General features: G+C 48.3%; 47 protein-coding genes and 1 pseudogene (1 of these 48 running past the window's edge). 36 read left to right on the top strand and 12 right to left on the bottom strand.

Annotated features, from left to right (window positions below):
- The 11 genes from SPK40_RS06740 to SPK40_RS06690 form a co-directional block, all read left to right on the top strand.
- Positions 1-310: the 3' portion of a methyl-accepting chemotaxis protein gene (locus tag SPK40_RS06740; RefSeq protein WP_330960352.1), read on the top strand. It extends 1,232 nt beyond the left edge of the window; only the last 310 of its 1,542 coding nucleotides appear in the window; its start codon lies beyond the left edge, outside the window; its stop codon occupies positions 308-310.
- 188 nt (positions 311-498) lie between these two features.
- Entirely contained in the window at positions 499-798 is a 300-nt protein-coding gene (locus tag SPK40_RS06735; protein ID WP_330959897.1) for a DUF406 family protein, read from the top strand.
- Between the two features lie 231 nt (positions 799-1,029).
- The gene (locus tag SPK40_RS06730; protein WP_330959896.1) at positions 1,030-1,902 is read left to right on the top strand and encodes an NAD(P)-dependent oxidoreductase; all 873 of its coding nucleotides are present in this window, start codon (positions 1,030-1,032) and stop codon (positions 1,900-1,902) included.
- A 165-nt stretch (positions 1,903-2,067) separates the two neighbouring features.
- Positions 2,068-2,631, top strand: coding sequence for a hypothetical protein (locus SPK40_RS06725; RefSeq protein ID WP_330959895.1), 564 nt, complete (start codon positions 2,068-2,070; stop codon positions 2,629-2,631).
- A 948-nt stretch (positions 2,632-3,579) separates the two neighbouring features.
- Positions 3,580-4,023 (top strand): SRPBCC family protein, encoded by a 444-nt coding sequence (locus SPK40_RS06720; RefSeq protein ID WP_330959894.1) that lies wholly within the window; start codon positions 3,580-3,582, stop codon positions 4,021-4,023.
- Entirely contained in the window at positions 4,011-4,832 is an 822-nt protein-coding gene (locus tag SPK40_RS06715) for a sterol desaturase family protein (RefSeq protein ID WP_330959893.1), read from the top strand. The genes SPK40_RS06720 and SPK40_RS06715 overlap by 13 nt, the downstream gene beginning before the upstream one ends.
- A 145-nt stretch (positions 4,833-4,977) precedes the next feature.
- Positions 4,978-5,520, top strand: a complete 543-nt coding sequence (locus SPK40_RS06710; RefSeq protein ID WP_248142533.1) for a GNAT family N-acetyltransferase — start codon at positions 4,978-4,980, stop codon at positions 5,518-5,520.
- Between the two features lie 363 nt (positions 5,521-5,883).
- Positions 5,884-6,195 (top strand): DUF4198 domain-containing protein, encoded by a 312-nt coding sequence (locus SPK40_RS06705; protein ID WP_248142534.1) that lies wholly within the window; start codon positions 5,884-5,886, stop codon positions 6,193-6,195.
- Positions 6,196-6,448: 253 nt separating this feature from the next.
- A complete protein-coding gene (ovoA, locus tag SPK40_RS06700; protein WP_330959892.1) occupies positions 6,449-8,563 on the top strand; it encodes a 5-histidylcysteine sulfoxide synthase in 2,115 nt (704 codons plus the stop codon).
- Positions 8,564-8,647: 84 nt separating this feature from the next.
- A complete protein-coding gene (locus tag SPK40_RS06695; RefSeq protein ID WP_248142536.1) occupies positions 8,648-8,959 on the top strand; it encodes a cysteine-rich CWC family protein in 312 nt (103 codons plus the stop codon).
- A 50-nt stretch (positions 8,960-9,009) separates the two neighbouring features.
- A complete protein-coding gene (locus tag SPK40_RS06690; RefSeq protein WP_330959891.1) occupies positions 9,010-9,456 on the top strand; it encodes an META domain-containing protein in 447 nt (148 codons plus the stop codon).
- A 3-nt stretch (positions 9,457-9,459) separates the two neighbouring features.
- Here SPK40_RS06690 and SPK40_RS06685 read toward each other — a convergent pair whose 3' ends face one another.
- Positions 9,460-11,244, bottom strand: coding sequence for a lysophospholipid acyltransferase family protein (locus SPK40_RS06685; RefSeq protein ID WP_330959890.1), 1,785 nt, complete (start codon positions 11,242-11,244; stop codon positions 9,460-9,462).
- A gap of 260 nt (positions 11,245-11,504) precedes the next feature.
- Between SPK40_RS06685 and SPK40_RS06680 the strand changes: the two genes are divergently transcribed.
- From SPK40_RS06680 to prsR, 3 genes are all read left to right on the top strand, one after another.
- A complete protein-coding gene (locus tag SPK40_RS06680; protein WP_330959889.1) occupies positions 11,505-11,711 on the top strand; it encodes a hypothetical protein in 207 nt (68 codons plus the stop codon).
- A gap of 122 nt (positions 11,712-11,833) precedes the next feature.
- Complete coding sequence (prsK, locus tag SPK40_RS06675; RefSeq protein ID WP_330959888.1) at positions 11,834-13,918, top strand: XrtA/PEP-CTERM system histidine kinase PrsK; 2,085 nt, start codon at positions 11,834-11,836, stop codon at positions 13,916-13,918.
- A gap of 9 nt (positions 13,919-13,927) precedes the next feature.
- Complete coding sequence (prsR, locus tag SPK40_RS06670; protein ID WP_248142541.1) at positions 13,928-15,277, top strand: PEP-CTERM-box response regulator transcription factor; 1,350 nt, start codon at positions 13,928-13,930, stop codon at positions 15,275-15,277.
- A gap of 151 nt (positions 15,278-15,428) precedes the next feature.
- Here the strand turns inward: prsR and SPK40_RS06665 are convergent, their stop codons facing one another.
- Genes SPK40_RS06665 through SPK40_RS06645 form a run of 5 tightly spaced genes read right to left on the bottom strand, consistent with a single transcriptional unit; the run spans position 15,429 to position 21,120 of the window.
- Positions 15,429-16,592, bottom strand: coding sequence for an XrtA/PEP-CTERM system-associated ATPase (locus SPK40_RS06665; protein ID WP_248142542.1), 1,164 nt, complete (start codon positions 16,590-16,592; stop codon positions 15,429-15,431).
- 2 nt (positions 16,593-16,594) lie between these two features.
- A complete protein-coding gene (locus tag SPK40_RS06660) occupies positions 16,595-18,049 on the bottom strand; it encodes an outer membrane beta-barrel protein (protein WP_330959887.1) in 1,455 nt (484 codons plus the stop codon).
- Positions 18,024-18,944, bottom strand: coding sequence for an XrtA-associated tyrosine autokinase (locus SPK40_RS06655; RefSeq protein ID WP_330959886.1), 921 nt, complete (start codon positions 18,942-18,944; stop codon positions 18,024-18,026). Before SPK40_RS06655 ends, SPK40_RS06660 begins: the two co-directional genes overlap by 26 nt.
- Positions 18,941-20,497 carry an XrtA system polysaccharide chain length determinant gene (locus SPK40_RS06650; protein ID WP_248142545.1) on the bottom strand — a complete coding sequence of 519 codons (1,557 nt, stop codon included), beginning with the start codon at positions 20,495-20,497 and terminating at the stop codon, positions 18,941-18,943. The genes SPK40_RS06655 and SPK40_RS06650 overlap by 4 nt, the downstream gene beginning before the upstream one ends.
- An 11-nt stretch (positions 20,498-20,508) precedes the next feature.
- Positions 20,509-21,120: an XrtA/PEP-CTERM system exopolysaccharide export protein gene (locus SPK40_RS06645; RefSeq protein WP_248142546.1), complete on the bottom strand. Its 612-nt coding sequence runs from the start codon at positions 21,118-21,120 to the stop codon at positions 20,509-20,511.
- A gap of 247 nt (positions 21,121-21,367) precedes the next feature.
- Between SPK40_RS06645 and SPK40_RS06640 the strand changes: the two genes are divergently transcribed.
- Genes SPK40_RS06640 through SPK40_RS06605 form a run of 8 tightly spaced genes read left to right on the top strand, consistent with a single transcriptional unit; the run spans position 21,368 to position 31,641 of the window.
- Complete coding sequence (locus SPK40_RS06640; protein ID WP_248142547.1) at positions 21,368-22,768, top strand: TIGR03013 family XrtA/PEP-CTERM system glycosyltransferase; 1,401 nt, start codon at positions 21,368-21,370, stop codon at positions 22,766-22,768.
- 1 nt (position 22,769) lies between these two features.
- Complete coding sequence (locus SPK40_RS06635; protein ID WP_248142548.1) at positions 22,770-23,705, top strand: XrtA system polysaccharide deacetylase; 936 nt, start codon at positions 22,770-22,772, stop codon at positions 23,703-23,705.
- Positions 23,638-24,681: a FemAB family XrtA/PEP-CTERM system-associated protein gene (locus tag SPK40_RS06630; RefSeq protein ID WP_248142549.1), complete on the top strand. Its 1,044-nt coding sequence runs from the start codon at positions 23,638-23,640 to the stop codon at positions 24,679-24,681. The genes SPK40_RS06635 and SPK40_RS06630 overlap by 68 nt, the downstream gene beginning before the upstream one ends.
- 13 nt (positions 24,682-24,694) lie before the next feature.
- Positions 24,695-25,933, top strand: a complete 1,239-nt coding sequence (locus tag SPK40_RS06625; RefSeq protein WP_248142550.1) for a TIGR03087 family PEP-CTERM/XrtA system glycosyltransferase — start codon at positions 24,695-24,697, stop codon at positions 25,931-25,933.
- The gene (xrtA, locus tag SPK40_RS06620) at positions 25,926-27,356 is read left to right on the top strand and encodes an exosortase A (protein WP_248142551.1); all 1,431 of its coding nucleotides are present in this window, start codon (positions 25,926-25,928) and stop codon (positions 27,354-27,356) included. Before SPK40_RS06625 ends, xrtA begins: the two co-directional genes overlap by 8 nt.
- A gap of 45 nt (positions 27,357-27,401) precedes the next feature.
- Complete coding sequence (locus SPK40_RS06615) at positions 27,402-29,288, top strand: XrtA/PEP-CTERM system amidotransferase (protein WP_330959885.1); 1,887 nt, start codon at positions 27,402-27,404, stop codon at positions 29,286-29,288.
- Positions 29,285-30,475 (top strand): glycosyltransferase family 4 protein, encoded by a 1,191-nt coding sequence (locus SPK40_RS06610; RefSeq protein ID WP_330959884.1) that lies wholly within the window; start codon positions 29,285-29,287, stop codon positions 30,473-30,475. The genes SPK40_RS06615 and SPK40_RS06610 overlap by 4 nt, the downstream gene beginning before the upstream one ends.
- Positions 30,472-31,641: a glycosyltransferase family 4 protein gene (locus SPK40_RS06605; protein WP_330959883.1), complete on the top strand. Its 1,170-nt coding sequence runs from the start codon at positions 30,472-30,474 to the stop codon at positions 31,639-31,641. Before SPK40_RS06610 ends, SPK40_RS06605 begins: the two co-directional genes overlap by 4 nt.
- A 129-nt stretch (positions 31,642-31,770) precedes the next feature.
- Here SPK40_RS06605 and SPK40_RS06600 read toward each other — a convergent pair whose 3' ends face one another.
- From SPK40_RS06600 to SPK40_RS06590, 3 genes are all read right to left on the bottom strand, one after another.
- The gene (locus tag SPK40_RS06600; RefSeq protein ID WP_330959882.1) at positions 31,771-33,117 is read right to left on the bottom strand and encodes a putative O-glycosylation ligase, exosortase A system-associated; all 1,347 of its coding nucleotides are present in this window, start codon (positions 33,115-33,117) and stop codon (positions 31,771-31,773) included.
- A gap of 349 nt (positions 33,118-33,466) precedes the next feature.
- On the bottom strand, positions 33,467-34,939 hold the full coding sequence (locus SPK40_RS06595; protein WP_248142555.1) for an oligosaccharide flippase family protein: 1,473 nt from the start codon (positions 34,937-34,939) through the stop codon (positions 33,467-33,469).
- Positions 34,940-34,950: 11 nt separating this feature from the next.
- On the bottom strand, positions 34,951-35,967 hold the full coding sequence (locus tag SPK40_RS06590; RefSeq protein WP_330959881.1) for a hypothetical protein: 1,017 nt from the start codon (positions 35,965-35,967) through the stop codon (positions 34,951-34,953).
- A 374-nt stretch (positions 35,968-36,341) separates the two neighbouring features.
- On the opposite strand from SPK40_RS06590, the gene SPK40_RS06585 reads away from it, so the two are divergent.
- The gene (locus SPK40_RS06585; protein ID WP_248142557.1) at positions 36,342-37,847 is read left to right on the top strand and encodes a chondroitinase-B domain-containing protein; all 1,506 of its coding nucleotides are present in this window, start codon (positions 36,342-36,344) and stop codon (positions 37,845-37,847) included.
- Here SPK40_RS06585 and SPK40_RS06580 read toward each other — a convergent pair.
- On the bottom strand, positions 37,792-38,997 hold the full coding sequence (locus tag SPK40_RS06580) for a GNAT family N-acetyltransferase (RefSeq protein ID WP_330959880.1): 1,206 nt from the start codon (positions 38,995-38,997) through the stop codon (positions 37,792-37,794). The two genes, SPK40_RS06585 and SPK40_RS06580, sit on opposite strands and share 56 nt — an antisense overlap.
- A 176-nt stretch (positions 38,998-39,173) precedes the next feature.
- Here SPK40_RS06580 and prsT point away from each other — a divergent pair, with 176 nt between their 5' ends.
- The 5 genes from prsT (at position 39,174) to SPK40_RS06555 (ending at position 45,748) form a co-directional block, all read left to right on the top strand.
- Positions 39,174-41,939 carry an XrtA/PEP-CTERM system TPR-repeat protein PrsT gene (gene prsT / locus SPK40_RS06575; RefSeq protein WP_330959879.1) on the top strand — a complete coding sequence of 922 codons (2,766 nt, stop codon included), beginning with the start codon at positions 39,174-39,176 and terminating at the stop codon, positions 41,937-41,939.
- 67 nt (positions 41,940-42,006) lie between these two features.
- Positions 42,007-42,786, top strand: a complete 780-nt coding sequence (locus SPK40_RS06570; protein ID WP_330959878.1) for a S1 family peptidase — start codon at positions 42,007-42,009, stop codon at positions 42,784-42,786.
- A 16-nt stretch (positions 42,787-42,802) separates the two neighbouring features.
- Positions 42,803-43,243, top strand: a complete 441-nt coding sequence (locus tag SPK40_RS06565; protein WP_330959877.1) for a VanZ family protein — start codon at positions 42,803-42,805, stop codon at positions 43,241-43,243.
- A 109-nt stretch (positions 43,244-43,352) separates the two neighbouring features.
- On the top strand, positions 43,353-43,835 hold the full coding sequence (locus tag SPK40_RS06560) for a CreA family protein (protein ID WP_330959876.1): 483 nt from the start codon (positions 43,353-43,355) through the stop codon (positions 43,833-43,835).
- Between the two features lie 263 nt (positions 43,836-44,098).
- The gene (locus SPK40_RS06555; RefSeq protein ID WP_330960351.1) at positions 44,099-45,748 is read left to right on the top strand and encodes an AMP-binding protein; all 1,650 of its coding nucleotides are present in this window, start codon (positions 44,099-44,101) and stop codon (positions 45,746-45,748) included.
- Between the two features lie 66 nt (positions 45,749-45,814).
- On the opposite strand, the gene SPK40_RS06550 is transcribed toward SPK40_RS06555, so the two are convergent.
- Positions 45,815-47,659, bottom strand: coding sequence for a beta-ketoacyl synthase (locus SPK40_RS06550; protein WP_330959875.1), 1,845 nt, complete (start codon positions 47,657-47,659; stop codon positions 45,815-45,817).
- Between the two features lie 202 nt (positions 47,660-47,861).
- On the opposite strand from SPK40_RS06550, the gene SPK40_RS06545 reads away from it, so the two are divergent.
- Both SPK40_RS06545 and SPK40_RS06540 read left to right on the top strand, forming a co-directional pair.
- Positions 47,862-48,839: a GlxA family transcriptional regulator gene (locus tag SPK40_RS06545; protein WP_248142564.1), complete on the top strand. Its 978-nt coding sequence runs from the start codon at positions 47,862-47,864 to the stop codon at positions 48,837-48,839.
- Between the two features lie 164 nt (positions 48,840-49,003).
- Positions 49,004-49,537 carry a hypothetical protein gene (locus SPK40_RS06540; RefSeq protein ID WP_248142565.1) on the top strand — a complete coding sequence of 178 codons (534 nt, stop codon included), beginning with the start codon at positions 49,004-49,006 and terminating at the stop codon, positions 49,535-49,537.
- 67 nt (positions 49,538-49,604) lie between these two features.
- Here the strand turns inward: SPK40_RS06540 and SPK40_RS06535 are convergent, their stop codons facing one another.
- Positions 49,605-49,835 (bottom strand): hypothetical protein, encoded by a 231-nt coding sequence (locus SPK40_RS06535; protein WP_330959874.1) that lies wholly within the window; start codon positions 49,833-49,835, stop codon positions 49,605-49,607.
- A gap of 197 nt (positions 49,836-50,032) precedes the next feature.
- Between SPK40_RS06535 and SPK40_RS06530 the strand changes: the two genes are divergently transcribed.
- The 6 genes and pseudogenes from SPK40_RS06530 to SPK40_RS06505 form a co-directional block, all read left to right on the top strand.
- The gene (locus SPK40_RS06530; RefSeq protein WP_330959873.1) at positions 50,033-51,433 is read left to right on the top strand and encodes a tyrosine-type recombinase/integrase; all 1,401 of its coding nucleotides are present in this window, start codon (positions 50,033-50,035) and stop codon (positions 51,431-51,433) included.
- Positions 51,426-53,762, top strand: a complete 2,337-nt coding sequence (locus SPK40_RS06525) for a hypothetical protein (RefSeq protein WP_330959872.1) — start codon at positions 51,426-51,428, stop codon at positions 53,760-53,762. The genes SPK40_RS06530 and SPK40_RS06525 overlap by 8 nt, the downstream gene beginning before the upstream one ends.
- 13 nt (positions 53,763-53,775) lie before the next feature.
- A complete protein-coding gene (locus tag SPK40_RS06520; protein ID WP_330959871.1) occupies positions 53,776-55,980 on the top strand; it encodes a site-specific integrase in 2,205 nt (734 codons plus the stop codon).
- On the top strand, positions 55,977-56,465 hold the full coding sequence (locus SPK40_RS06515; RefSeq protein ID WP_330959870.1) for a bacterioferritin comigratory protein: 489 nt from the start codon (positions 55,977-55,979) through the stop codon (positions 56,463-56,465). The genes SPK40_RS06520 and SPK40_RS06515 overlap by 4 nt, the downstream gene beginning before the upstream one ends.
- A gap of 144 nt (positions 56,466-56,609) precedes the next feature.
- Positions 56,610-57,074 (top strand): thioredoxin-dependent thiol peroxidase, encoded by a 465-nt coding sequence (gene bcp, locus SPK40_RS06510; RefSeq protein WP_330959869.1) that lies wholly within the window; start codon positions 56,610-56,612, stop codon positions 57,072-57,074.
- A 100-nt stretch (positions 57,075-57,174) separates the two neighbouring features.
- Positions 57,175-57,447: pseudogene (locus tag SPK40_RS06505) on the top strand (hypothetical protein); the annotation flags it as partial.
- Positions 57,448-57,671 lie beyond the last annotated feature (224 nt).

Raw genomic sequence — 57,671 nt, 5'->3', positions numbered from 1 at the left:
ATGGCGTTCGGTGATAGAGCATAATCGTGATCAAACCAATGAATGTGTTTCAATTGCTGCCAAGGGTTCAGAAAGCCTGAGGAGCATGGAAGCCAATATGATTGAAATGAACAGGCTCATCGGGCAAATGGCGCAGGCGGCCGGAGATCAGGAGCAGCTCACCGATCATACCCGTCAGCATATCCACTCTATCGCTGCAGCCTCTGAGCAGAACTTTAAAGAGTTACTGCTGGTTGAAGAATCAAGCGCTGGACTCAGTGGCAAAGTCGATGACTTTGAAGCACTGGCGAAGCGGTTTGAGGAAAAGTAATCTCTTCTGATACAGCTGGCCTTCCTGGAAGGTCAGCCTTTTCTTTGTTTATCCTCGCCCTGGCTGTTTTAAAAGTACTTCCGCTTGCTTTGATCTGTGACAAACCTTTCGCTTTGACTTTGATAGCGCATCTGCCAATCCGCAGATACACTCATACTCAAACGTCGTATGAGTTTAAAGGATAGATTATGGCTGATCTGCATCAAACCGAAGAACCCTGTGAAGCCTGTGGTGTCGTTGCCGAGATAGGCTTTTTGATTCGTGAAGGTGATGAAGTTTCAGAGCTCGCCTTTGATGGTGAGAGTCAAGCAGCAATTGAATCGGAGTTTGCCCCCTATCTGGCGCTGGCTCAAGGCGTCAACAGTAATGTTAAGCATCAGACAATTTATAGTGATGACGGAAAGCAGATGACTGCCCGCCTGCAATTTGAATGCAGTGCAGAAAAGATAATTTTTGACCTCAAATCCCGTTCACTTACAGCGCGTTAACTCTGTCTTCTTTCACAATGCAGCGCATTGATTGTGCTGCATTGTGCATGTAAGCCTAGGTCTCACACCTTCGTCTTCAATACACCACCCTGTAACACATCCGATTGATTGTTTCGCGCCATAACATCCAATGTCAACTTCCCCTGCTCCGCCACTTTTCTCTGATAACGCTTTCGCATCAGGGCTGTGATATCATCCCTGCCGGATAGAAACGCAATAGGATGCACAATCATGACAGATAAAACGATCGCCTTCATCGGCCTGGGCACCATGGGTTTTCCTATGGCCGGTCATTTAGCAAATGCCGGATTTCAGGTTGTGGTCTTTAACCGCACCACTGCGACGGCAGAGAAATGGCTTGAGACCTACGCAGGAAAAATGGCCCGGACACCCGCTGAAGCGGCACAAAATGCTGATGTCGTCTTAACCTGTGTCGGTAATGATCACGATGTCCGCGAGGTTTACTGCGGGGAAGAAGGTATCCTTTCCGCTGTCCGCCCTGGTACCTTACTGATTGACCACACAACTGCATCCGCCGACGTTGCCCGTGAAATCGCTGAAGCAGCCCAACAAGTTTCAGCATCATTTCTGGATGCACCCGTGTCAGGCGGTGAAGCTGGAGCTGTAAATGGCTGCCTGACCATCATGGTTGGTGGGAGTGAGGAAGATTTCAGCAAAGCTCAAGCTGTCTTTCAGCCCTACGCAAAAGCTTCAACACTGATGGGCAGTATCGGTTTTGGCCAGATCACCAAAATGGCGAATCAGATCTGTATTGCCGGCGTACTTCAGGGACTCTCTGAAGCGATCACGTTGGCAAAAGCAGCCGGATTAGATATTCAAAAAATGACCGATGTTCTGAAACACGGTGCTGCTGGCTCCTGGCAGCTGGAAAACCGGGCTGTCACCATGGCTGAAGACAAATTTGATTTCGGATTTGCCATCGACTGGATGCGGAAAGATCTCGCAATTTGTTTTGAAGCTGCAGAGAAATTAAACGTATCACTTCCGTTGACTCATCAGGTCGATGCTGAATATGAAAAGCTGCAGCAAAAAGGTCTGAATCGGGCTGACACCTCAGTTTTAATTAAGCAGTTTGATTCTTGATTCCAATTTTGCGCTGTGTTTCAGGCAGCGCAAAATCCAGAATGTTTCCCGTCGGCTGCATTCGGTGATACTACTCCCATTTTGTTTTATGGCGCTGTCTTTTCTGTATTTCCGGATTACAATTCCACGTAATCAACGCACAAAATAAGCCAATCCATGAGAAGAATGTCGAAAAGACTCCGCCAGTTCTGTCATTTCAGTGTATTTACCCTAACCCTGTCTTTTCATCAGGCTCAGGCAGCCAGCCAGTTTGTTTCTGAATTAAAACTACTGAACTATACCGACAGCTATGGCAACGTGTCATTAAGGCATTCTAAACTGATTCGTTTGCCCGACCCACTGCATGTCAAAGGAAATTTGAATCTGGAAAACAGTGATATACGAGTTTTACCCAAAACAATTCGTGTGGATGGGAATCTGGATCTGGCCTATAGCGACATTACGATGTTACCCCGAAAACTGGAGATTGGCGGATATCTGAATCTGGCGCACACCAGGCTAACTCAGCTAAACCCACATTTACGCGTTCCGGGTGATTTAAGCCTGATTGGCATGCCGCTCACTCAGCTGCCTCCCTATTTGCAAGTAGGCGGCAACTTGTATCTGGCACATACAAAAATCACAGAACTTCCGGCGAGTATTACAGTGAAGGGAGATATTTATTTAGGTGGCATTGAACTAAAGTCGATTCCTGAAAACATGATGATTGGCGGAAAAATTTACCGGTAATTTAGATTCAGGCATCGTTTTCACCGGGAATCTAGTCACTCAGTATTCAAATCTTTTCATACTTCGATTCTTTTCATTTCCCATTCCCCAAAAAAGACTTAAGCCAGAAACACAATTCATGGGTGTTTCTGGCTACTTTCAATGGTTGGAATCAATTATCAATCTGATCGTTCTAATTTCTCGCTTCCGCGAGAAACACGTTATTTACTTCTTAGTTTTGACTTAGAAGACTGTGATTGATAATAAAACCATTGTCTACGGCTTCTATTTGTCATAATTCACCTCTCGATAAAACATAGATAAAAAGCTAAGTTTTATTCAAAGCTTTGCTACCTAATCCGTTTCACTTTACCCAAATACCGATGACAGTTGAATGACATTTGGATATCGTTAACGTGACTTATTCCAAAACAAATCTGAATTACACCATCAACAGATGACTGTCGTGTCCTTGGTACTCAGAGTCTGGAAGTAAGATAAGTATGAAGCGAGATGGTTTGCTTACTGAACTTCCTGATTTAATCACTGACCTGTCATTGCATTTGGGGAAATGCTGCTATCAGGGCCAGATCACTTTGTGGGGCTCAGGTTATCCAAGTTTTTTTCAGTGTTATCACCATCTAGTCCACATCAACCAAATCAATATAAGAGCCCCGGGCAATTTTTTCAACCGTATTTTTGACCTTTTTTGTGAGTTTTTGCTCACATTTTCGTTAACGTCAGATCCGACTGATTACAAAGCAATGTGAATCAAGACCTTAACAAGCGTTAACAAAATAAACACACAAAATTCAAACCAATTGCATATTATTTCTTGCCTGAAGAAACCTCCAAATGACCACAACTACAAATAAGCCTTTGTAAAATAAGAAAAGTATCATTTTGACCAAATTTGACATCATAAAATTCACTGTTAACATATTGTTACCAACTTAACAGGAATCCATCATGCCAGTGCATACTATCTTATTAGAACAATCTGCCCAGGCTCCAAAAAAAATCTTGTTCGAGTTATTAACAGATCATCAAAACCTTGGTCGATTCTTTAACGGCACTTACCGTTTGGTGAAGCCGGGAAAACCTAAACCGAATGGTATTGGCGCGATACGCCGTGTATCTGCCGGACCATTCACTTTCGATGAGAAAGTGATCGACTATAAAGAGAATGAACACTTGCACTACAGAATCGTGAATGGCGGCCCCGTGCAAGAGCATGGCGGATGGATTCAAGTGCAAAGCCTGAATGCAGATACCAGTAAAATTCAGTACCGAATCAGCTTTTCACCCAAAGTGAAAGGTACCGGCTGGCTAATCAAGTTCTTAGTGAAAAAAAGTATCCAGAAAGCTCTCATCAACGTTGCACGGCACGGTGAATCATCATGGAAGCGCTAATTTTACTCGCCGTCAGTCCCCTGTTCTTCCTTGCGATGGTATGGGAATACCGCCGATTACGTCTTCATGACAACGAAGACTATCACTGGAAAGAAGTCGCCTGTAACCTGACCCTGGCTGGATTGCACCAGACAGCTGATGTCATTGCGACCCTGCTGTTGATGCCTTTTTTTCTCTGGCTATATCAATACAGAATATTTGAGATTCACTTATCGTCGGCTACGGTCGCCCTTGCCTTCCTGCTTCAGGATTTTTGCTATTACTGGTTTCACCGGGCGTCGCACCATATCAACTGGCTATGGGCTTCTCACATTGTGCATCACTCTTCACAGCACATGAACTTCACCACTGCTTTTCGGCAAAGCCTGACCTACCCGTTATCCGGCATGTGGATCTTCTGGTTACCGTTGATTCTGATTGGTTATCCGCCAGAGACAGTCGTTCTGGTTGTCGCAATCAATCTGGCCTTTCAGTTCTTTGTGCATACCCGGGTCATTCATCGCTTAGGCTGGCTGGAACTGATCTTTAACACCCCGTCACACCACAGAGTGCATCACGCCCGTAACCCCGAATACATTGATAAAAACTTCGCAGGTGTCTTGATTATCTGGGATAAAATGTTTGGCACTTTCGTCCCGGAAAACGATCACACACCCATCCGTTATGGGATCCGGGAAGATTTTACCGGCTGGCATCCTGTCACAGCCACCTTTCACCACTGGAAACATATCTTCAGCCGCGCATTCGCCCCCGAACAGTCTGTGAGATCCCGTTTATACCGCCTGTTTGGTCCACCCGGTCAGGACTGAACAACGGCCTGAAGTAACGGTCCGTAAAAACAACACTGGTTTACGGGCCTCATTACTCGTATTTTTGATCCAGATTCAGTTCAACCAAGATGAAACATATTTAATATAGGCTTTATTTTATCTATCCGGTTTCCAGGAGAATGAGATGAGGCAACCAACCTTAACCACAGAGCGTTTGTTACTCCGTCCGTTACAGCTTGCAGATGCCGGGCGAATCCAAAAAATGGCTGGCGCCCCTGAAATTGCATTAGGCACAACCAATGTGCCCTATCCTTATGATTCTGGCATGGCTGGACAGTGGATCGGCAGAGCTTTGGCTGGCTGGGATCAGGGAACACTGGCTATCTTCGCAATTACATTGAAAGATACAGAGCAACTCATCGGATCGATTGGTTTGCATCATATCCAAGACAACACAGCCCAGCTTGGTTTTTGGCTGGGTGTCCCTTTCTGGCAACAAGGGTACTGTACAGAGGCAGCCCGGCGCATCGTAGACTTCGGATTTACTCATCTCCATCTCACCAAAATTTTTGCTCAGCATCGACGGCTGGACCCAAAACCGGGCAAAGTACTTGAAAAAGCAGGCCTCTCATTTATCTGTGTTAAGACAGATGCAATCCGGGTCAACAGAATCACAGAAGATTTATCTTACTATGAAGCAATGTCATCCTCTCTGGTAGAAGCTTGAGATTCAGGCTTCTCTTAAGGCAAAAAAATATCACACCTCAAAAAAATACCACAAAATTATTCACTTCATTTACACCCTGAAATGAAATAATCATCCGTTCGATTTGCGGGTTACTATAATAATGATGATGGTTAAGCAATGATTAAGTTATCAATCACTATATTCACTAGGGTAATGAGTGGGCAGACATACGAACCAAGCGGCTACAGGAAGTGACCACCCAAATTGGGATAGACTTAACACAGGATTGAAATTTCTTGGCAATAAGTAGGTCTAAATGTGAGAGCCCTGTAACAATTAACCCTAAGAAATTTAGGCGCAACCTAATCAATGGCTTTGCCACTGATAAATGAGGTGAATATTATGACTAGCTTTAAAGTACTCACTGCAACCGCTGTACTGATCATGTCTACATCAGCCCTTGCTGACATCCGCGTAACCGATGCCAACAACGGCGCCTGGGTCACCGTAACCGAAAATGGCCAACCCGCTGCAAACGCTTCAGTCTCTGTTGCGAACGTACCTCAACAACGCAAAACTTATACCACAGATGAGCGTGGTCGAGTCTTCATTCCACTGCAACTGAACTCTTCTCGTTCAGTGAAGTTTGAAGCAACGACTGAAAACGGTAAAAAATCATCACGTTACGCATTTACTGGCTCACGTAAAAACTAAGCTCAGAACTTAGTTATCCGATTGAAGGCTCCCATCCGGGGGCCTTTTAGTTTTTCAGACAATCTCAGAATGCAGAAGCCAAACGCTTCTTAATATTGAGTTTACCGATCAAAAATAAATACACCGGCTTGCTCTTGGGGACGTATGGTTGCACCATAAGTCATACCGTCAGCGAAACGGTGCAACTGAACTGAGCGAGCCCCAACAAACGCAATATCAAAAAGGATTTACGATTACAGGAGAGTAAGCAGCTATGGTTCATTTTCCAACAGCAGCAACAAGAAGTGTGTTACTTACAGGAAGCTCCGAGCAGGCCAAACGGCAAGCGTTAAAAGCCGCATTCAACCAGACATGGGAAGTGTATGAATCTCTTTTCTCGTTGATTAACAATCACCAGGCCTTTTACAAGAAAGCTGAACCTCTTCGCCACCCCTTGATTTTCTACTTTGGCCATACGGCTGTCTTCTATATCAATAAGTTGAAACTGGGTAAATACATTGATCGCAGGCTGAATGCTCACTTTGAATCAATGTTTGCCATTGGTGTCGATGAAATGTCCTGGGATGATCTGAACGATGCCCATTACGATTGGCCCAGCGTTGATGATGTCCGCAACTATCGTGATCAAGTGAAGTCCACCGTCAGCCAGTTCATTGACACCATGCCACTGTCGTTACCCATCAAAGAAGACGATCCGGCCTGGGTCATTTTGATGGGCATAGAACACGAACGCATTCACCTTGAAACCACCTCCGTCATCATCCGCCAGCTTCCCCTCTCAGACTTAACGCCATCCCCGCAATGGGCTCCCTGCGAAGAAGCCGGAGACGCTCCGGAAAATCAGCTGATTGCCATTTCAGGCCGTAAAATCACCCTGGGTAAGCAGGTAGGTGCAGACACCTATGGCTGGGATAATGAGTACGGTGTGCAGCAATACAAGGTCGATGATTTCAAAACCAGCAAATACCTGGTCTCAAATCAGGAATTTCTGGAATTTGTCAAAGATGGCGGTTATCAGCAGGAAAGATACTGGTCTGAGGAAGGTGTTGCCTGGCTTCAGTATACACAGGCACAGATGCCGCGTTTCTGGGTTGAACGGGACGGCCTTCTGTTACAGCGTAACCTGTGCAGTGAAATGCCGCTGCCGCTCAATTGGCCGGTTGAAATTAATCAGTTAGAAGCCAAAGCGTTTTGTAACTGGAAAGCAGACAAAGAACAGCTCCCTGTCCGCTTACCGACAGAAGCAGAATGGTCTCTGCTGCGCCAGTGTCTGAATACGGCTTCTCCGGCGTGGCAGGAAGTGCCGGGCAATACTGAACTGGCATACTTTGCTTCGTCATGTCCGGTCGATCGTTTTGAACATAACGGTCTGTGCGACATTATCGGCAATGTCTGGCAATGGACAGAAACAGCGATTGACGGATTTCAGGGATTCAAAGTTCATCCTTTATATGATGACTTCTCCACTCCAACCTTTGATGGCAAGCATAACCTGATGAAAGGCGGTTCCTGGATTTCAACCGGCAATGAGACCATTCCGGAGTCACGCTACGCATTCCGTCGCCACTTTTATCAGCACGCCGGATTCCGTTATGTCATTTCAAAACAGGATCCGGAAAGCATGACCCATCTGAACATCTACGAAACCAACGAGCTGATTGCCCAGTACCTGGAGTTTCATTACGGCAACCAGTACTTCAATGTCCCGAATTTCTGTGTGAATGGCGTATCACAATGCATGCAGGAGATTTCCCTGCACCATACCCATCGAGCGCTGGATATTGGCTGTTCCGTGGGCCGAGCAAGCTTTGAGCTGGCGAAAATCTTTGATCATGTGGACGGAATCGACTTTTCTGCCCGTTTTATTCAACAGGCCTATTCTCTGCTGGAACAAGGAGAAAAGCGCTACACGATTCCCACAGAAGGAGATTTGGTTGAATTCAAAAGTGTCACTCTCAATGACCTTGGTTACCGGAATCTCAAGGACAAAATCCACTTCAGTCAGGGAGATGCCTGTAACCTCAAGCCTCAGTTCAGCAACTATGATCTGGTCTACGCCTCGAATCTGCTGGACCGTTTAGCGGATCCCATAGTGTTCCTGACCAGTATTGCCGATCGCATTACTGAGGGGGGCTATCTGGTGATGACCTCACCGTACACCTGGCTTGAGGAATATACGCCCAAAGATAAATGGCTGGGGGGAATCAAAGTCAATGGTGAGAATTTCACAACCTTAGATGGCCTGACCGAAACCCTGATCCCGCACTTTGAACTGATTGCCGTGAAGGAAATTCCGTTTGTGATTCGTGAAACCAAACGCAAGTTCCAGCACACCGTTTCAGAGATGACGATCTGGCGGAAACGCTGAGGTAAAATTGCTTCTGCCCCGGACCGATACATTTCACATGGTCTGGGGTAGAATGCCCGCTTTTAACTGCGGCGAGTTAGACACGTGAAAACCCCTTGCGTTGCTAAATGTAAGAACAATGAAGGCATCTGTAGCGGCTGCCTGAGAACCATGAAAGAAATCAGTGAATGGCGACTGATGAATGATGACACGCATACTCAGACCATTGATCAAATTCAGGGAACGGAAACGACCCATAATTGCGCCTTATGCAGGCAACCGGCTTACTGCGGTATTGAAGCCGGACATCAGGAATGCTGGTGTTTTGAGCTGGCCAAACGTGACACCAGTGGTTTACCGAAAGGCCAATGTATTTGCCGGGCCTGCCTTTCCGGGTTACCGCTTCTGCAGTCGTAAACTGCTACTATTAATAGGGACATCTCCTTCACACTGCGAGTGACGCTCACATGAAAAAGTGGTTACTATTTGCTGTCTTGCTGAGCCTGACCGGGTGTGAACAGCCGCCTAAAGCTGGCTTCACCGCCAAAGATTTGCAGCAAGACTGGGTGCTCACCAAGATAGATGGCAGAGATTTTGCTCTGGCAGAGAGCCGCTCACCGATTGGCCTGACTCTGGACAGTCAGTTCAAAGCAACCGGGTTCAGTGGCTGTAATCAATTTATGGGGCTGGCTGAACTCAAAAATGGGAACCAATTTCGCATCACGTCTTTCGTTTCAACCAAAATGGCCTGTATTCAAAATGAAATTGCGACCATAGAAACCGTGATCGTCAGTTCTCTGCAGCAGTGGAATACCACGTCTCTGGAAAGTAATACGCTGACACTGACCACAGAGCAGCATGTGCTGACATTTGTGCCGGAAGAAATGCACATGCCGCCTGCGGGTCAACCTTAAGTGTTATGCCTTGACTTCATGGTATGCCAGATAGGCTGATGCCTTTTCCGGCTCCATATATTTAGCCAGTGTTTTTTCCGGCACCCGGGTTAAATCAACCACGATGAGCCCGTCGAGCGCGTCATTAAAATCCGGATCCACGTTAAAGCAAACCAGCTTCCCGTTCAGGCCAAGGTACTGACGCAACAGCACAGGAACGCTTTTCCCTGTATCCATCCGGGAAATCACCCGCGACAGCAGCTGTACATCAGCCAGCGCAGTCAGCATATCCGGCTGCCAGAAGACACGTTTATCGCTCGTCAGGGGGCAGGTAGGAGCCACCAATTTTGCGCTGTCCTGATCAGAGTGATGCACTGTCATACAAGCTGCCAGTAACTGTCTGGCTTCCTGGCTGTATTCATCACTGATACTGACCGGCCCGAACAAATGTGTATACCGGGGATGGCGGCAAACAAATGCGGAAATCCCTTTCCAAAGCAACAACAGTGCACTCAAACTGCGTTGATACTCTTCAGCTACGACTGAGCGTCCCAGTTCAATCGATGCACCATACTGTCGGATAAACCGCTCGTCATAGCGAAACAGTGTACGGGAATAAAGCCCGCCCAGTCCCCTGGCTGCCATCAGTTCATCCGTCAGGCCTAAACGATAAGCACCGACAACTTTTCTGGCCTGACGGTCCCAGACAAAGAGGTGCAGATAGGTTTGATCAAACGCATCCAGATCTGTCGATTTCCCGGTTCCCTCACCCACAGCGCGAAAATTGATTTCCCGAATACGTCCAAGTTCTTTCAGGACCGATGGAATCCGCTCTGCAGCGGCACAATAGACATCAAACTCGCCGCTGCTGAGCATCCGCTCCGATTCACTCAGGTTTACAATATCTTGTTCCAGCAAATCAGCGGCAACAGGGGGTTCAATCGGTTCAGCATTTGGCATGGTTCTGACAGCAGCCAGGCTTGCAGCAAAGCCCGACTCTCTCCTGCTGGCCTCACTGCCCAGGAGATAAGTATTGAACTTCAGATAATTCACCAGTTGCTGGTCATCCAGAATATTTTTGACTTCGCTGTAGCGAATACTTTCGCCAATCGCAATCGGGATCTGGGTTGCCCGCTTATTCAGCATTTCCCGGCCCAGCATCAGCGTCCGCAGCATCGGATGAACCTTGCCGGCCATATAGAACTGACGACTGTTCCGTCCGCCGATAAAGACAGGCACTGTTGTCGCTTTATGTTTATGTATTAAACGACTGACGGATTTACTCCATACTTTGTCCCGTAATTGTCCGGATTTTCTGTCGTATACAGACACCTCACCGGCCGGAAACATCAGCAGCAATCCACCAGCCGATAAATGCCGGTTGGCTTCACGCAAAGCTCTGGCGTTTGCACGAACGGCACCCTGGCCTTCAAACACATCCACACCGATAAACAGTGCATCAAGCTCCGGGACATTTTTCAGATAATGATTGGCAAGGATTTTTACATCCGGACGGATCTGTCGCAGAATCTGTGCCAGAATCACGCCTTCTGCACAGCCTAAAGGATGGTTCGCGACAACGACCGTTGCCCCCTGTCCGGGAATATGCTGACATCCGCCCTTCACAACCTGGTAATCGATGCCAAGCACATCCAGGGTATACCGCAGGAAAGCTTCTGTATCTTGTCCCGCCGGGCGCTCTGCATAAAAGCGACTCAATCTGTGCAAACCAGTTGCCCATTCAGTCAGTTTTTCACCAACCCCAAACGGGGTTTTCCGTGGCAAACGAAAAGGACTTACGGTTTCCATACTATCTCCATCCGAAGTAGGTATTCGGGACAAGTATGAGAATGATTTGTGACTCAACCGTGTCAGTTGTGCGGCAGTATGATGAGAGAAATACGTCAGTTTCATGAAGTCAGACGAAATGTCTGCTCTGTCAGCGTATTCTGTCTGACATTCTTAACATTAAGCCAAAAATGTACCTGTGGTCAGGCTATCTTTGACATCATCAGAGAAGAAATGTTCACTAAGGAAGGAGGGCTTCGAATAGAAGAGGATGAGTTACCATGAAAAAAATCATGCTGATCCTGGTCCTTAATTTTGTGCCGCTGCTGTTTATGCTACTGGCCCTGACCTGGCTTCCCGAGCATTGTGAAAATACAATGGCAGGTCTGATCAACTGGCTGAATCACCAACCCGAGGCCACACTCCAATCGATCTGTACGACTTCCGCTTCAGAGCTATTCAGTTCGCAACCCCTGCCAACAAATTGACACTTTCTGGACTATTCTCTCAATAGAGATCACAAAAATGTTCCAGAACGCGGCGTTGACCCGCGTATAAAAAGTCATCTCAACACAACGGATGATCCCGGCTTCAATAAAGGACGTGGCATTTGGATACTTTGCTTGGCAAGATTGGATATTTGTCGGCCGCAGCGGGCTTTCTGTTCGTATTCCTGCTATTGCTGACCACAAAAGCAAGCAGTTTGCCCAAACGGTTACTGCAAATGACCTGCCTCTTGGGCACAGTCTGGGCATCAGCGTCATTTATTCAAATTCAGTATCAGCTGTCCATTCTGTCCGTACTCTTCACAGAAAGCCTGCTGAGCCTGGGCTGGTGTCTGCTCATCACCAGCAGTTTGTCGGATTCTCATCATTTCACCCGCATTTTTTCGGAAAAAGCGCAGGCCATTTTGTGTCTTGTGATTCTGCTGGTTGCCTTGACCGAGGCCGTCCGATTCTTCTGGCCGGTCCTTGAGCAACGAATTTTTCTGTTCCTGCATCTTTGTCAGTCCATTATTGGTCTGTGGTTTGTCGAACTGCGCTACCGTCGCACAGTCAGAGAAGAACACCGGGCCATCAAACCGCTCTGTCTGGGGCTGGGGATGTATTTTGCGTATCACTTTGCCCTCTACGCCGATGCATTTCTGACCAATATGCTCACCCAAGGTTTCTGGCTGAGTCGCGGCTGGGTCACGCTGATTTCCCTGCCTCTGATCTTACTGACAGCCCGGCGCGCAGAACACTGGCAAAGCCGGGTATATATTTCGCGCGACATCATTTATCACAGCAGTTTATTACTGGTCGCGGCAAGCTACCTGCTGGTGATGTCGCTGGCCGGTTTTTATATCAAGTCGATGGGAGAAACATGGAGTGATACTGTCCAGATTCTCTTTTTTGCCCTCAGTGGTCTGGTGCTGGCAAGTCTGTTTCTGTCTGACACCTTTCGCAAAAACATCATGGTGTTTATTACCAAACACTTCTTCGCAAATAAATATGAGTACCGTGAGGAGTGGATGCAGTTTGCCACTGCCCTTGAAAACACTGAAGGTACACAGTACGACACAGCTCTGCAGGCGATGATGCATCCCTTTGGCTGTGACCAGGGTGTGCTCGCCACACTGCAGGGCCCCAGACTGAAAGTCCGTGCCTGTCAGTCAATAGACAGCCAGCACCCGGATATCGCGCTTTTGCTTGCCACAGTTGCCTTACCTGCGATTGAACATCAATGGATACTCGATATTGAACAGGCCAGACAGGGACAAGAACCTGCACCATTTCCAGTCGATGCGGCGGCTTTAGCCCGGGTGTCTGAAATGGCTTACCTCATCCCGCTGACCAGCAGCAACGGGACCCGCGGGGTGTGCCTGCTCTCCAGACCCACATCAACCGAGAAGGTCAACTGGGAAGACAGAGATTTAATGAACGCCATCAGCCGTCAGCTCTCGGTTTACCTCAATGTTTTTGAAACAAACCGGAAACTCGCTGAAAGCCAGCAATTTGATACTTTCAACCGCATGTCTGCTTTTCTGGTTCATGATCTGAAAAATGTGCTGGCGCAACTGCAACTCCTGACCAAAAATGCCGCTCGGCATAAACATAATCCGGAGTTCATCGATGATGCCTTTGAGACCGTTGACTCCGCAGCCATCAGGCTGACAAAAGTGTTAACGCAACTGAACAACAAGCGGGTCGAGACTCAGTCGGAAGAGACCCAATCTGTGGAATTCATTGATATCCATGCACTCATCCGGCAGGTCTGCGACAGCCGCTCAGTGAAGGCGCCTTCTCCGCTGATCATTGAGCTGACCAGTGAACCCATTCAGCTCAGGGCAGACAAAGAACGATTCACCAACATCCTGTCTCATCTGGTGCAGAATGCACAGGAGGCAACAGATGAGTCCGGGTATGTCTATCTCTCAACGGCCCAAAGCGGGCATGACTACCTCATTACGATCGCGGATAACGGTGTCGGCATGAGCCGTGATTTCGTTGAGAACCGGCTCTTTAAACCCTTTGACACCACAAAAGGCAATGCCGGCATGGGAATTGGGGCCTACGACGCAAAAAACCTGATTGAGCAGCTGGGTGGCTATATTGATGTTGAATCTGAACCCGATAAAGGCACAACAATATCGATTCATCTGCCATTCAATACCGCACCCCGCTCCGCCAGCAACCATGAAATTTACAAGTAGGAAGAGAATATGGACACGTTACTTGTCATAGAAGATGATCCAGGCATTCAAAAGCAACTGAAGTGGTGCTTCCCGCAGTATGACGTGGTGATGGCACATGATCGCCGCTCAGCCATCACAGCCCTGCGCCGCCATGAGCCCAAAGTAGTGACCCTCGACCTTGGTTTACCGCCGGATGAAGCCAATGCTTCAGAAGGTCTGGCCGTTTTACAGGAAATACTGGCACTTTCACCTTTTACCAAAGTCATTGTCATCACCGGCAACGATGACAAAGTTAATGCTTTAAAAGCAATTGAACTGGGCGCCCACGACTTTTATCAAAAGCCAATTGATGACGACATCCTGGCCGTGATCATCGATCGTGCCTTTATCGTCGCCAACATTGAAATAGAAAATACACATCTACGCCAGTCGTCACTGGAAGCGAACGGATTCATCGGTAACAGCCCGCAAGTTCAGCAGGTCTGCCGCATGATTGATCGCATCGCACCAACCGAGATTACAACGCTTATTCTGGGTGAAAGCGGTACCGGAAAAGAAGTCATCGCCCGGGCGATTCACGCCAAAGGCCCCAGAGCGGAAAAGCCCTTTATCGCAATCAACTGTGCATCCATTCCCGAGCACCTGCTGGAAAGTGAGCTTTTTGGATTCGAAAAAGGCGCTTTTACCGGAGCTCATAAAACGACGGCAGGTAAGATCGAATGCGCCGACGGCGGTACCCTGTTTCTGGATGAGATTGGGGATATGCCTTATCCCCTTCAGGCAAAGATTCTCCGTTTTCTGCAAGAAAAGGTGATTGAACGTGTCGGCGGACGCCAGGAAATTCCGGTCGATGTCAAAATCATCTGTGCAACACATCAGAATCTTGAACAGATGATGCTGGAAAAAACCTTCCGGGAAGACCTTTTCTATCGCATCAGCGAAATTACGATTCAGAACCCGCCCCTGCGTGAGCGCGAACAGGATATCCTATTACTTGCCCGGTATTTCCTGCAACAAGCCACTCAACCGAACGGCCAGCGCAAAATCAACGGCTTCACCGACGACGCTATCCGCGCTATGTTGCGCCACCCATGGCCCGGTAATATCCGGGAGCTGCAAAATAAGGTGAAGTCGGCAGTGATCATGTCAGACAACAAACTGATCAGTGCCCTCGATCTGGCTCTCCAACCCGATGAAGAGGAATCAGCGCCCATCGCTCTGAATCTCCGTCAGGTTCGTGAGACTGCCGAAAAGCAGGCCATTACCAAAGCCCTGTCACTGAGTAACGGGAATATGTCCAATACCGCCAATATATTAGGGATTACCCGTCCGACCCTTTATTCACTGATGGACAAATACATGGTGAAAAATGATTAATTGCCGCTTCTCCATCAAGACTGGTACAGCTCCACTCATCCCCAACAAATAGTGCCTGCCGCCGAATTGTTCGGGGCAGGCTGCTTTTTTCCAATGTTTCAATAAAAAAGCCAGTGAATCTTCACTGGCTCGATGCTTTTCGTGAAACGGGTTACTCGGATAATTTCATCAATTGTTTCACCCAGTATTTTTCCCGTAAACCGGGCGGATAGTCTTCATTGAGAATCATTTCATCATCAATGCCTTCTTCTCCGGTTTGCAGCAACACCTTCCGCTTCATAATCAACAACTGATCCAGTTTTCGGATCGTTGCGATCTTCCGTTCGATCACATTGTTCAGGACTTTTTCAATCTCATTGAGGGCCTGAAATGCATTCGACGAACCGGACGGTTTGAGTGATTCATACTGACTATGATAGTTGTCATATTCTTCCCGGGCTGAGTATTCATATCTGTGCGCTTTGTCTTCGGCCGGATCGCGAGCTGTTTCCCGGGAAGATTCTGCCGGTAACTCAAGATTCATTTCAGCAACAACTTTCTCAGCATTCACCGTATTAATGGCACTGAGTCCTTCCATACAGGCGTACAGAAAAATTCGATCCGCAAGAAGATTAATTTTTCTCGGTACTCCGTGCGTATATCGTGTGATGACCTCAAACACGCCGTCACTCAGGGAGGGCGTACCGCGCCAGCCAACACAGCTGAGGCGGTGTAAAATGTATTCTTTCACCTGATCAGCGTTAAAAGGCTGCAGATTACAGGATGCAATGATTCGCTGTCTTAACTGTTCCATTTCAGGCAAGCGAATAATGCTTTTGAGTTCTTCCTGTCCCAGCAGAAAACTTTGCAGCAGCGGTTTATCGTTATACTGAAAGTTCGATAACATTCTCAGCTCTTCAACTGTATCTGCAGGTAAATTTTGAGCTTCATCCACCAGCAGTACCGCCCTGCGCCCTTGCTGGCGCAGCCCGTATAAAAATTGTTCGAGCCGTTTCAGAATATCGGCTTTCGACAACCCTTCCGTGGCAATTCCGAATTTAGACGCCACCAGCTTCACGAGCTCATCTGCAGATAGCCGGGTTGTGGAGATTTGCACCGCCACAATTGACTCATCAATCCCGGATAACAGCCGATGTACCAGAATCGTTTTACCGGTTCCCACCGGTCCGGAAACCACAATAAATCCTTCCCCCAAAGAGATGCCGTATTGCAGATAGGACAACGCTTTTTCATGATGTGGACTGGAAAAGAAAAAGCGTGGGTCGGGACTTAATTTGAACGGTTTATCCGTAAATCCAAAGTGCGCTTCATACATAGTTAAAACTCCACCCTCACATCAAGAAATAGTCGGGTTTCATCGTAATCTCTCAAAGAATTCGATGATGAACGGTTGTAATATTCTGCCCCGGTTCTGGTCGTCAGCTCCGGTCTGAAAGCATAGGTCGCATCCAGACTAAACCGATGATAATCGTCACTGTCTTTGCCCTGAGAGACATAAGTAAACTCGTAACGTTCATAGCCATAGCCGATATGGCCGGATAATGCCCGGGATAAGCGGTGGTTCACGTCCAGCTCAATACCCCGTGAATAATCGTCTGTCAGATCAGACAATGACTCGAGGGTCTCCCTGTCAATCTGATACAGCGAAAAGCTGTACCGCGTCCGGCGTAAGCCCAGTTCAGACAACCAGCGCGCTTCTTTTCTCAGGTAGAGTTCATCAATACGTCCACCCTCCACAAAGCGATCACGCTCGTAGCTGTCCGGCCTTTCGTCATAGGTAAAAATGTTGGTCCAGCGCCGGGAACGGTTCCGGATTTCCGCAGTGTAAGCATCCCCTCGCAAGCGCTTGCCATACTCAAAATAAAACCGTGTTTTGTCATTCGGACTGAGATTCAATGCCCCCGCCCAGAAATCACTGTTCACATCATCTTCTGAAAAGTTATAGCTCACATCGAAGTATGAATAACGATCCCAGAAGTAACGGGTCCCGATTCCCCAGTTGAAGATTTCATTCTCGGAAGAATCCGTCACACCATCATAGTTTTCGTAATTCAGGCGTATGAAGGGTGCGAAACCACCGATTGTCTGTAATCCAAATATTTCACTGATCCGGGTGAACTGCGTCGATACACCGTCATCTTTGCCTTCCCGGTCATCATAATTCAGGCTGAACAGCCAAAAGACATCTTTCACTGACCGGCCATTGGCGTAGGTTACATTTCCCCCCCATCCGGTGTAATTTCCGATGTCATCTTCGTTCGTGATCACCCGGGTATAGATTCGGGAACGTAAGTCCATGGTGCTGAGTGGATTTGTTTGATAGCTCAGCCCCAGCTCAGCCTGATTACTCTGAATGGTATCGCCACTAATCACATCCGCATTCGCATCCGTAGCGATATCGGTGGCAATATTCTCAATCGAAGCGCTGGCGTCGATCTGAAACCCGCTCCGGCCTAATCCCTTAAAAGCGTTAAAGTCCAGATTCTGATAAAACTCATCATTTCCGTCGGCATTTGTGTAAAAGAGATAGTTCAGCGCATAATCCAGACCAATATATCCCCGGCTCCCTTGCACTGTGGCTTCTATACCAGCCTCCAGCGTGGTGATCAGACTGCTCTTTTTATCGGTATCTGTTCTGTTTACATTGTCCGTAAAGGTAAATTCAGTGCCCACATATGGCGTTAACTTCACATCCGCCGCCTGGCTGGGGTGCCCTATCAGAGAAAGACTTCCCAGCAGAAAAACACTAGGATTGATCCTCAGTCGAGCCATAGTCATGTCCATGTCTGTATTGACCAAATACACTGCGTACGGCTTTGTTCATCACAAATCCGATTGCCATATCCTTATTGAGTTGTGACACTGCGACGTCGACGTCATCAAGACGCGTCTTGTCCTGCTCCACGACAAACACGGCCTGTCCCAGCAATTTCGACAAAGTAATCGTTTCAACCACGCCCAGGACCGGCGGACAGTCAAAGATCACCATCCGATCCGGATACCGGTGCGCCAGCTCGTTCATCACGCGCTCCATTTTGTTACTGGCGAGCAGTTCATTGCTCAGGTGATGCGGCTGACCGGCAGGGATGATACGCAGATTCGGAATTGAGGTCGGATAGATAATCTCCGACAGATGATTCACTTTCCCCTGAAGGTAATCAATGAGTCCGACGCGATAATCAATCCCCAGCATGTCGCTGACCCCGGGCTTCAGGACATCAGTATCCACCAGTAAGACTGTTTTATCTTTTTCTGAAGCCATGCTGAGTGCCAGATTCACCGAGGTGAAGGTTTTACCCTCCTGATATCCGGCACTGGTCACCATAACCAGATTTGACCGCTGATGGTACTGCGCCCCGCTGCTGAAGGCATTGTGAAAGAGTTTTTGTTTAATCGCCCTGAATTCATTGGTGATTGTCGCGTTCGCCTGCTCATCCGTATGAGACACCATCCCCATCTGCATCAGACGATCCAAATCAATCTCGATCGTCGCAGGCGGAAGCCATACCGAAGGGAAACCATCGGCGACAATCGGCTGATCACCCGGATGCGGCACAGGATCCGTGTGCACCAAATCGGGGCTGCCGTCTCGTTCAGGATTTTGAGGCTCTTTCTGTTTGTTGTCCTGCGCAGTTTTCTGCTGCATTGCTTTTTGAATAATACTCATAACCACCCCATCTCCTGCATAATTCGCGCATGAATTGAGGCATCAAGGTTCAGCGCCATGAAACCCAAAAAACACACCACTAATGCGGTACTCATCCAGACAAACCGCCAATGCTCCCTGCGTACTGCAGCCATGATGCCAGATTGCCGGGTTGGAGAGACGCCACCAAGAACCGGTAAACCTGTCATCTGATACAGCTGTCTTGCGGAGGTTGTTGTCGGATAAAGCTGACTGACAAAAAAAGCCAGTCCGAGCCCTGCTCCGACCCCGAAGACCAGGACGATAGCCAGCAGCAGCGGACGAAACGGTCCGGATGGTTTGATCGGCGCACGCGGCGGATCAACGACCCGGAACGTAATATCATCAGAAGCTGCGCCCACTTTTTGGGAAATCAGGGCAGACTCCCGACGGGACAACAGCTCTTCATACTTGCTCTTGGTAATGTCATAACTCCGGGTCAGCCCTGTCAGCTGCGCTTCAACTTCAGGCATCTTCACTAATTTTTCCCGGAGGTCAGCCGCTTTTTCCAACTGGGCTTTTTCACGCACCTGTAAAGACGCGACCTCGTTTTCAAGCTGACTGATCAGAAGCTTCAGATTCTGAAACAGTTCGGTATTTCTGAACTCACTGTTTCTGTCTCCCCCAGAAACCGACAGCAATTCTTGTTTCTGCTGCTCCAGTTCACTGATTTGACGCTTGGTTTCTTTCACATCCGGATGCTTGTCGGTAAAGCGGAACAACAGCTCATCCAGGCGGGTTCGGAGCGATTCCAGCCTGTCGTCATACGCCGTCGGTTGCTCTCTCTGATTTCTGGCAGCTGTGTCCATCTCCTCATTCAGCTTATTTTTGGCCGTCTCCAGCTGGGTCCGGCGTTCCTGCAACTGAAGATGCGTGCCTTCGATCTCACTGTTCAGCCCATCAAGCTGACGCTGGAACCCTTGTTCGGAACTCGGCAGATAACCGGCATGCTTGCGCTTAAAATCTGCCAGCTTACTTTCCGCTTCAGCGAGCCGCTTTTCGTAATCAGAGAGCTGACGGTTGATGAATTCATTCGCTTTATCCGTATCCTGACGGTTTTTCCCCAAAGTATTCTCAACAAAAACATCCAGGGCAGACTGCACGACATTTTTCACAAACACCGGGTCGGTCCCGCTGTAACTGATGGTGAAAAGGTTTTCCCGGCCAGCAGACTTGATCACAATGTGATCTTTCAGCTCTTTGAGGATATCCTCATACTCTTCATTATTTGTCGCTTTCAGATCAGCATCGGTATACCGGGCAATCGTCTCCAGGTTTTTGCGGCTGAGCAGTGTTTTGACCATCAGGCTCAGTTCCTGATTGGAGTCATTCGGAATAGCCAGACCTTTTAACAGCGGCTGAAGAATCGAGCGCGTATCGGCATACACTCTCGCCTCAACCGTGTACTGATTAGGCCACAGGGTCACAACGGCCCAACCCAGCGGGCAGAGGATCCAACTGGCTATAATGATCCAGCGCCGCCGTACCCAAACCCCATGCAAGTATTCAATCAGGTTCTGGAATTGTTCCTGCATAAAACCTCCAATTAGAACCAGGCTTCAGGGATGATGATGATATCGCCGGGCAAAATGTCGACATTTCTGGTGATATCACCACTTCTCAGCAAATCACCTAACTGCAAGGCATAGGCTTTCTGCTGACCGCCAACCACACGGATCAGCCGTGCATCATTGCCATCGGCAAAATCTGTCAGACCACCGGCAGCCACCATCACATCCAGCAATGTCATATTTTCACGGTAATTGATTGCCATCGGTTGTTGTGCTTCGCCAATCACCCTGACCTGCTCGCTGTAAGGTCCGACAAAGCCATTCACGATGACGCTGACAATCGGATCCCGGACATACTCTGCCAGACGTGCTTCTAAACTGTTGGCCAGTTCAGTCGGCGTGCGGCCGGATGCCGGGACATCCTCCACCAGAGATGTCGTCAGCATGCCGTCCGGACGGACAACGTAAGTCCCAGAAATTTCAGGATTGCCCCAGACAAAGATATTCAGGGTATCGCCGGGACCAATCAGGTATTTGTATTGATTAATATTTTTTGTCAGAGAGGGTTGCGGGGTTGCCGTAGGTAAAGGTGGCAACGAGTTCGACGAACAACCAGCCAGAAGCACCATCAGTGTTGCAGCTGTCAAACTTGTAATCTTCGATAGGTGACCGCTTCTTGTCATAACAGCATCCATCCTGCATTTAAGTCCGTGTCTTACATGCCTTTTTCTAAGGCTTGATGGGTTCAGTGAAGTTGCAATGACTGCCGGCGAATGCCTCATTGAACTAATTTAACTATATATGATTTTTTTATTTTGCAGATTTTTTATGCTTGCCGATACTCATTACATAAGAGGCGATTAATTAATAAATTACACCTCGGATGTGGTGAATATGACAAAAGCAAAATTTCATGATTTAAATTTAAGTAACGCTGTACTCATTTTTTCAGACATATTAGTGCTTTCCGGCATATTCTGGTGTGTTCAGCTGATTGCAAACCACCCCGAGTCATCGGGGTCTTTGTATGTCTGGAATGTCATTAATGTTGTTCATCTCATTTATTTTACACTTCCCTTACAGCTGACTCTGTTATCAGTTGGCCTTTATAATGAAAAAATCAGAGAATCTTACAGTGGCATTGCCGCCAGAATATTAGTCGCCATAAGTTTGGCGTATATGCTCTCGACGAGTCTGTACCTGATCACACCCCTGTCCTTTCCTGAAGGGTTCAGCAGAGAATGGATGTACAGTACGGCACTCGTTGCGCTGGTCATCGTGCGCTATATCGCCATCCGTTCCCGTTATCAAATGCTGGGCAGACTAAAAGTCCTGATTTTAGGGGCCGGTGAGCGTGCCAGTCTGATCAATCGCTGTATGCGACGCCAGTCCGACCGCGTTCGGATTGATATTGTCGGCTATATCCCGATGTCGGGTGATAATCTGGAAACATCCGGTGTTTCTCCGATCATCCCGCTGAATGAACCGCTGGAAGATGTCGTCCGGCAACATCACATCAAAGAAATTGTTATTGCTGCCGATGAACGCCGGGGAAATCTCCCCATAGAAAGCCTGTCCCGGTGCAAAATGCAGGGGATTCAAATCATTGAGATCATCGATTTCATCGAGAGAGAGTCCGGACAGGTTGCCGTCGACCACATTCATCCGTCCTGGGTTATCTTCAACGCGCTGTCTGCACGCAATCGCACCCGGCAACAATTTTACTGGCTGTTTAACTGCTGTATCGCTTTATTGATTCTGCTGGCAACCTGGCCCTTGATAATCGCGGTCATCCTGATGATCAAATGGGAAGACGGCCTTAACGCGCCTGTTCTGTATTCGCAGGAACGTACCGGTCTGAAAGGCGAGCCGTTCTCCATCTATAAATTCAGAAGCATGCATCTGGATGCGGAAAAGGCAGGAGCACAAATGGCCAGCCGCGATGATCCCCGTATCACACGGGTAGGACAGTTCATCCGAAAATACAGACTCGATGAACTGCCACAACTTATCAATGTTCTGAAAGGCGATATGAACTTTGTTGGCCCCCGTCCTGAAAGGCCAGTATTTACCAATCAGTTCGAACAGTCTATTCCTTACTACAACCATCGCTTATATGTGAAACCCGGCCTGACCGGATGGGCCCAATTAAAATACCCTTATGGGGAAGGCATTGAAGATGCCATTGAAAAACTGAAGTTTGATCTTTATTACATTAAGCACAGAAGTCTGATGTTAGATATATTAATTTTGATCAGAACTTCTGAAATCGTTCTGTTTGGCAAGGGGCGTTAGTATGAGTTTTTTAAACGCGCCAAAATTTTCTTCAAAATTAAATGCCATGACGGTCGATGTTGAAGATTATTTCCATGTCTCCGCATTTTCGTCTGTTATTCGTCGCCAAGACTGGGGGACAACTTACCCCTTACGCGTTGATTACAGCACAAGAGAAGTCCTGGATATTTTTGCGCAGCATCATGTCAAAGCCACTTTTTTCGTCTTAGGCTGGGTCGCAGATGCCTGCCCTTCCCTGATCAGAGCCATTACAGAACAAGGCCATGAGCTTGCCTGCCATGGGTACGCGCACATCAAAGCCAATCAGCAAACCCGAGATGCCTTTTATCAGGATGTCAGCAGGAGCAAACATCTGCTCGAAGACATTTCTGGTAAAGAAGTCCATGGTTATCGTGCACCCAGTTTCTCGATCGATCCGAGTAACCTTTGGGCATTCGATATTCTTCAGTCACTGGGGTTTACCTTCAGCAGCAGCACTTACCCGGTCAGGCACGATCATTATGGCTGTCCGGACTGGCCGCGCTTTATCCACCAGCGGGCAGAAAGATTAATGGAAATACCGATCCCGACCTATCAGACCCTGGGAACGAATATTCCTATCGGTGGCGGCGGCTATTTTCGTTTTTATCCTTACGCATTCAGTAAACGGTTCATCCGCAGCTTCACCGAACGATACGACCAGCCCTTCTGTTTTTATTTTCATCCGTGGGAGATTGATGCCGGGCAACCCCGAATTTCGCAGGCGCCTTTGAAATCCCGTTTCCGGCATTACCTGAACCTTGAACATATGGCAGCACGGCTCCACAGTCTGCTGGAAGACTTCCGGTGGAGCACGATTAGCCAGGCCTATCAATTGAATGAGTATGACTATGAATCAGGACCTGACGATTCGCAAACTAACCCGGAAAGATTACACAGCCTGGGATCAGTACGTTAATACACATCAGCAAGGCAGTTTTTTTCATCTGTCCGGCTGGCTGGATGTCATCAATGACGTCTTTGGACATCAGCCCCACTACCTGATGGCTCAGCGGGAAGGTCAGGTGGTGGGCGTTTTGCCTATGTTTGAACAAAAAAGTGTTCTGTTTGGACATGCACTAGTTTCGACGCCTTTCTGTGTCTATGGCGGTGTGATTGCTGATCAGGACACGATCCGGCATCAGCTGGAAGCCGCTGCTCTGGAATTAGGCTGCAAGCTTCAGGTGGATTACATCGAACTGCGTGACCGTCAGGAACAAGATTGCCAGGCCCCCTGGATCAGGCACTGCCATCATGCCACGTTCAAAAACAAACTGGCGGATTCAGAAGATGACATTCTCTCCGGCATCAAACGCAAGCAACGCGCTGTCATTCGTCATGCCCAGAAAAATAACCTGAGCTGGGAAACGGAAGACAATCCTGACCTTTGTTTTGAACTCTATGCTGAGAGTGTGAGAAATCTGGGTACCCCGGTATTTCACCCCAGCCTGTTTCAGAAACTGAAACAGACTTTTGGCAAAAGCTGCGAAACTCTGGTGGTACGGGATACAAATGGGAAACCAGTCTCCGGCGTGCTCAGTTTTTACTATAAGAATCAGGTACTGCCTTATTACGGCGGCGGAACACAAGCAGCCCGGGACCTGAAAAGTAACGATTTTATGTACTACCAGTTAATGGTTCAGGCCAGGCAACGCGGCGCTGAACTGTTCGACTTTGGCCGCAGTAAAATTGATTCTGGCGCCTATCACTACAAAAAACACTGGGGTATGGAAGAGCAACCGCTGCATTACCGCATCGCACTGGTGAAGGCCAAAAGGCCGCCGAACCTCTCGCCCAATAACCCCAAATATCGCTATTTCATTCGAGCTTGGCAGAACCTGCCTTTAGGTCTGAGCAAACACATCGGGCCGATGTTATCCAAATACCTGGGCTGATCGGAGCAAGCACATGAAACCTTTCATCCTGTATCTGTGTCACCGAATCCCGTATCCGCCCAATAAAGGGGATAAAATTGCCAGCTATCATCTGCTGAAATACCTCAATCAGCACTATGAGGTCTGTCTGGGATGCTTTGTGGATGACCCTTACGATCTGCAATACCAGGATAAAGTCAAAGCGCTGTGCCACGAGGCTTTCTTTGTCCGCTTGCATCCCGCTGTTGCCCGCATCAAAGCCCTGACTGCCCTGCTGGGCCGTCATCCCATGACGCTGCCTTATTATCACCATCCGGCCATGTCAGCCTGGGTGAAATCCTGCCTGAAACGCAAGCAAATTGACAAAGCCATGGTGTTTTCCAGCAGTATGGCGCAATACCTGATGGATGCCCCATCTGCCTTGCATAAAGTGATGCACTTCGTCGACCTCGATTCTGAAAAATGGCGCCAGTACGCCGAGAAAAAAACCGGGCTGGCGAGTTATGTCTTTCAGCGGGAATACCGGACGCTGGCACGCTTTGAACAGCAAGTCTGCGACAAGTTTGATTTCAGTTGCTTTGTCACCGAAACAGAGAAAAATGCGTTCACGGCTCTGGTCCCACCGGCCTGTCACCCGAAGATCAAAACACTTGAAAATGGTATCGACAGCCAGTATTTCTCACCGGACGCAGATTTCTCTCGCCATACAATGCACCCGCTGTCCCATGACAACTACATTGTTTTTACCGGTGCGATGGACTACTGGGCCAATGTGGATGCCGTCAGCTGGTTTGCCCGTCAGGTCTGGCCAACCGTGCTTCAGCACCACCCGGACAGCAAATTCTATATTGTCGGTTCTTCCCCGACCTCACAGGTGAAAGCACTGTCCCGATTACCCGGTATTATCGTGACCGGGCGTGTCGAAGATGTGCGTCCCTACCTCTTTCACGCCAAAGCTGCCGTCGCCCCCATGCAGATTGCCCGGGGAATCCAAAACAAAATTTTAGAAGCCATGGCGATGGAAAAACCGGTCCTCACAACATCATTGGGTCTTGAAGGGCTGGAAGAGTATCCGTGCAATCATCCGCGTCACTATCCGGAACAAGCCCTGTATGTTGCCGATGACGCCAGAGCGATGGCTGACTGGATCTGCCAACGGTTAAAGGAGCCCGTCAAGGCTGCAACTGCATCCAGAAATTGGATCGAAAACCACTTCAGCTGGGACGCCAGGCTAGCGCCACTGCTCACCTATCTGGAAGCTCAGCATGGTTAACCGAATCTGGTTTCGCCTGGCATTACCACTGACAGCATGGCTTTGGCTGTACTGGCCTTCAATCAGCCATATGATGTCGGTCTGGATGAATTCGAAAACTTATGAGCATTGTTTTCTGATTTTACCCATCAGCCTGTGGCTGGTATGGCGGGAAAGAGAAACCATTCGTCGGACCCCGCTGACCGTCAGCTGGATCGCAGCCGTTTCGTTAATCATTCCCAGCATCCTGTGGCTGACAGGTCGCGCCGCAGGTTTCGGGCTTTTTGAGCATGTGGCAACAGTCCTCAGCCTCCAGCTACTGCTTTGGGCTTTATTGGGCACCGTCATTGCCCGCCGGCTCTGGTTTCCGTTACTCTTTCTGTTCTTCGCCATACCTTTCGGCGAAAGTCTGATTCCCCGCCTTCAGATCATCACCGCTGATCTTTCCGTGTGGCTGCTCAATCTCAGCCACATACCGGTTTACCGGGAAGGATTGTACATCACCATTCCCAACGGCCGGTTTTATGTGGCAGAGGCCTGTTCCGGGATACGTTTCCTGATGTCCAGCGTCGCACTGGGTACATTATTTGCGTATCTGCAGTTTACGAAAACCTACAAACGAATCCTGTTTGTGGCCTTCTCTTTCGTCTTCCCGATTCTCGCTAACGGTATTCGCGCCTACGGCATCGTCCTGATTGGCTACTTAAGTGACATGAAATACGCTGCAGGGGCCGATCACCTGATTTATGGCTGGGTTTTCTTCAGCCTGATCATCATGGTGATATTTTTCACGGCCAGTTTGTTTTCAGATGCCGAGCGTCCATCGACACTTCCCATGCCACGAAAAAACCAGATTTCACCCGTGAAAAAATGGGGGGTTATCAGCATCATTACCCTTCTCTTCAGCATCACAGCTATCTGGAATCAGCAACTGACTCAGCATCTGTCGCCCGAAGCGTCGGCAAACACAGACTTCAATCCCAATCAAAAGGTAACGCTGTCGGCATGGGGCATAGAATTTCCTCATGCCCAAATGTATCAACGTCAGGCAACTGCCGGGGGAAGAGCTGAAATTTTTACGGCGCGTTACAACATCTGGCAACAGGATGGCGAGCTGATCAGCAGCCTGAATCAACTCTTCAGCAAAAAAACCTGGTCAGTCAAAACCAGTCAGCCTGTCCACTTAGCCTCAGGCGTCAAAGCCAGAACCATGACGGTGACAAATGCCAGTGGCAGCACTATGCGTGTTCTATATTGGTATTGCGTCAACGATTTTTGCAGCAGCAACCCACTGACCATCAAACTGGTCAAAGCATCCTATCGATTAGCCGGACAGCAAGGATTTTCAAATGTCATCGCTATTGCCAGTTCAGAACTGAATGACACTGAAATCCGGCAAATTGCCGAACAGGACAAGGATGTGCCCGCGGCAGAAACCCAATAACAAAACAGAATTATCAGCAGCAATGGCGGTTTAAAGGGGAATTGTATGTGCGGTATCGCAGGGATTATGAATCTGCAGCGGGCGGATCAGATTGATTTAAGGCTGCTGCAGCACATTAACCGGCTCCAGCGCCATCGTGGTCCGGATGACGAGGGATATTACACCGATGAATGGGTAGGTCTGGCACACCGTCGTCTGTCCATTATTGATCTGTCAGGCGGGCACCAGCCGCTGTTTAATGAAGACCACACGGTCGCAGTTGTTTTCAATGGTGAAATTTATAACTTCAGTACATTAGCCAGTGAACTGAAAAATCTCGGACACCAGTTTCGCACCCTGAGCGACACGGAAGTGATTGTGCATGCGTGGGAACAATGGGGAACAGACTGCCTGAAGCGTTTTCGCGGGATGTTTGCTTTTGCCTTGTGGGATAAAAATACCCACACCCTGTTTCTTGCCCGGGATCGCCTGGGGAAAAAACCTTTGTTCTATACCGTCACCCGGAAAGGGCAGCTGATCTTTGCTTCAGAGATGAAAGTACTGGTCTCCCACCCGGATGTGGATTGCTCGCTGCGCAATGAAATGGCTGAAGAATACTTCATGTACGGCTACATTCCTGACCCTTTCACGGCTTATCGCAACATTTTCAAGCTCCCGGCCGGACATGCCCTGACCCTTCAGCCCGGCAGTCAGATCTCCCCCTTCCAGTATTGGGATTTGGCGGCGCCTGCATCAGCACTGAGCTGGCATGAAACACAGGAAGCGCTCATCGAGCAATTGCAAGAAGCCGTCAGGATCCGCATGATCGCCGATGTTCCTCTGGGGGCATTTCTGTCCGGCGGTGTTGATTCCAGTGCCGTGGTCGCCATGATGTCCGGGTTGCAGTCTGAGCCGGTCAACACCTGTGCGATCGGATTTGATCAGGCCAGATTTGATGAAACACGCTACGCCCGGCTGATTGCCGATCAATACCAGACGACACATTTTGAGCAACAGGTTAGTGCAGATGATGTCAGCCTGATCGAAATTATCGGCCGACTTTATGATGAGCCATTTGCTGATGATTCCGCACTCCCGACATTTCTGGTATGTCAGTTAGCCCGGCAGCGGGTCACTGTCGCACTGTCCGGCGATGGCGGGGATGAAGTATTTGCCGGTTATCGCCGCTACCGGTTTCATCTGGCAGAACAGAAAGTCAGAGACATGCTCCCTTCCCCTATCCGACAACCCGTGTTTGGCTTTCTCGGTCACATGTACCCCAAAGCGGACTGGGCGCCACAGCGTTTCCGGGCAAAAACGACCTTTCAGTCTCTGGCGCTGGATACGGTGGATGCTTATGCGAATACCATGTCGAAGATTCGGTATCAGGACAGACAGGCTTTATTCAGCCCGGCTTACCGGCACAGCCTGAATGGTTACACCGGCAACCACATCCTCCACCAGCATGCCCTCAATGCGCCAAGCGACGACCCGCTCAAACAGATCCAATATCTGGATTTTAAAACCTGGCTGCCGGGCGGTATTTTAACCAAAGTCGACCGCGCCAGTATGGCGAACTCGTTAGAAGTGCGGTCCCCTTTACTCGATCATCAGCTGCTCGAATGGGCATTCCGCATTCCTGCCCGGGACAATATCCGCAAGCAGGAAGGCAAGTACAGCTTCAAAAAAGCGCTGGAACCCTGGCTCCCTGAAGACATTCTCTATCGTCCGAAAATGGGGTTCAGCATGCCGCTATGCCACTGGTTCCGTCATCAGTTACGGCCCTTACTCCAGGAGCAGATCCTCTCGCCCGTGATGCTGGACAGCGGTTATTTTGCCCCTGAACAACTGAAAAAAATGATCGCAGAGCATACCAGCAACCGCCGGGACCATGGAGTGGCACTCTGGAGCCTTTTGATGTTTGCCCAGTTTTTGGGGAGGCAAACGTCATGAGAATCCTGACCATCTCCACCCTGTATCCGAACGCTGTCAATCCCAGGCACGGCATCTTCGTTGAAACCCGGCTCCGGCAACTGAAAAAGCATTATCCGGACATCAGGCTGACCGTCATCGCACCTGTCCCCTGGTTTCCTTTCGCACATCCGATGTTTGGCCAATACAGCGAATTTACGTCTGTCCCTTTGACTGAAATCCGTTACGGAATTCAGGTATATCATCCGAGGTATCTTGTTATCCCTAAAATAGGGATGAATCTGACACCTGTGACGCTCGGGTATACGCTCAAAAGACAGATTCGCAGCATGATGCGACAAGGATTTCAGTTTGATCTCATTGACGGCCATTACTATTTTCCGGACGGTGTCGCCATTACCGAAGCTGCGAGAGAATTCAACAAACCTTTCACGGTGACCGCGAGAGGAACAGACATCAATCTGCTCCCGACCTTCCCCAGTGCACGCAAACGCATTCAGGAGGTGATGACGGCCAGTCATCATAACCTGGCCGTCTGTGATGCGCTCCGGACCGCCATGATTGAACTGGGTGCTGAACCAGACAGAGTCAGCACCCTGCGAAACGGCGTTGATCTCGATCTCTTCAGCTTCAGTGATGAATATCAGCAGCAATTACTCAGAAAAGCACTGAGTCTGCCACTCAATATCCCGATTGTGATTTCTGTGGGCTTACTCGTCGAGCGGAAAGGCCACCATCTGGTCATTGAAGCGCTTCGTCAGCTTCCGGACGCTTTACTGCTGATAGCCGGCAACGGCCCCCAGAAAAAAGCCCTGACAGCCCTTGCAAAGCAATACGGAGTAGCCAACAGGGTGCGTTTTCTGGGGCGGCTCAGTCAGAAAGAGCTTTCTGGGTATTATGGTGCGGCGAGCGTCCTGACACTCGCCTCAGATCGGGAAGGCTGGGCAAACGTCTTGCTCGAATCCATGGCCTGCGGCACACCGGTGGTCGCAACCAATATCTGGGGAACGCCTGAAGTGGTTCGCCAGCCCCGCGCAGGTACGCTGGTCGAACGCAATGCTGCGGCGATTGCTGAAGGCATTCAGCACATCCTGGACAACCCTTTTCCCCGTGCAGCAACCCGGCATTACGCTGAACAGTTCGACTGGTCAGCGACATCTGAAGGTCAGTATCAGTTGTTCAATCGGCTCATCAGGGAGACCTCATGAAAATTCTGTACCATCATCGGGTTGCTTCTAAAGATGGGCAGTTTGTCCATATTGAGGCCATTCTGGATGCATTCGCGCAACAAGGCCATGAGATCATTCTTGTCGCCCCCGCAGTTTCGGAACAAGCGAGTTTCGGCGCAGATGGCGGCTGGGTCAGCCAGTTACGCCGCAATTTGCCGCGTTTTCTCTGTGAATTACTGGAATTGGGCTATAGTGCATACGATTTTTTCAGACTGTGCCGGGCCATCCTGAAACACCGGCCCGATGCAATTTACGAACGTTATAACCTGTTCCTGCCATCCGGTGTCATTGCCGGGAAAGTGTTTCACCTTCCGCTGATTCTGGAAATTAATGCCCCTCTGTTCAAAGAGCGCTGCCAGTATGGCGGACTCTCCTTCACCTGGCTCGCCCGCTGGTCTGAAGTCTTTACCTGGCGTAATGCCGACCACACACTGCCAGTGACTCATGTCCTTGCCGGGGATGTCCGTCGCGCAGGCGTTCCGGATGAGCGGATCACGGTCATCCCAAATGGCGTGGATACAATCTTGTTCCACCCCAGTACAAACCCAAAACATCCGGACTTTGCCGGACATCTGGTTGTCGGGTTTGTTGGTTTCTGCCGTGAATGGCATCAACTGGACCATGTTCTCGCGTTGATCGCTCAGGCAAATCGGCACCGGCATCCGGATGAGCTGCCCATCAAGCTTCTGATCGTCGGGGATGGCCCGGTGCTGAATGATCTCCGACAACAAGCAAAGGCACTGCAAGCTGAGCAACAAATCCACATCGTCGGTCTGGCTTCCCGGGACACCATGCCAGACTGGCTGGCACAGATTGATATTGCCATTCAGCCTGCCGTCACCCCCTGGTGTTCACCGTTAAAACTGATCGAGTATCTGGCCTGTGGTAAAGCGATTGTCGCACCGAACAGCGACAATATCAGAGAACTGCTGACTGACGGTGAAAATGCACTGTTGTTTCAGGAAGGGAAATTAAACGAGATGCTGACCTGTATCGAACGCCTGATATCCGATACACCACTTCGCCGATCCCTGAGCAATCAGGCAGCCAAAACAATCGACCAACGTAAACTGACCTGGCAACACAACGGCGAACGGATTATTTCTATTTTTCATCAGCTGCTGGAGCAAGAAAAAACACCCTGAACCAGTTATCAAATCGGTTATCGAAAACGGGACAGACACCAGAGAAACGAACCGGGACATTCACCGGTATTATTCCCAGAGACCTTGATTCAGGCAGGCGTTTGTTTGAAGAGAAAACACCTGTCTCATTCAAGCTCTGGAAGAATACCCCTGCACTTCCGCTGTATTCCGGCGCGAATTGTCCCGCAACACCATCACTTTCACCTGCATACTTAATCCGGCCATAGCAGCAGCCAGCGCCCAGAAGAGCTCAAGGTATGCCAGCGACAACGCTGCACCCGCTACACAAAATGCCAAGAGTGAAACCTGCATCATTCTGGCCAGATCAACCTGCCACCGGTATTGTTCGTTCCAAGGTGGCTGACTGAGCGTCACTATCACCCAGCGCATTTTCAGGAATGACAGCAAGATAATCAGCAAAAACAGCGCCAGCCCCACAAACCCATGATCCCCCAGAACCTGAAAATAGATACTGTGTGCGGCTCTGGATTGCTCTCCCGGAGGTGGTGTTTCAATAAAGTTGACTTTATCAACATCCACCGACAATCGTTCCCAGACCGTCGGAAAATAAGCCGCTTTAAACCCACCCCCCAAAAACGGACGATCCATCGCCATCAGGGTATGAACTTTCCAGGAATTTACACGATTAATGAATGACGTGTCATTTGTGGCCGCTGTTTCAATCGTTTCCATTCGGTCATACCACTGTTGCGGTAATATCAGGACAGACAGGCAAGCCACAACGCCGACTGCGAGCAAAGTCAGGGCTTTCCTTTTACTCTTGATCCAGAAATAACAGCCGATAATCGCCAGCGCCAGAAAACCGCCTCGGGAATAGGTGCCAAGAATCGCCAGAATGCAAAGCCCCACTACACCGACGAGACCGGCTCGAATCCACTTCTCTTCTACCGATTTGAGCTGGTACACAATGAGCGGAATGATCATACACAGCGCGGTCGCAAAGTGGTTATTATCCGTCAGCAAATGTCCTGTCGGGCCCTGTATTTTATGCCCGCCCATGCTGGCAATAAACTTCAGCCCTTCAATCGCCCCCATGAATCCCACCGACATAATGAGACCCCAGAGAAGCATTTCAAATTCATGCCGCTGCCTGATGATTAAAGCGATCATCATGAACATCAGAAACACTTTCGAAAATTTTTCCCACTCCAGCCACACCAGCTCTGGAATAATGATCGTGTTGTAAGTTGTCAGTCCGGTCAGAATCCAGAACATACAGGTAAACACGACGACCCCATCCATTAAAATCACTGGCTTGCGACGTGAAAACAGGTAAGTCAGAAAAGTGATGAGCGCAAAGGCGGTATTGTAGCTGATGGGTTTGGCAAAGCTGTAAACCCAGTAAGAGGGTACAAAAAGCCCCGACCACAACCAGAGCGAAACAGCCATATAAGGTCTTCGTAAGGATAAACAGGCTAAGATCATGAAAACACTTAAAAATACAAGATCCCTCATGACTCAGCCTCCGGTGCTTATTTGCGATGATGTGGTTTTGCTTGTTGTTTCGGCATCACTTCTTTGTCTTGTTTCACTGAACGAACACAAAGATAAACCAGTAAAAACAGTCCCAACGTGAAAAGAATCGACTCCATCACTCCCTCCACCATGCCAGCCCTGAGAAAAAAGCCATTTCAATACAGAGTTTTATGTCATTTTAAATTGATAATTTGTTGCCGGATTCACTCTTCTCACTATAGAACCGGATTGACTGACCCACAAAATTTTGACGATGATTAATTTATCAATGTAAACCTGACTGAAAACAAAAACGTCTGGTTTCAGGATGTCATCCGGAAAGACATTTTCAGTTGCTGCTGGTCAGCGGAATACGGAACATCCGGCCAAGCTGCACCTGAATGCTACGGTATTCTGGTATCCATCGGACTGACAATGGCAATATCAGAATCATCGCTATCGTATACACTGCCACACCGGTTGCCACACTCACGATCAGTCCCATCACATGACTCTCAATCTGCGCCGACACCAGACTGACGCAGAAATACATCAAAACGGATACAAGCAGCGGCAGGATAACAATTGGGAGAAAACGACTGGCTTTCAGACGAATCACAGCCAGGAAAATGATCGCCACACACACGAGAAAAATGCAGCCCACAATCAGCCGCACCATGGATAAACTTGCCGGGTCGTCATATCCAAGACCATAAAAGCCGACGATCACCAGAACAATCGCAACACAATCCCACAGAAAGAGTGAAGGCATCTTTGATTTTAAAATCAGCACCGTTTGCACCACCATGTACAGTGTCATGACGATCATCAGAAAAGAAAGATGCTGCATCACGGGAATCACAGCCAACCACTTCTGGCCCAGAATGACATGAACGAAATCTTCACTGATAGCACACATACCGAAAGAAACCGGCATCACCAGCAGCATCAGCAACGCCAGCTGAGAGTAAAGCCGTTCTTTGAAGAGCTGTTCATTGTCTTTAAATTTAGCAAAGACGGAGAATGCTCCCCGGTTCATCGGCGACAGGAAATCGGTATATGGCAGCCAGGAAAACTCCTGCGCCATATTGTAAAAACCGATATCACGGCTGCTGAGCAGATTCCCCAACACCAGCATATCCATCCGGGAACGCAGATATCCGGACACTGACACCAGATACAACCACTTAGATACATACCACTGCTCTTTCCAGTACCGGGTGCTCCAACGTGGCCGGAACGGGCAAAGCATATAGCTGGAGCTCACTTCCATGACAGCCATCAGCATCACACCGGCCACCAGCGCCCAGTAATTGCCGACGATGAACGCAAGCAGGATGGTACAAACCGTACCGAGGGTTTTCGCAACCATCAGCATCACGGTTTCCATTTTAAAATTGAAGTTTTTTTCAAACACATCCATGCCCACATTATGAAAGGCACGGAGCAGCGGGATCACACTGACAACTTTCACGACCAACGCCAATTTAGGCTCGTTGGCATATGAAGCAATATAGTCAGCTGAAAACCAGAGGATGACTGCACTCACCAGACGGAAAAGCAGATTAAGCGACCAGATGCTGTTCAGTTTTTCTTCATCTTCCGTGTTTTCCATCAGCACATACTGCTTTGTACCGACAGTAGACAGCGCAATAAAAAAATAGACGAAGAACATGGCGAAACCCGCAACGCCATAATCCTCAGGAGACAGCAGTCGGACAAGTACCAGCGTGCTGATCAGCCCGATACAACGGTTGTACCAGATCATCAGCAAGGTCCACTTCGCACCTGAAAAGATTGCCTGAGAATACTTATCAGCCATATCGACCGCCTTTAGGCTTCTGTCATCGCCATATCTTTCGCCAGTACAATCTCTCCGCCAAGCTCTTGCTGAAACCATTCAATATAACGACGCGTCGTCGTTTTCAGATTCAGACAGTCCTCAGCTGTCTGTGCATAAGGTGTTCTCCCCTCAACCACACTGGGGGAGTGAAATGACAGCACAAACACTTCCTGACCGATATTTAGCTGAGCCTGAGTGATCGCTAAAAGCTGAGATAGATCATTACCTTCCGGAGACAGCCGGTATTTTCTCAGTCGGAGCGCTTTACCGATGAAACGGGTGAGCCCCGTGTGATTCAACCGCTTACTCCATGACGGAAACTGATTGACTTTCATTTCAAGCCGCCTGGACACCGACAGCCATGAACTGGTGTGAGGAATATGACGGATGGCATTTTCAACGAAAGGCTGATTGGTTCGTTCACTGAAATCCGGACCACTCTGATGACTAAAGTCACAATAAGCACTGATGCTGAGATCGACCTGATAACCAAGCGAACGTAAATGCTGATTGGTCAAAGGGCCGATACCATATCGTCCTGCCAGATAGGTCACTGGCGTCATCCCGGACACAGACTGAATTTTCTCTGTCAGCAGGCGGATTTTTTCAAATTCAATTTCCGGGGAAAGATTGCAAGGATAAGATTCAAAATCGGATGCCTCTTCCTGAGTCGAGACAAAGGGCGGATTCACCCAGGGATGAAGGTGGGCAGCGAATTCCACTTGCTGATCAACCCGTGGCTGGTAATGGGAAATCACTTCCTGCCCGCCAGGACTATCGACAAAAGGATAATCCATCGCCAGGGTAATTTTGGCGCCGACATCAATTAACTCAGCCATAAAGGGAATCAGAACCTGATGATGGTTGACAGCATTATTCGCGCTGTTGAACCCCTGTTCCCAGTCAAATTCTTCTTCTGCATGAATCACGACCAGCAGTTTAGCGACCATCTCTTCCCCCTGGTTCCCTCTCAGTTTCAGAACGGTTCCGGCGTGGAAAGATTCCATATTCCGGATATTGGCACACGAAGTACGGTGAATTATTGCTTCTTAAAGATGGCACAAGAACTGCTGAGCAACCAAAGCGATCACAAAAAATTCTCCTGTACCGAACCATCAATTTTGTCATGCTGCAGCATAAAATTTTCATGCGGTACCGGGAGCAATACATCCTGTCCCAAATTCGCTGGGTTCAAAATATCAGTGCACGTTGAATCAAAGCGTTCGCATAACTTGCTGCCTCAATCACAGAGCGTCCTCACACCGGGTCTTTCGCCAGATGTGTGATTTCTTACCTATACTCAGCCGAATAAGCAGTGCGATTTTTTTGCCGTCTGTACTGTGCCAGCCAGCGTATTTCATTGTGATCCCGGAGGATGCGGATGTTTCGCAACGGACTGAAAACCTACTTCGCCATCATCGGCATCCTGGCCCATCTTGTCGTGATCAGCGGGATGGTCTATCTCGTCAGACACTGGGTCACACAAAATGAAACTCTGCCTGCAACACTCCGCCATTCGGCCAATCAATTGAAGCAACTACGCCCCGAACTGCAGCCGGTACATCAGGCCATCGCCGGTGTCGCGAGCAGTTTATCCAGTCCATCCTATTTTTGGCGCGAGTTTGATACCCGGTACTGGCCCACCATCGGGCCAGACGGGCATACTCAAGCCACACCTGCGGCACCACTGGGTACCCTTTGGGTATCCGACGCGGAAAGTTTCAAGAATGCTCTGAAACAGGTGCTTCCGGGACAGGAAATCGTCCTGAAAAAAGGCCGGTATGCGCTTCAGGAAAAACGACTGGACATCAGCCAGGTCAGGCCTTCTGCATCCAGACCCATCATCGTTCGCGCGGAAGAACCCGGACATGTTGTTCTGGCGCTGAATGGCCTGGAAGGCATTGTGATCAACCAGCCCTACTGGACAATCTCCGGGCTGACATTCAAAGGCGCCTGCCCCGTCCCTTCTGACTGTGAACATGCGCTGCACATCGTCGGCGATGCGGATTACAGCCTCATCGAAAACAATACGTTTATCGATTTTAATGCGGCCATTAAAGTGAACCGTTTCCGGCAGGCCTTTCCGGATAACGGCATCATTCGCCGCAATCATTTCTACAACACTCAGCCCAGGGATACATCAAACCCGGTCACACCCATCAATCTGGACCATGGCAATCAATGGGTGATCGAGCGGAACATCATTCGTGATTTTATAAAAACCGGCGGCAACCAGGTCAGCTATGGTGCTTTCATGAAGGGAGGCAACAGAAACGGAATTATCGAAAACAATCTGGTCATCTGTAATACCAGCAGCCGTCAATATGGCGGATATCAGGTCGGGCTGTCATTGGGCGGCGGCGGCATGGGACAGGAAAACCGCCGGGACCAGGCTGCCTTCGAAGGACTGAACCACACCGTCAGAAATAATATTGTAATGCATTGCAACGATGTCGGTCTGTACATCAATAAAGTCAGTGATGCTCTGGTGAACAACAATATTTTCTATCACACTTCCGGCATCGATGTGCGTTTCCCGGAATCCAGCGCCAGACTGCTGAATAATATCGTTGGCGGACACATTCGCGAACGCGATCAGGGCAAAGCCGCTGCATCACATAACCTGCTCTTTTCCATTGATTTTCTGACCGAAAAACAAAAGCTCGATGACTGGTACAAATCACCGGCGATCGGCAATTTCTCCCCTAAAGATCAGGTCAGGCAAACAGAATTAATGTCTCAGGCAACCACTTACCCGATCACAGCACAACAGACAGTTTCGGACTTTTGCGGCAACCTTGTGAGGCCACAGGACAGCTTTGCCGGAGCATTCAAGAGCAGCGAGAATTGTTTTGTGACCAGACCCGGCGCTTCAGACCGCGAATAACTTTTTTCATCCGGTACAGGAGGTGCGGAAACCGGTAATGATATACCGCAAACCCGACGGTCTGATTGGCAAACGTCTGCTTATAGCGGGACACACCGCCCATGAAGTCATATCCGTCGAATCCTTGTTCCATGGCCATCTGAATTAACAGATAATGTGCCACCAAACCCGGCTTCAGGTGTCTGTCCTCAGCTGAACTGCTCAAGTCATAGTTCAGCGCGCTCAGATAAAACAGGACCCAGTTGCCATGATGAAAGTTGTACACCACGCCCAGATCCCTTTCACCGGCATAAATATGATGAATGGCGACAGTGCCTGAAGGCAGACCGCGGCGAATCAGCTCCTGATGAAACCGGAGAAAATGCGGATTAGCAAAACCACTCTGCCCGGGCCGATTGCCCCAGCGCTTCAGGTGATAGCCAGCAGCATGCTCAAACAGTACGAGTCCCTGCGCAACTGAACTGGCCGTGATAACTTTCAGCCCTCCTGCAGCCTGATAAATTTTCATGCTGCGTTTGATCTGATACCGGGCGCTGCGAGACAAATAGGCGTCCAACGTTTGGTGCTGCTTCTGAAGAGGCGCAAAATACAGCTGGAAAGCCTGAGACTCCCACCCCACTTCCTTTTCCGGCAGAACCACAGTGCCGTCTGCCAGTACCATCAGGGTGTCTGTCCCGTGCTCAAAAGTGTCTGTTCCCATCACAGCACAGCCTAAAAAATCCTTGTCCTGAGTGACGCCGACGACAAAGGTGTCAGCCCCTTTCATGTTGTTCATGACACAAGCCGTCATCAGCGGACGCACCAGATCAGCAACGGTTCGATCGAGCAGAAAATCGTTATATTCAATCCAGATTTGATCCAGCAAACGGTCGCCCGTCCGGTGGAGACAAAACTGACGACCCAAAGACAGCGAAGTCATCTTGTTTTCGTGAATCACAATAATGCCCAGCCCGACGACACACGCCTCATTGCGTGCCACCACCACAGAAAAATCGTCCACAAAACAGTCCAACCAGGTGCCAATCCATAACCAGGACAGAAAAAGGTTTGATTCTGCACGGGCTTCCAATGCCAGCCATTGTGTTTTCAACCATTTCTGATCCGGGTTGACTACCCATTCACACTGGAAAAAATCACTGTTTCGGGCCATCCGCTGCTTTCCGACATTCTCTGAGCTCAGTTGTCTCAATCATAGCAAACCCAAAGCTTCTGACTTTTCTGAGATATTTTTGAGCCGTCTGTTTTTTACACAGCCAATCCCGCCCGGTGTCAAAAGAATGACTATCATAAAAAAGTCCACACCCAAAAAATTCGACAGGGATGCTTATGGCTAAGTTACCTCGTACTTCACTGCATGCGCTGACACTTGCCGGACTGCTCGCCGCAACACTCACTGCCTGCGGTAAACAATCGATTGAAGAATACATAGCTAAAGCGAACACTTATCTCAGTCAAAATGAAGAAAGCGCTGCCATCATCGAGCTGAAAAACGCTATCCAGGAACACCCGGATGCGGATCAGGCCCGCCTGATGCTGGGTAAACTGTATTTGCGGCAAGGTGACTTTGCCGGTGCCGAAAAAGAATTATATAAAGCCTTGCGTGGTACCCAGAACAAAGATGAAGTGGAACCGCTTCTGGCCCATGCTTATCTGGGACAAAAGAAATCCGCAGAAATCGCCGATCTGGCGGAACAGCCGCAGAGTCATCAGCCCGAAGTCCTCGCAGACCTTTATGCAATGAAATCGCTGGCCTTGCTGCGGGATAACGACCAGGAGAGTGCCCAGAATGCTTTCCTTCAGGCCCAGCGCACAGGGCAGACAACGCTCTATACCCGTCTTGCCAAAGCCAGTCTTGAGGCTTCCCGGGACCATACAGAAAAAGCACTCAAAGAAGTCGAAGCCATTGTTCAGGCTTATCCGGACAGCAGTGAGGCATGGATACTGAAAGGCCATCTCGAAACCAGATTGAATCAGGATCAGGCCGCTGCCAGCAGTTATCGCCAAGCTGTACAGAATTCGCCCAAAGCCCTGCAATACACCCTGTTTCTGGCTCAGGCTCTGGTTAAAACCAGACAACTCAATGAAGCCGAAAAGTACGTCGATGCCTTACTGGCAGCTTTCAGCGGACATGCACTCACCAATGAACTGAAAGCCACCATTCTTTATGCCAGAGGTGAGCAGGATGAAGCGAAGGTGCATGCCGATCTGGCCATCCGAAATGGCTCACGAAACATCACCACTTATCTGATCTCTGGCGTCGTTGCCTATCATCAGGGGAACTATGCGCTCGCCAGTGAGCGTCTGGAAAAAATCATGCCTGTCATGACCGACAACATGGTGAAACGCCTTTACGCTGCCAGCCAGCTGAAGCTCGGGAATATTGAAGGCGCCATGCAAACCATACGCGGTTTTGATGCCACGAATCTGGAAGACAGTCAGTTCATTTCCAGTATGAGTCTGGAATTTGCCAAAGTCGGACGCCAAGATTTTGCGCTTTCGCTGGCAGAACAAGCAACAGCCACTTCTTCACCCGACAATCAGCTTCGGTTGGGTTTGCTGCAGCTGGCGAGTCATGACGCCACCGGCATTGAAACTCTGCAAGAAATTCTGAACAGCAATCCGGATATGCCTGAGGCCACTCTGGGACTGGCTTACTACTACATGAAACAAGGGAAGTACGAACAGTTACATGAAGTCGCAGACGAATGGCTGGCCCGGGACCCGGATGACAATGCCGCCAACATACTGAAAGCCTTCGTGCTGCTGATTGAAAACAAACCGGCTGAGGCAAAAACCATCTACCGTAAAATACTCAGTCAACATCCGGACAATATTCAGGCGAAGCTCGGACTGGCACAGATCGCCGCCTTAGACGGTGACACTGACAAAGCCTTTGATTTCGCGCGTCAAGCCTATGAAAACAAACCGGGGCACGCACTGACTACCCGCTCACTTTACCGGTACGCTCAATTCAGCGGTAACATCCAGCAAGCCTTTGATATCGTTGCGGCTCAGGTGAAAGTCCATCCGGACAATCCATCGCTGAAACTGGATCTGGCCCGTGGGTACATCCTGCGACAGCAACCGGAGAAAGCCATCGCCTATATCAGGGAGCTGCCCCCCCACCAGCAAACGATTCAAAGCTGGCAATTACTTGGTGATATTTATTTCTCACAGAAACACTACCGCGAAGCCGAAACCGCTTACAGCAAATGGCTGGAAATGGATGTTCTCAATCAGCAGGCTTATCTTCGGAATATTCAGATCAAAGAAATGAACAATAAGGTAACGGAAGGACTGACGCTCGCTGAAAAAGCAGAAGAGCAATTTAGTCAAACCCCGCTGTTTTCCCTGATGAAAGCCGGACTGCAACTCAGGCTGGGTGAAATGGATGCCAGCCAGAAAACTCTGGACAACATGCCTGAATCTGTCAAAAAGCAGCAGTACTTCATGCACCTACAGGCCTTAAATTATCTCCAGCGCCAGCAGTATCCGGAAGCCACGGCATGGCAGTTGAAACGCTATGAAGCTTACCCGGGCATCCAGAGTGCAAACGACGTTGCCGGGGTATATGCCATGAATCATGAGTCAGAAAAAGCGGCGGCTTTTATTGAGTCCGTTCTCAGGGAACATGGCGAAAAAGCAGCACCACTCCGGCTGACCCTGGCGCAGCTTCAGACAAAACATCAGCCAGATAAAGCTATGAAGCTGTACCGCACGCTGCTGGAAACAGATCCCAATAATGTGCTGGCGCTGAACAATCTGGCCTGGCTGTACCTGTCCAAAAAAGACTACAAACAAGCCTGTAACAACGCATCCAAAGCCCATGAGCTGGCGAAGGGACACCCTCAAATTCAGGATACGTACGGATACTGTCTGCTGAAATCCGGTCAGGCCGCCAACTCTTTGCCAATGCTCGAAAAAGCCTACAGACAAGTGCAGAACAACCCGGAAGTTGCATTGCACTATGCCGAAAGTCTGCTTGCCAATCATCAAGCAGGGAACGCGAGAGATGTTCTGAGCCGCGTGAACACAACCGATCCGGAACTGCTGCAGCTCAAACGTAAATTGGAAGCGCAGATCAACCTGTAGTCTCCTGCCGCCCCGGCGACACGGGGTGGGTTAACAAAGTGCCACCAGAAAATTAGGATGAAAGACGATGGTTTTTCCTGTCAAAACAACCGGCTCATTCTTTTTCCGGATGTTCGGAGTTTATCTCTTGCTGACATTCTCATTTCCCGCTCTGGCGGCATTGCCTGAGGTCATCAGTCAGATTAAGCCTTCGATCGTCGGTGTGGGCACTTATCAGAAACTGGCCACCCCGCGCGCCAGTTTAACCGGGACCGGATTTGCAATCGGAGATGGCTCGCTGATTGCCACCAACAATCATGTTGTTCCTGCCACAATCGCCGCGAACAAAAATACAGCATTTGTCGTATTTGTCGGGACCGGAAATACGCCAGACATCCGCCCTGCGCATTTGGTCGCACGGGATACAGAACATGACCTGGCCCTCCTCAGAATCAGTGGCCCGCCGCTTCCGCCACTCAGGCTCTCTGCCCGTCAGGTCAGGGAAGGCGAAATGTACAGCTTTACCGGTTTTCCCATCGGCGCAATTCTGGGACTTTATCCGGTGACACACCGGGGCATGGTTTCCAGTATTACTCCGATTGCCATTCCAGCCCGCACGGCGAAAGAACTGTCTGTCTCCCGGCTCAAACACCTGAAAAACCCGTTTTTTGTCTACCAGCTGGATGCCACGGCCTATCCCGGCAACAGCGGCAGTCCGGTGTACAGTCAGGATAATGGCGAAGTAATCGCCATTATCAATAAAGTACTGGTCCAAAACAGCAAAGAAAACGCACTGACTCATCCCAGTGCCATAACCTATGCTGTGCCGGTACGCCATCTGAGCCAACTGCTGGCAACTCAGCCTTAAATCGGGAAGAAAACCTGTGCAACGGACCCAAACGAATCTTCTCTATCAAGAGATAAAAATACGGAAATTACAGTTTTTCGCACTGGCCCTCTTTTGGGGACACGGATTCCTGATTACCTGGCTGACCCTGATGCCTCCGGCAGAAGAAGGCGCGCTGACAGACCTGAAAAGCTATGGGATCGCTCATCTGGATTTCATTCTGCATGCCATGTGTTACGGCCTCTTTGCCGGTTATGCACTGCTGATCAGCAAACACCTGAGGCGATACAGCTATATGCTCTTGCTGCTGGTTCTTTACGGCAGTTTTCTGGAAACGATTCAGAGTATGGTCCAGCCCGGAAGGGAAAGTTCTGTCTCAGACGCGATTGCAAACCTGACAGGCGTCGTGCTGGGCGGTGTGATATCCTGGTCGCTGATGCAAACGCTCTTGACCAATCTCACTGGCACCCGAAGATAAGCGCTTGCTATTCAGAAACATTCAGACAAATTTTTGATAGCCAGTCAGGCAAAAGTGACATTTTCCGGTTATGCTGTGATGTTCTTATTACCCATCATGGAGACCTTGAATGAAACGCGCACTGCTCTTTTCCGCGATGCTCGCGGGAGCATCTTTACTGGCGGGCTGTTCAGACAACGAAGTCGGCGATGTCAGTCTTGGCGTATTTACCACGAAGGACATCAAACTCAATGTACTCAGTGACCCCTTAATCCCAGGTGTCACCTGCCACATTGCCAGCATTGAAGCCGACCTGGATTTCTCAGATCCGAGTGACTCCTCCATTTCCTGCCGCCAAACCGGCGAAATTACTCCGGAAATGATCGCCGCTATCGATAAATCAAAAGCGGGTGACGTGGTTTTCAAGAAATCGAAGAGTGTGTTCTTCAAAACCATGAAGATCAGACGGATCTATGATCCGGAAAGCCAGACTCTGATGTATCTGTCCTATTCAACCAAAGAAACGTCAGGCAGCTACAAACACAGCCTGTCTACGGTTCCGCTCTGGGGCACCAAAGCTTATCAGGCACCCGTAACACCCGTTCAGCAGTAAATCCTTGTAACAATTTTCACCGAACAGCTCTGACCTGTGTCAGGGCTGTTTCAATGTTGTCCCCGTCGCAATCAACACAAAAAGATCAATAAGTTAAGCTCATGTTTTGAGCGCTGACTGAGATTTTTACCTCAAAATCACTACAGTGAGCTCTTGACGGTTCTAAGAAAGCCGCTTTTAATAATTTAACAAGATAATAACAACCAAGGAATGGAACCATGACTTTGCCTTTACAGCCAAATTCTTCAAGGGAATCGCTCAAGATGCAGGCGCTGCCACATGAACGTGTATTGCAATGGGCTGAAGAACGCCCGAATGAAATTTTCCTCCGTCAGATCATCAATCGTCAGTTTTCCGATTTCACTTATGCAGATGTCGCCGATCAAGCCTTGCGCCTGGTCAGTGCCCTCCGGGCGATGGGTCTTCAGCCTGGTGACAAAATCGGTTTAATCTCTAAAAACTGTGCTGAATGGTATATCTGCGACCTGGCCTTAATGCTGGGCAGTTATGTCAGTGTGCCAATTTTCCCAACCGCCGGGGAAGAAACCATTGAGCATTGTTTAACGCACAGTGAATCCAAACTGGTCTTTATCGGTAAACTGGATAATAACCACGCCATCAATGCCGTCACCAGCCGACTGCCAGACATCACAACCGTCAGTTTCCCCTATCCGGATGTCCCGGAATGTCAGCATGAGATGAATACGCTGATCAAGGCTCATACACCATTTGAAGAGCGTCCGTCCCATCAGGATGACGATATGATGTCTCTGGTCTATACATCCGGCACCTCCGGTTTACCGAAAGGCGCAATGCTGTCCTACGGCGGCTTTGCCTTTTCTGCCCAGAACCTGATTGAACATATCGGTATTATTGAGAACGAACGTTTGTTCTCCTACCTGCCGCTGGCACACATTACTGAACGGGTTTACATCCTGGGGACGTCCATGATGGCCGGGGTTCAGGTGGCTTTCCCGGAATCACTCGATACCTTCATTGAAGATGTCAAAATGCATCGCCCGACGCTGTTTATTTCCGTACCGCGTCTCTGGACCTTATTCCAGCAGCGTATTCTGGATAAACTGCCTCAGGCCCGGCTGAACCTGCTGCTGAAAATTCCGTTTGTCTCCGGCCTGATCAAACGCAAGCTGGCCGATGGATTGGGTCTGAACGAAGCCCGGGTGCTCGGTTGTGGGTCTGCCCCGGTCTCCCCTGCATTACTGCGCTGGTATGAACAGATTGGTCTGAACATTACCGAAGCCTGGGGGATGACAGAAAACTTCGCTTACGGCACCCTCAACATGCCTTTCCGCAGCGACAAAATAGGCACCGTCGGCAACGCCGGTCCGGGCGTTGAAATCAAAATCGCCGAAGATGATGAAATTCTGGTGCGCAGTAAAGGGCTGTTTTCCGGCTACTACAAAAACGACATCGCGACCAAAGAAAGCTTCAATCACGAAGGCTGGCTGCATACTGGCGATCTGGGCAGTCTGGATGAAGAAGGCTACCTGACCATCCAGGGCCGTAAAAAAGACAACTTTAAAACAGCCAAAGGGAAGTTCGTCTGCCCTGTTCCAATTGAAAAGCGTCTGTTTGAACTGAGCGGTATCGAAATGATGTGTATTGTCGGCTCAGGCATGCCAGCGCCAATTCTGCTGGCAGTGCCTCATGACTATCCGCACTTTGACCGGGAACGCTATGCCCGCAGGGTGACGCACGCCATTGAAGCCATCAACAAAGAGCTGGAGTCCCACGCGAAAATTAAAGGGGTTCTGATGATCAAAGAACCATGGAGCATTGAAAACGGCATCCTGACGCCAACACTGAAAATTAAACGACACCTGTTGGAGAAAAAATACCACGAGACAGGCAGTCATTGGCCGAAAGGGCAACTGATTCAGTGGGAAGATTAAGTCAGATAAATAACGTAAAAAACGGGCAGCCGAAGCTGCCCGTTCTTCATTCAAAATCAGACTGATTTACTGATAATCTGCGTAAGGGTTCACGGTCGGTAAAACAATCGCTTCCCCAAACGCTGACAAACGGATGGATTCCTGAGTCAGGCTGACAGAAGATTCATCCATGACAGACTCACCAAAGGAATAGCGAATTTCTTCTTCACCCCGGCATGCCTGCAAATCACGCTCTGCAATGATTTTACGGACTTTTTCATTCCGGCTCAGATATTCCGCCATTGCGGCCTCACCGTATTTCTTCTCCAGCATCGACAGTGTCTGCTGAGGTGACAAGACCAGAGCTGACGCATTGTTTCCGCCAAAGCCCTTCGCGTTAATAATCACACCCTGCATATCATCACCAGCCGTGCCGACAAAGTAATGATCCATCAGAATATTCAGGTTCGACTGGTGAACATCGTCCGCAATGTGATCAATGGTCTTAATCCCCGGGATCCAGCCGTACTGCCAGACACCCAGTGAAGCCATCAGCTGGTCGCCAGCTGCCGCACTCATGGAATGTCCGACATACGATTTAATCGCAGTCACCGGCCAGTTCGAAATCCCAAAAGTTTTAGCAACTTCGTTCAGGATATGACTTTCCGTGACGCGGTTCTGCGGTGTGCCCGTACCGTGCGCCTGGACAAAGGTTTTCTTCACGCCGTCCGGGCCAAGAATGGCCTGAGCCATTGCAGCAGCCTTGGCAACGGTCACATAGTTACCGACACCCGGCGCCGAAATCGACTTCTTATTACCGTCAGCATTAATAAAGACATCAGCGGCAGTCCCGTAAATATTCACACCCAGCTCCAGTGCCAGCGATTCATCCATCAGCACGGCAAACTGAACCGATTCCGCCATCGTAAAACCAACATTGTCCGAGAACGGACGGCAGGCACGGCGGTTATCGACAGTATCGCTGTTATCCAAAACACGCAGCTCTTCATCCTGAGCCAGCGCGCCCATCACGCGGAAACCTTCCATAATTTCAGACACAACCGGTGCTTCGGCATTCCCAACAATCGCAACTTTTGCCTGTCCGCTCTGAATGTCCAGCAATCCCTGGCGCAGGTTATACAGGAAGGTGGCGCAGGCGCCCATATTGGTTCCCGTGGTCCCGACACTGTTAATGACGTAACCATTGATGAAGTCCGCCGGCATTTCTGCCAGTGACAGAGCCATCATCTTGGAACTGACCCGGCCACCGGTCAACGGCGCAGCTACCATTCCGGCCAGCGACTGATCATCAATCTGTGCCAGGCCACTCCCCGCATAGACTGAAATTTCGTCAGGGCGGATATGCTTAAGCACTTCATCCCAGTCCACACCCAGAGAATTCAGGGCATCTGAGGCACCGTACACCGTCAGTTGAAGACCGCGCGGGTGAAAGCGTGAGTTGTACAGCTTCCCGGGTTCGAAACCGCGGGGAATATTACCCCCGCTGCTCACAGGAAAAGGTTTGTAGTCAGCCAGCAATGCATCCAGTTCACCGGTCACGGTCACATGGACTTTGCTGCCTGATTCCTCCAGTTGCCAGTTTTCAGGGATATGCTCCGGCAATTTTGACTTACGGAGTGTGAAGCGAATTTGATCACTGCCCGCAGACAGCTCCGCTTTATACTGCTGTAACACACGATCCGGGTCGAAGCTTTCAATCCGACGAATCAGGGTGCCCGCTTGAATCGCTTCGATCACGGATTCGGTGACTTCCCCTTCAGCTAATCCCATTCGATGAGCAAGATCCTGCCAGGTCGAATGCATATCGCTTGCAGGCAGAATATCAGCCAGCATGCGTTTATAACTGTGAAAACCTGAACTACGACCTGCGGCGTTAATGCCGCCAATTCCGACAATCAGAGGTAATTTCATTGTTGATTCTTACTTGATAACTAACTTGACTGTCAGATTACCAAGTTACACTAGTATTACATCAGGCAATTACGCCATAATTACTGACATATACGCCATTCTGACCGGGTCAGACCAAAATCAGGGAGCCGGATCCTGGTGATTCAGTTCCCGTACAGCAGAAACAGCCCAAGTCACATCATCAAATGGAACGATACGCTATATGAAAATTGCGTTTGTGCTTTACCCCCGCGCGCTGATCACAGGGATTTCTCTTGCAGCCGAAATGCTCACCAGTGCGGCAGGATTAAGACCCCGGCATCTCCAGAAATCACAACCTGTTTCTATTTCAGTTGTCGCCAAGAGCCTGTCCCCTCCTGAGTTGAAATCAGGCCTACGTATCCAGCCCGACTTGACCTTAGCATGTGCCGGCGAGTTTGATTTCATCATTCTGCCTCCAATTTGGGGAAATCCGCTGTCTGTACTCAGGCAAAGTCCGGAGCTGATTCCCTGGCTGACACAACAGTACAAGCAAGGCGCCAAAATCATCGCAACCGGAACCGGCGTCTGCTGGCTGGCAGAAACCGGACTTCTGGATCATCAGGTCGCGACAACCCACTGGTATTACTACGATCAGTTTGCCGCACGATATCCGCTTGTCACCCTGAACCGTCAGGCATCAATCACCGTCGCCAACGGTCTGTATTGCACGGTCAGTATTAACTCGCAGTCAGAGCTGATTTTGTACCTGATCCGTGAACACTTTGGCCAGTCGGTTGCAAAAACTGTCGAAACCCACTTCGGCCATGAAATTTCCCAGTCTGATCAGCAGCCCTTTTATCAAATTGGCGGCGAAGTGCAGTTCGACGAATCCATTGCCCTCGCGCAGGACTGGCTGAAACGCAACCTGGCGCAACCGGTCACCGCCCAAGACATCGCTGAGCATTGCGGACTGCCGCTAAGAACCTTCCAGCGGCGTTTCAAAACACAGGTAGGACAGACGCCCCATGAGTACCTGCAATCTCTCCGCATGGAAGCCGCACAGAGCTTATTACGTGACTTTGGCCTGTCCCTTCAGGATGTGGCAGAACAGGTCGGATACCGGGATGCACATCATTTCAGCAAGCGTTTCCAGAAGCAGTTCAGCCTCAGCCCCGCACAGTATCGCAACATGGTGAAAGCCAAAATTTACCAGGCTTAAGCTCAGAGATGAGACAAAATACAGAAAAGATGATCCAATCAGGCACTTAGCATTGCCCCGGGCAGAAGCGAATGCAAACTGTCGCTATGCTAACAGGAGAAAAGAATGATCAATGTGTTGAATTGAGGCTTTAACCGCCTCGTCGTAAGCAGGCGTTTCAAGAAATGTTGTGTCGTATCTGGCTGTACTTCATTTTCATCGCGTCCGGTTCCATTCACATGGCTGCTGCAGGACTTTTGCCAACCAGCCGCACAATGTTAGGCACGCAGGTCTGTCGGCTGGATCTTTACCATCTGGCTAAAAACCAGTCCAATCGCATCGAGAATGACTTCCAGATTGCCTTGATTGCCGATCAGGGATTTAACCGGCGCTATGTCGCCTTAAAAGCCGACATCTCTTACCCGAAGGGATTTGAAAACTTCAGCTATTACCGCACCGGGCAACCTGTCGAAGTCTTTACCGCCAACTGGAAAAATTATTACGGCAGTATCAGTGTGGCTGATACCAATCGCAGTTACAGTATTTCGCACTTGGTGCGGCTGGGCGGAAGCAATCCCAGGCAAGCCTTCGATGTGCTCATTCGGTTGATTGCCGAAGATCACGGGCATTTTGAATTACAGAGTGCCAGCAGACGTTATCGCTTCTATTTAGAAGACGGTCATCTTGACGCCTTTTTTCACTGCCTGCATACCGAATAATTTTCCCCTTAAAAAACAAACGCCAGCTCATCGGCTGGCGTTCTGTGTTTTACAGAGTCACTATCATTTATCGATTGCTTTGGACTGGCTCGTATTCACCTTCGATTACACGTCCCTGGCTGGTTGCGCCATTTGTTTTGCCCGCATAAAACGTCGCATACTGTTTCGACAATTTACGCTTCAGGAATGGCTGAGCAATAAAAGCAACCAAGGCCATAAAAACGCCCATCACTGTCGCGAAAGTCAGAGCAAAGAAGCCAATCACCAGTGCAAATACGCCAGCAATGATATTTTTCATCTGTCACCTCATTATCAGGTAAGAAAGCAGGAAGATACCTGTTTCAGACGTTCAGCCTTACACATTCAAGTTGAATGGCAGTTGAACAACCGTCAGTTAATAGCATTACCCTTGGATAAAAAGTTTGACAGAAAACCTTGATACTTTTCCTTGATAATCTAACTTTGATTTAGTGGGAGATATCGAGGAGAAGTATTGTGTCAGATGTTCAGGCAGAGCTGATTTACGATGACTTTTGGTTACTAGATATAGAGGTTGATACTCTAGCCAAGCTTAAAATTACAGGGAAGATAAACGAAGACACTGGCGAAGCTGTCTTAACCCCACACCTTGACCCGTCAAACCTCGAAGACCGCTACAAAAAAACCAAAATTATCATAGCCCCTGATGGCTCGGTGGTTTACCCACAATCTCTCTATCTTGTATCCAAGCTAAGGGGAGATGGGAAGGTAAAAGACACAAACAGTATTGCTAAAGCCCTCCTACTGTTTACCCGTTTCTTGGACTCTACCCATTCCAGCCAAGATGATGAGGATGGCAATAAAATCCCTCCGGAATGCCTAACCTACAAAAGCCTATCGAAATACGAAGAAGAAGGCGCACCTTGGCGCTTTGCTGAGTTCCTAAAAAAGAACTGTCGCCATAGGCAATCAGATGGGGGTGAAGCTTGGTCTTTAACGACCGCAAGAACTTATATGGGTGCCGTTCTTGGTTTTTATAAGTGGATGCAAAAGTTCGGCTACCTCAAAAATGATGATAACTATGTTGTCACACACTTTAGTAAAGGTACGTACCTTTATGAAGGCTATGACCAACACGATATGCTCTCACACACCAAATCAAGTACGAAACGAGAATATGAAATTTCAAACATCATGAAGGAGTTTCCTCGCGCCGACTCTACACCAGTCCATAAGAAGTTAAAGCCAAAACCACCGGAGCATTTAGCGCTATTTGAAGAGTATGTTGACTGCTTACCAAAGCCTTTTCCTCTGATGTTCAGACTGGCCATTAAAACAGGCACACGTATTGAGGAGCTCACTCACTTCCCCGCGGACAACATTGGTGAAGTTGACATGAGCGAGTTGGACGTTGTCCCTGTCCGTTTGACTAAAACCAAAGGCAGCAAGCCACGTAATATCGAAGTGCCTCTTTATCTCTATGAAGAGCTAGAGCAATACAAGTACAACCGTCAAAGAGAGCGTAATGCATTAAAGCGTGAACAGTTACTCAATTCCAACTCAGAGTCGGTCGTCGAGGATTATTTGTTTATCTCAAATAAAGGCAGGCCTTATTCAGAAAACACCTTAGAGAAACACTTCTCTGCGCTACGCAAACTGATTCAAGACGTTGAGCCAGCGTGGTATTACCGTGTTCACGATTGCCGCTCAACGTTCGCAACTCAATGGCTTTTCACTGAGTCCAATGCCAGAGGAGTGAGTTACGAATTTCTTATAGATGAACTGGCAGAGCTAATGGGCCACGAAAGTACCAAAACAACTGAGAAGTACATCAAGTTCATGAATGAGTACGAATCCAAGCTCCGCGCAGCAAAATGCAAAAACAATAAACTAAACGGTGGGTGGTATCATGGCTAAAAGTCCACTTTCCAAAGGTTCAAAACAAGCCAAGAACATTAGAAACAGCAGTAATGTTGTTCCTCTCAAGCTAACAATCCCCTATAAAAGCCATTCTGATAGGCGTGCACGGGAATTTGATATTTCTCACCTACTACATCACGGGTTGAATAAAGACAACCAGAAAATTGGAAGCCGTCTTACTTACCTAAGAAGTTTTTGCAAAAAAGCTCATGAATATGTAGACAAAGGAAAATCGGTAAGTTCAATCACAAGATCCTATGAAGTTTTAAATGGTTATATTAGCTTTTGTGATGTGATCGGCGTCGTACCATTTACAGAGGAAGGCTATCTAAAGTTTGCGGGGAACGATGGTGAGTTAAGGCATCGCATCAAAGTGTATAACCCTTCAAAGCGACTATGGGAAAGGCAGCATAGGGATGAGTTAGGCATTAAGGAGTCTAGCGCTTGTAACATTGTTTCATTGTTAACAACAGTTTTTTCATGGTGTGGCCTACCGGTTAAAACCTGGAAAACTCAGCACCGAACATTTCATCATCTAAGCACCCCAATAAAAGGGTATTCGGACAAAGAAGAGGAGTTGATAATAACTCGCCTCAGTGACTTGTTTTTTACCTTAGCGCCGCAGTTAATTGCCGCAAAGCAAGATAATTTAGCTTTACCTTATAAACTGCCAATGACAATCGGTGTTGGGGAACACAAAGAGATGTTGACTATCCCCACCTCATTGAATTCAAAGAAAGGCAAAGTTAATCACGCTTCGGCCTTTAATTTAACTATGGGCGCAGCCTACCACCTACTCTGTTATTTTACATCACTAAACGATAGTGTTGTAAGGGATATCGCACATCCGATCACCATTCACACCCATGAATGTGATAAGAGCTTGCGCACAGTGAAAGTCTCTGGCTTTAAAGCCAGAGCCAACAAGGAAGTTGACGCTGTACTTACGAATGAAATTGATGAATCAAAATTCTCATTCGATGTTGAGAAAAAAGATGGGGTGCTTTTTGTTCAAACACTTGACGAGCTTTCAAGGCTTTACGGTAACGGTGAAGAGTTACTATTTTTACTGGATAAAAATAAAAGCGAGCACGACAAGTTTAGGATTACCGAATTAAACAAACACTTAACCTCAATATTAAACCTCGTCACACCTAGCCGAGCATCAAACCTTCCTTGGTTTAAAGAGCTATTTTATGCCTACCGAAACGGCCAAGTTATTGAGCTAAAAAAAACCACCAATGAACTCGGCAGAATAGTGGCAAGTAAAATCATTACCCCGATAACAAGCAAAACCAAGATGGTTCAAGGAATGTTTAATGCAGGCTATTGCATTTTATCTTGTTATACCGACAACTCCCTTAAAGGTATTTTGTTACCACTACACTATTCAGACAAAGATGCTAATGGCAATGTTATCGTTTCATATTATTACCAGAATGGTGATGAAGGTAGCTTCATCATTCCTGCGGCGGATAAAGGCTTAATCCAAGACATTGAGCAATCAGCAATAGAAAGAGCGGATAAGCAAGAGGCCAAAAAAGACATTCGGCTACTGCTCAGACAAGGCAACGCAAAAGAAGCTCCCAAGAATTGGGAGGGTATTAGCCCCATCACAAGCAACTTAATGACACAATGGTCAATTGGGATTAATGAATACTTCATTCAGCTTTCATCAAGTCGATTTAGAGAAACCACCAGTTCACAAGAGTACGGGGATGACCGTTTAAGTCACATAGTTAACTTACTTCAAAACTCATTAGAAACGCTAAGTAAGCATTACATTAATGGTGACCCAAAACTTAATAAAACCATCATATCACAAGGCATACAAGTGCTTGAGAAAATGGCGCAAGGTCATTCACTGGAAGAAGCCAAAGAGCATGTCAAGGCTCAGCACGCCATTCCAATGCTTTCCTATGATGAATACCTGAAAAAGAAACAAGCAACAAACCCAAATGGCCTCATATGCAATGGGCAACAACAGGTTGTTAACAGTAAAAACACGCAACGAAAAACCAATAAAGCCATTGGTGCTGTTCTCCCCTGTGTGGATTACGATATGTGCCACAAATGCAAGTCTGCAAAGGCTGTGGATGAACCACAAGCTATCTACAAACTCATCTCTTTCATTGATGTCTTGAAGGAAGCGCTTGACCTATACCCCAATGCAAAACGTGAGGTTATAGAGAAGATTGAAGCGTTTGAATACACACTTGATGGCGTAACCCCTGAGGTGTACGAAGAAGCTCTGGTGTTATTCGAGAATAACGGTCGCCACCCACGAATCTCAACCGACCACGCCATCCTATCCGTTTACCGCTAACTGAGAAATTATCATGATTAAAATTTCAGACCTTGACTATTTTGAATCCATCAAAAATGCACAGACTCATGTTGGCGCACATCATAACTACCTAGTTGACGTATTAGCGCCAGCCATTGAGCACGGTGATTGGGATAATTTTGAACTGCTCGACATTGGATTTACCGTTACGGGTGAGTCATTAGGTAAAATTGGTGACAACGAAGCTTGGAAAAAGCTTCAGCCCATTCTTGAACCAAACTACACAAAATCTACGACACTCGACTTTACTTTAAATGGTCAGGTTATTGAGCGTAATTTACGAAACCAGTTAAAAGCATTGGTTATCAAAATGATGTGGATTTCACACCATGATTATTCAATGTATACAATGTTTTACACGCTAAATAACTTGAAAAAGTGCATCCCTCATCTTTTGGATACAGGATACAACAGCTTTGAATATGTTGATTTCAACCTTTTGGATGCATGGGCTTTAACAGAATCAACCAATATCGACTTTGAAAGGGAAGGTATTTATACTGCGATCAACAAACTCTTTATGGAAGCAAGAGGTTTGCCTTTCCCTATTGCAATCAAAAAGAAAATATCAGCGAAAGATTTTGGATTAACGATAAAAGAGGCAGAGCAATACACCGTTATTCCCCAGCGCCTATACTACCTTGGCCTGCAAAAATCCCAAGCGCTAATTAATAACCTCTACCCAGTGCGTGATGAGCTTGGTAAGCTATCAACCTACCTTGCTACCTACTTTGATAAGCTGTATCAAGGCTATGCCAAATACCTAGCAAGTGGTAAATCCAAAACTGCCACAACAGGCAAATATGTTTGGTATTTATCCACATCTAACAAAAGTGCTAGGGCGAAAAAAGAAGTATTCAAAAAAGCCTTCATGAAACTTAGTTCACCCACTGAATTCGAGGTTTTTGAGCTGTTAAAGGCACATAAGCCTGAAATTAAAAATGAATACCAGAGCCTGTTTCATCCTAATTTCACGTTTAAAATTGCAGTTAGAGAAATTTCAGGCTTTCTGGACGCGCAATCACTTTTCAAAGAATTTAGCGGTGGCTGTCTATGGGGGTTGGTATCTCGATCCGGTATGCGCGCTGATGAAGTCTTCCATCTTCATACCGCCAAAGGATGCACTACTGAGACTATCTCTAAACAGGTTATCCATGTGCTTCATGCAGACCTATCGAAGACTGTAAAAGGCATTCAGTCAAAGCAGGATGAATTCGTCACAACCGAGCTGGGTAAGAAAGCCTACGAACTATTACAAGTCCTTCACGATCCACTTCGAAAGCTACATCCTGATAGTCTACGATTCTTCCATAAAACTGAGGGGGATTTTGGTCCAATCAAAAAAAATTCTTTGTGCAGACACTATCAAAAATGGTTCTCCAATGCACTAAAGGGAGAGTTAGCCCTAACCAAAGAAGACATTGCCGATTTGAAGGTGTCTGACCCTAATCGCTCTTTTCATCTTGGTGAGAACTACTACTTCTCAGGGCATCAACTTCGCCGCTCTTTTGCCTACTATCTAATTGGTTATGAACTACTCTCTTTCCCACAACTCAAACAGCAATTCAGTCACGTCTCCCTTGCGATGACAAGACACTACGCCAGAAACGCAAGCAAGTTTCAAAAGCTGCGAAAGAAAAAACAAAACCTTTGCCACTGCATTGAGGAAGAAAGAATTGCCCAACAGGCACAAGTTTACCTCAATATTTATCACAAACTCGCGAATAAAGAGCGCGTGGCTGGCGGAAAGGGTAAAGAGTTTGCCAAGCGCAGACTTACACTCGGTGAAAAGAGTTTATTTAAAGATAAGGTCGATAACGATATGCTCTCTCTAACCTACTGGAAGTGCTTGGTACGGGAAGGTAAAAGGCACATCCATGCGGTTGCTCCTGGTGTGTATTGCACCTCCACAGAATGCAGCCTCCGCACACAGGTCAATCTCTTAGAATGTGTCAATTGCCCGAACGACTACATCGTAGATGCAGTATTTGCAGAAGCCAAGCGTAAAGAGGCTGAAATCAATATGCTTTACGATATTGAGCATGACGATTTAAACCCACAAACCGCCACGGAATCATTCATTAAAATCACCGCAGCAGAGCGCATCATGACTGATTTGGGGATTGATTATGAACCTGTCGTGCTACCGAAAGAAGTGCAAGATTTACTTATCCCCTATATCGGAGCGCCAGCATGAAAACCGCAACACGAAAAGCATTAATCGAGGCGTTGGAACGGCTGATGGCGGGTACGCCTAATGACCGTGATTTAAGAAAGAAAGCGCAACATGGCAAGCTAAAAATCAACAATAACACCGTTGAAAAAGAGGCTGGATTATCCGTGGGGGCGCTTCGCAACCATGCCGACATCAAGGAGATGATAAAATCTAAATCGCTGAAAATTCAAGTGGCAAACAGTGATTCAGCAAGCTCGGAAATCGAGCTATTGCAACAAGAGAACAAGAAGCTAAAAAGCGAGAAAACCAACCTCAACCGGCTCAAGAAAAGCTATCACGAATCTGCAAAAAACCATGAGAGAGCGTTAGCCAAACAAGCAGCAACTCACATTAAGATGGTTGAGGAGCTAATGAAAATGCTTCATGAGAGTGAGCGAGAGAAGGCAATGGATAAGGTTGTAAAGGCCAGGCCTGATAATGTCATAACAGGCAACTTTGGGGATTAGGCCGTCCTCCTTAGTATAACCACTAGACAGGACAGTTAGTTATCGATAAGAATGCACACTCTAACATTATAAAAATGCTCTAACCGGGCGTAGCTAATCGCACTACTCCGTAAAAAGCTTAAATTTAGAAAGTAAGGATAAACTATGGCAATCGAAGCTGGACAAACTGCACCAGATTTTACCCTGAATGACCAAGACAATAACCCAGTGACTCTCTCTGAGTTGAAAGGAAAGAAAGTACTGCTCTACTTCTACCCACGCGCTTCAACACCAGGTTGTACTGTACAGGCTCAAGGACTACGTGATACTAAAGCTGAGCTAGATGCCCACAATGTTGTTGTTCTTGGCGTCAGCCCAGACACACCTAAAAAACTGACTAATTTTATCAACAAACAGGAACTTAACTTCACTTTGCTAGCCGATGAAGAGCACGCTGTTTGTGAGAAATACGGTGTTTGGCAGCTCAAGAAATTCATGGGACGTGAGAACATGGGCGTGGTTAGAACTAGCTTCTTAATCAATGAGTCAGGTGAACTTGAGCATGTGTTTAACAAGTTCAAAACCAAAGACCATCACGAGGTTGTACTGGACTACCTGAACAGTAAGTAATGCAGGTAACCGCATTTCTATCACTTGGGGGCAGGCAATGATTGGCTCTATCCGTGTATCAGATTCACGTAAAGCTGTTGGTTAATCTCAGAGAGAAGCAACTAAAGCATACGCATCTGCCAATGATCTGGAGATATCTGAATGGGTTGAAGAGCATGTATCTGCGACCAAGACAGCCCTGAGTGATAGAAAGCTAGCCACCCTCATCGCCTCCAGGCAGAGTATAGTTGTGTCAGACATCACCAAGCTTGGCCGTAACAAGGTAATGGAGCTTATTGGTACAATAGGACAGATAGCATCATATGGCAAGCTACATCTCGCATACAACGACACAGTTATCAATGACCTGCCCCCACTTTATAACCCACGGTAGTGTTCAAAGTTTTGTGTCTTTTCCTACACTTACTGAAAAAGGGAGAGATGAATAGCCACCGACTCAGTAGACACTAATTAACCTTTCTTCATACCGCTTTTCATACTCTACTGGTGACAACTGATTATTGGAACCGTGTCTGCGTTTGACGTTGTAGAACATCTGTAAGCGGCCATTTCTCCCCACATTCAGATAACCACGATGACCTGGTATTGATATCGCTC

Source organism: Photobacterium sp. 53610 (assembly GCF_036409375.1).
Lineage (GTDB): Bacteria > Pseudomonadota > Gammaproteobacteria > Enterobacterales > Vibrionaceae > Photobacterium.
Note: the sequence above shows the minus strand (reverse complement) of the source record. Positions and strands in the feature narration are given on the sequence as shown.

Bases quoted from the DNA above. Each gene is read 5' to 3' on its own strand.
- SPK40_RS06560 (WP_330959876.1), top strand. From the start codon at position 43,353: ATGAAACGCGCACTGCTCTTTTCCGCGATGCTCGCGGGAGCATCTTTA.
- SPK40_RS06545 (WP_248142564.1), top strand. From the start codon at position 47,862: ATGAAAATTGCGTTTGTGCTTTACCCCCGCGCGCTGATCACAGGGATT.
- SPK40_RS06715 (WP_330959893.1), top strand. From the start codon at position 4,011: ATGGAAGCGCTAATTTTACTCGCCGTCAGTCCCCTGTTCTTCCTTGCG.
- SPK40_RS06635 (WP_248142548.1), top strand. From the start codon at position 22,770: ATGAGTTTTTTAAACGCGCCAAAATTTTCTTCAAAATTAAATGCCATG.
- SPK40_RS06630 (WP_248142549.1), top strand. From the start codon at position 23,638: ATGAATCAGGACCTGACGATTCGCAAACTAACCCGGAAAGATTACACA.
- prsR (WP_248142541.1), top strand. From the start codon at position 13,928: ATGGACACGTTACTTGTCATAGAAGATGATCCAGGCATTCAAAAGCAA.
- SPK40_RS06555 (WP_330960351.1), top strand. From the start codon at position 44,099: ATGCAGGCGCTGCCACATGAACGTGTATTGCAATGGGCTGAAGAACGC.
- SPK40_RS06595 (WP_248142555.1), bottom strand. From the start codon at position 34,939: ATGGCTGATAAGTATTCTCAGGCAATCTTTTCAGGTGCGAAGTGGACC.
- SPK40_RS06705 (WP_248142534.1), top strand. From the start codon at position 5,884: ATGACTAGCTTTAAAGTACTCACTGCAACCGCTGTACTGATCATGTCT.
- SPK40_RS06580 (WP_330959880.1), bottom strand. From the start codon at position 38,997: ATGGCCCGAAACAGTGATTTTTTCCAGTGTGAATGGGTAGTCAACCCG.
- ovoA (WP_330959892.1), top strand. From the start codon at position 6,449: ATGGTTCATTTTCCAACAGCAGCAACAAGAAGTGTGTTACTTACAGGA.
- SPK40_RS06535 (WP_330959874.1), bottom strand. From the start codon at position 49,835: ATGAAAAATATCATTGCTGGCGTATTTGCACTGGTGATTGGCTTCTTT.
- xrtA (WP_248142551.1), top strand. From the start codon at position 25,926: ATGGTTAACCGAATCTGGTTTCGCCTGGCATTACCACTGACAGCATGG.
- SPK40_RS06520 (WP_330959871.1), top strand. From the start codon at position 53,776: ATGATTAAAATTTCAGACCTTGACTATTTTGAATCCATCAAAAATGCA.
- SPK40_RS06550 (WP_330959875.1), bottom strand. From the start codon at position 47,659: ATGAAATTACCTCTGATTGTCGGAATTGGCGGCATTAACGCCGCAGGT.
- bcp (WP_330959869.1), top strand. From the start codon at position 56,610: ATGGCAATCGAAGCTGGACAAACTGCACCAGATTTTACCCTGAATGAC.
- SPK40_RS06570 (WP_330959878.1), top strand. From the start codon at position 42,007: ATGGTTTTTCCTGTCAAAACAACCGGCTCATTCTTTTTCCGGATGTTC.
- prsT (WP_330959879.1), top strand. From the start codon at position 39,174: ATGGCTAAGTTACCTCGTACTTCACTGCATGCGCTGACACTTGCCGGA.
- SPK40_RS06655 (WP_330959886.1), bottom strand. From the start codon at position 18,944: ATGAGTATTATTCAAAAAGCAATGCAGCAGAAAACTGCGCAGGACAAC.
- SPK40_RS06650 (WP_248142545.1), bottom strand. From the start codon at position 20,497: ATGCAGGAACAATTCCAGAACCTGATTGAATACTTGCATGGGGTTTGG.
- SPK40_RS06735 (WP_330959897.1), top strand. From the start codon at position 499: ATGGCTGATCTGCATCAAACCGAAGAACCCTGTGAAGCCTGTGGTGTC.
- SPK40_RS06690 (WP_330959891.1), top strand. From the start codon at position 9,010: ATGAAAAAGTGGTTACTATTTGCTGTCTTGCTGAGCCTGACCGGGTGT.
- SPK40_RS06680 (WP_330959889.1), top strand. From the start codon at position 11,505: ATGAAAAAAATCATGCTGATCCTGGTCCTTAATTTTGTGCCGCTGCTG.
- SPK40_RS06665 (WP_248142542.1), bottom strand. From the start codon at position 16,592: ATGTATGAAGCGCACTTTGGATTTACGGATAAACCGTTCAAATTAAGT.
- SPK40_RS06720 (WP_330959894.1), top strand. From the start codon at position 3,580: ATGCCAGTGCATACTATCTTATTAGAACAATCTGCCCAGGCTCCAAAA.
- SPK40_RS06640 (WP_248142547.1), top strand. From the start codon at position 21,368: ATGACAAAAGCAAAATTTCATGATTTAAATTTAAGTAACGCTGTACTC.
- SPK40_RS06605 (WP_330959883.1), top strand. From the start codon at position 30,472: ATGAAAATTCTGTACCATCATCGGGTTGCTTCTAAAGATGGGCAGTTT.
- SPK40_RS06585 (WP_248142557.1), top strand. From the start codon at position 36,342: ATGTTTCGCAACGGACTGAAAACCTACTTCGCCATCATCGGCATCCTG.
- SPK40_RS06600 (WP_330959882.1), bottom strand. From the start codon at position 33,117: ATGAGGGATCTTGTATTTTTAAGTGTTTTCATGATCTTAGCCTGTTTA.
- SPK40_RS06660 (WP_330959887.1), bottom strand. From the start codon at position 18,049: ATGGCTCGACTGAGGATCAATCCTAGTGTTTTTCTGCTGGGAAGTCTT.
- SPK40_RS06725 (WP_330959895.1), top strand. From the start codon at position 2,068: ATGTCGAAAAGACTCCGCCAGTTCTGTCATTTCAGTGTATTTACCCTA.
- SPK40_RS06730 (WP_330959896.1), top strand. From the start codon at position 1,030: ATGACAGATAAAACGATCGCCTTCATCGGCCTGGGCACCATGGGTTTT.
- SPK40_RS06515 (WP_330959870.1), top strand. From the start codon at position 55,977: ATGAAAACCGCAACACGAAAAGCATTAATCGAGGCGTTGGAACGGCTG.
- SPK40_RS06685 (WP_330959890.1), bottom strand. From the start codon at position 11,244: ATGGAAACCGTAAGTCCTTTTCGTTTGCCACGGAAAACCCCGTTTGGG.
- SPK40_RS06625 (WP_248142550.1), top strand. From the start codon at position 24,695: ATGAAACCTTTCATCCTGTATCTGTGTCACCGAATCCCGTATCCGCCC.
- SPK40_RS06540 (WP_248142565.1), top strand. From the start codon at position 49,004: ATGTTGTGTCGTATCTGGCTGTACTTCATTTTCATCGCGTCCGGTTCC.
- SPK40_RS06710 (WP_248142533.1), top strand. From the start codon at position 4,978: ATGAGGCAACCAACCTTAACCACAGAGCGTTTGTTACTCCGTCCGTTA.
- SPK40_RS06610 (WP_330959884.1), top strand. From the start codon at position 29,285: ATGAGAATCCTGACCATCTCCACCCTGTATCCGAACGCTGTCAATCCC.
- SPK40_RS06525 (WP_330959872.1), top strand. From the start codon at position 51,426: ATGGCTAAAAGTCCACTTTCCAAAGGTTCAAAACAAGCCAAGAACATT.
- SPK40_RS06590 (WP_330959881.1), bottom strand. From the start codon at position 35,967: ATGGAATCTTTCCACGCCGGAACCGTTCTGAAACTGAGAGGGAACCAG.
- SPK40_RS06615 (WP_330959885.1), top strand. From the start codon at position 27,402: ATGTGCGGTATCGCAGGGATTATGAATCTGCAGCGGGCGGATCAGATT.